General features: G+C 29.8%; 55 protein-coding genes, 1 tRNA gene and 4 pseudogenes (1 of these 60 running past the window's edge). 45 read left to right on the forward strand and 15 right to left on the reverse strand.

Features of this window, described 5'->3' with window-relative positions; all coding sequences use genetic code 11:
• Together GRQ01_RS03090 and GRQ01_RS03095 are read left to right on the forward strand one after the other, a co-directional pair.
• Positions 1-291 (forward strand): annotated as a pseudogene (locus GRQ01_RS03090) (autotransporter outer membrane beta-barrel domain-containing protein); the annotation flags it as partial.
• Positions 292-685: 394 nt separating this feature from the next.
• Positions 686-829: a hypothetical protein gene (locus tag GRQ01_RS03095; RefSeq protein ID WP_193699214.1), complete on the forward strand. Its 144-nt coding sequence runs from the start codon at positions 686-688 to the stop codon at positions 827-829.
• Positions 830-952: 123 nt separating this feature from the next.
• Here GRQ01_RS03095 and GRQ01_RS03100 read toward each other — a convergent pair whose 3' ends face one another.
• The 4 genes from GRQ01_RS03100 to GRQ01_RS03115 form a co-directional block, all read right to left on the reverse strand.
• A complete protein-coding gene (locus GRQ01_RS03100) occupies positions 953-1,783 on the reverse strand; it encodes a hypothetical protein (protein WP_158334379.1) in 831 nt (276 codons plus the stop codon).
• Positions 1,784-2,213: 430 nt separating this feature from the next.
• The gene (locus GRQ01_RS03105; RefSeq protein ID WP_158334380.1) at positions 2,214-2,756 is read right to left on the reverse strand and encodes an SCO family protein; all 543 of its coding nucleotides are present in this window, start codon (positions 2,754-2,756) and stop codon (positions 2,214-2,216) included.
• Positions 2,753-3,205 (reverse strand): hypothetical protein, encoded by a 453-nt coding sequence (locus GRQ01_RS03110; RefSeq protein ID WP_158334381.1) that lies wholly within the window; start codon positions 3,203-3,205, stop codon positions 2,753-2,755. The genes GRQ01_RS03105 and GRQ01_RS03110 overlap by 4 nt, the downstream gene beginning before the upstream one ends.
• Before the next feature lie 2 nt (positions 3,206-3,207).
• A complete protein-coding gene (locus GRQ01_RS03115) occupies positions 3,208-3,624 on the reverse strand; it encodes a copper chaperone PCu(A)C (RefSeq protein ID WP_158334382.1) in 417 nt (138 codons plus the stop codon).
• Between the two features lie 237 nt (positions 3,625-3,861).
• Here GRQ01_RS03115 and pgp2 point away from each other — a divergent pair, with 237 nt between their 5' ends.
• The 4 genes from pgp2 (at position 3,862) to GRQ01_RS03135 (ending at position 7,865) form a co-directional block, all read left to right on the forward strand.
• Entirely contained in the window at positions 3,862-4,839 is a 978-nt protein-coding gene (gene pgp2, locus GRQ01_RS03120; RefSeq protein WP_158334383.1) for a cell shape-determining L,D-carboxypeptidase Pgp2, read from the forward strand.
• The gene (locus GRQ01_RS03125; RefSeq protein ID WP_158334384.1) at positions 4,840-5,826 is read left to right on the forward strand and encodes an alanine racemase; all 987 of its coding nucleotides are present in this window, start codon (positions 4,840-4,842) and stop codon (positions 5,824-5,826) included.
• Positions 5,827-6,294, forward strand: a complete 468-nt coding sequence (locus GRQ01_RS03130; RefSeq protein ID WP_158334385.1) for a tRNA (cytidine(34)-2'-O)-methyltransferase — start codon at positions 5,827-5,829, stop codon at positions 6,292-6,294.
• Positions 6,295-6,398: 104 nt separating this feature from the next.
• On the forward strand, positions 6,399-7,865 hold the full coding sequence (locus GRQ01_RS03135) for an alanine/glycine:cation symporter family protein (RefSeq protein ID WP_158334386.1): 1,467 nt from the start codon (positions 6,399-6,401) through the stop codon (positions 7,863-7,865).
• 30 nt (positions 7,866-7,895) lie between these two features.
• On the opposite strand, the gene GRQ01_RS03140 is transcribed toward GRQ01_RS03135, so the two are convergent.
• A complete protein-coding gene (locus tag GRQ01_RS03140) occupies positions 7,896-8,624 on the reverse strand; it encodes an amino acid ABC transporter ATP-binding protein (RefSeq protein ID WP_158334387.1) in 729 nt (242 codons plus the stop codon).
• A complete protein-coding gene (locus GRQ01_RS03145; protein ID WP_158334388.1) occupies positions 8,617-9,360 on the reverse strand; it encodes an amino acid ABC transporter permease in 744 nt (247 codons plus the stop codon). Before GRQ01_RS03145 ends, GRQ01_RS03140 begins: the two co-directional genes overlap by 8 nt.
• A 120-nt stretch (positions 9,361-9,480) precedes the next feature.
• Between GRQ01_RS03145 and GRQ01_RS03150 the strand changes: the two genes are divergently transcribed.
• Both GRQ01_RS03150 and GRQ01_RS03155 read left to right on the forward strand, forming a co-directional pair.
• Positions 9,481-9,624 (forward strand): hypothetical protein, encoded by a 144-nt coding sequence (locus GRQ01_RS03150; protein ID WP_193699216.1) that lies wholly within the window; start codon positions 9,481-9,483, stop codon positions 9,622-9,624.
• Complete coding sequence (locus GRQ01_RS03155) at positions 9,617-10,189, forward strand: DJ-1 family glyoxalase III (protein ID WP_158334389.1); 573 nt, start codon at positions 9,617-9,619, stop codon at positions 10,187-10,189. The genes GRQ01_RS03150 and GRQ01_RS03155 overlap by 8 nt, the downstream gene beginning before the upstream one ends.
• Positions 10,190-10,211: 22 nt before the next feature.
• On the opposite strand, the gene GRQ01_RS03160 is transcribed toward GRQ01_RS03155, so the two are convergent.
• Positions 10,212-10,577 (reverse strand): histidine triad nucleotide-binding protein, encoded by a 366-nt coding sequence (locus tag GRQ01_RS03160; protein WP_158334390.1) that lies wholly within the window; start codon positions 10,575-10,577, stop codon positions 10,212-10,214.
• Between the two features lie 121 nt (positions 10,578-10,698).
• Between GRQ01_RS03160 and pheS the strand changes: the two genes are divergently transcribed.
• The 10 genes and pseudogenes from pheS (at position 10,699) to abc-f (ending at position 23,831) form a co-directional block, all read left to right on the forward strand.
• Positions 10,699-11,691, forward strand: a complete 993-nt coding sequence (gene pheS / locus GRQ01_RS03165; RefSeq protein WP_158334391.1) for a phenylalanine--tRNA ligase subunit alpha — start codon at positions 10,699-10,701, stop codon at positions 11,689-11,691.
• Entirely contained in the window at positions 11,688-14,009 is a 2,322-nt protein-coding gene (gene pheT / locus GRQ01_RS03170) for a phenylalanine--tRNA ligase subunit beta (RefSeq protein WP_158334392.1), read from the forward strand. Before pheS ends, pheT begins: the two co-directional genes overlap by 4 nt.
• Complete coding sequence (gene aroA, locus GRQ01_RS03175) at positions 14,006-15,289, forward strand: 3-phosphoshikimate 1-carboxyvinyltransferase (protein WP_158334393.1); 1,284 nt, start codon at positions 14,006-14,008, stop codon at positions 15,287-15,289. Before pheT ends, aroA begins: the two co-directional genes overlap by 4 nt.
• Positions 15,279-16,115, forward strand: coding sequence for a 4-hydroxy-3-methylbut-2-enyl diphosphate reductase (locus tag GRQ01_RS03180; protein ID WP_158334394.1), 837 nt, complete (start codon positions 15,279-15,281; stop codon positions 16,113-16,115). Before aroA ends, GRQ01_RS03180 begins: the two co-directional genes overlap by 11 nt.
• A 107-nt stretch (positions 16,116-16,222) precedes the next feature.
• Positions 16,223-17,893 (forward strand): 30S ribosomal protein S1, encoded by a 1,671-nt coding sequence (locus tag GRQ01_RS03185; protein ID WP_158334395.1) that lies wholly within the window; start codon positions 16,223-16,225, stop codon positions 17,891-17,893.
• Entirely contained in the window at positions 17,893-18,387 is a 495-nt protein-coding gene (locus GRQ01_RS03190; protein ID WP_158334396.1) for a hypothetical protein, read from the forward strand. Before GRQ01_RS03185 ends, GRQ01_RS03190 begins: the two co-directional genes overlap by 1 nt.
• Positions 18,384-19,967, forward strand: a complete 1,584-nt coding sequence (gene serA, locus GRQ01_RS03195) for a phosphoglycerate dehydrogenase (RefSeq protein ID WP_158334397.1) — start codon at positions 18,384-18,386, stop codon at positions 19,965-19,967. Before GRQ01_RS03190 ends, serA begins: the two co-directional genes overlap by 4 nt.
• Positions 19,954-20,615, forward strand: a pseudogene (locus GRQ01_RS03200) (response regulator transcription factor). Before serA ends, GRQ01_RS03200 begins: the two are co-directional and overlap by 14 nt.
• Positions 20,609-21,888, forward strand: a pseudogene (locus GRQ01_RS03205) (sensor histidine kinase). The pseudogenes GRQ01_RS03200 and GRQ01_RS03205 overlap by 7 nt, the downstream one beginning before the upstream one ends.
• 8 nt (positions 21,889-21,896) lie before the next feature.
• A complete protein-coding gene (gene abc-f, locus GRQ01_RS03210; RefSeq protein ID WP_158334398.1) occupies positions 21,897-23,831 on the forward strand; it encodes a ribosomal protection-like ABC-F family protein in 1,935 nt (644 codons plus the stop codon).
• Between the two features lie 19 nt (positions 23,832-23,850).
• Here the strand turns inward: abc-f and GRQ01_RS03215 are convergent.
• Positions 23,851-23,937 (reverse strand) — tRNA-Leu (locus tag GRQ01_RS03215).
• Positions 23,938-24,113: 176 nt separating this feature from the next.
• Between GRQ01_RS03215 and flgL the strand changes: the two genes are divergently transcribed.
• Both flgL and GRQ01_RS03225 read left to right on the forward strand, forming a co-directional pair.
• Positions 24,114-26,363, forward strand: a complete 2,250-nt coding sequence (gene flgL / locus GRQ01_RS03220; RefSeq protein ID WP_158334399.1) for a flagellar hook-associated protein FlgL — start codon at positions 24,114-24,116, stop codon at positions 26,361-26,363.
• Positions 26,364-26,470: 107 nt separating this feature from the next.
• The gene (locus GRQ01_RS03225) at positions 26,471-29,287 is read left to right on the forward strand and encodes a DNA translocase FtsK (RefSeq protein WP_158334400.1); all 2,817 of its coding nucleotides are present in this window, start codon (positions 26,471-26,473) and stop codon (positions 29,285-29,287) included.
• A 38-nt stretch (positions 29,288-29,325) separates the two neighbouring features.
• On the opposite strand, the gene rpsO is transcribed toward GRQ01_RS03225, so the two are convergent.
• On the reverse strand, positions 29,326-29,598 hold the full coding sequence (gene rpsO / locus GRQ01_RS03230) for a 30S ribosomal protein S15 (protein WP_158334401.1): 273 nt from the start codon (positions 29,596-29,598) through the stop codon (positions 29,326-29,328).
• A 168-nt stretch (positions 29,599-29,766) separates the two neighbouring features.
• Here rpsO and GRQ01_RS03235 point away from each other — a divergent pair, with 168 nt between their 5' ends.
• The 5 genes and pseudogenes from GRQ01_RS03235 to GRQ01_RS03255 all read left to right on the forward strand — a co-directional run bounded on the left by GRQ01_RS03235 (position 29,767) and on the right by GRQ01_RS03255 (position 34,246).
• Positions 29,767-30,177 carry an Rrf2 family transcriptional regulator gene (locus GRQ01_RS03235; RefSeq protein WP_203121164.1) on the forward strand — a complete coding sequence of 137 codons (411 nt, stop codon included), beginning with the start codon at positions 29,767-29,769 and terminating at the stop codon, positions 30,175-30,177.
• Positions 30,164-32,336: pseudogene (flhA, locus tag GRQ01_RS03240) on the forward strand (flagellar biosynthesis protein FlhA). The gene GRQ01_RS03235 and the pseudogene flhA overlap by 14 nt, the downstream one beginning before the upstream one ends.
• An 8-nt stretch (positions 32,337-32,344) precedes the next feature.
• A complete protein-coding gene (locus tag GRQ01_RS03245) occupies positions 32,345-33,388 on the forward strand; it encodes a DHH family phosphoesterase (protein WP_158334403.1) in 1,044 nt (347 codons plus the stop codon).
• Positions 33,375-33,620 (forward strand): hypothetical protein, encoded by a 246-nt coding sequence (locus GRQ01_RS03250; protein ID WP_158334404.1) that lies wholly within the window; start codon positions 33,375-33,377, stop codon positions 33,618-33,620. The genes GRQ01_RS03245 and GRQ01_RS03250 overlap by 14 nt, the downstream gene beginning before the upstream one ends.
• Positions 33,617-34,246, forward strand: a complete 630-nt coding sequence (locus tag GRQ01_RS03255; RefSeq protein WP_158334405.1) for a hypothetical protein — start codon at positions 33,617-33,619, stop codon at positions 34,244-34,246. Before GRQ01_RS03250 ends, GRQ01_RS03255 begins: the two co-directional genes overlap by 4 nt.
• On the opposite strand, the gene GRQ01_RS07670 is transcribed toward GRQ01_RS03255, so the two are convergent.
• Positions 34,234-34,374 carry a hypothetical protein gene (locus GRQ01_RS07670; protein ID WP_227656232.1) on the reverse strand — a complete coding sequence of 47 codons (141 nt, stop codon included), beginning with the start codon at positions 34,372-34,374 and terminating at the stop codon, positions 34,234-34,236. The genes GRQ01_RS03255 and GRQ01_RS07670 overlap by 13 nt on opposite strands.
• A 170-nt stretch (positions 34,375-34,544) precedes the next feature.
• Between GRQ01_RS07670 and GRQ01_RS03260 the strand changes: the two genes are divergently transcribed.
• The 6 genes from GRQ01_RS03260 to GRQ01_RS03285 all read left to right on the forward strand — a co-directional run bounded on the left by GRQ01_RS03260 (position 34,545) and on the right by GRQ01_RS03285 (position 41,912).
• The gene (locus GRQ01_RS03260) at positions 34,545-35,528 is read left to right on the forward strand and encodes a c-type cytochrome (protein WP_158334406.1); all 984 of its coding nucleotides are present in this window, start codon (positions 34,545-34,547) and stop codon (positions 35,526-35,528) included.
• A gap of 485 nt (positions 35,529-36,013) precedes the next feature.
• Complete coding sequence (locus GRQ01_RS03265; protein ID WP_158334407.1) at positions 36,014-37,078, forward strand: tyrosine-type recombinase/integrase; 1,065 nt, start codon at positions 36,014-36,016, stop codon at positions 37,076-37,078.
• A complete protein-coding gene (locus GRQ01_RS03270) occupies positions 37,068-38,852 on the forward strand; it encodes a bifunctional chorismate-binding protein/class IV aminotransferase (protein ID WP_158334409.1) in 1,785 nt (594 codons plus the stop codon). Before GRQ01_RS03265 ends, GRQ01_RS03270 begins: the two co-directional genes overlap by 11 nt.
• The gene (locus GRQ01_RS03275) at positions 38,849-39,415 is read left to right on the forward strand and encodes an anthranilate synthase component II (RefSeq protein ID WP_158334410.1); all 567 of its coding nucleotides are present in this window, start codon (positions 38,849-38,851) and stop codon (positions 39,413-39,415) included. Before GRQ01_RS03270 ends, GRQ01_RS03275 begins: the two co-directional genes overlap by 4 nt.
• Positions 39,416-39,498: 83 nt before the next feature.
• Positions 39,499-40,755 carry a UDP-N-acetylglucosamine 1-carboxyvinyltransferase gene (gene murA, locus GRQ01_RS03280; protein ID WP_158334411.1) on the forward strand — a complete coding sequence of 419 codons (1,257 nt, stop codon included), beginning with the start codon at positions 39,499-39,501 and terminating at the stop codon, positions 40,753-40,755.
• A complete protein-coding gene (locus tag GRQ01_RS03285; protein ID WP_158334412.1) occupies positions 40,752-41,912 on the forward strand; it encodes a molybdopterin molybdotransferase MoeA in 1,161 nt (386 codons plus the stop codon). Before murA ends, GRQ01_RS03285 begins: the two co-directional genes overlap by 4 nt.
• Before the next feature lie 14 nt (positions 41,913-41,926).
• On the opposite strand, the gene lepB is transcribed toward GRQ01_RS03285, so the two are convergent.
• Together lepB and folD are read right to left on the reverse strand one after the other, a co-directional pair.
• Positions 41,927-42,775 (reverse strand): signal peptidase I, encoded by an 849-nt coding sequence (gene lepB / locus GRQ01_RS03290; protein WP_158334413.1) that lies wholly within the window; start codon positions 42,773-42,775, stop codon positions 41,927-41,929.
• Between the two features lie 9 nt (positions 42,776-42,784).
• Complete coding sequence (gene folD, locus GRQ01_RS03295; protein ID WP_158334414.1) at positions 42,785-43,633, reverse strand: bifunctional methylenetetrahydrofolate dehydrogenase/methenyltetrahydrofolate cyclohydrolase FolD; 849 nt, start codon at positions 43,631-43,633, stop codon at positions 42,785-42,787.
• A 79-nt stretch (positions 43,634-43,712) separates the two neighbouring features.
• Here folD and GRQ01_RS03300 point away from each other — a divergent pair, with 79 nt between their 5' ends.
• The 7 genes from GRQ01_RS03300 to GRQ01_RS03325 are packed head-to-tail and all read left to right on the forward strand — an operon-like array spanning position 43,713 to position 49,658.
• Positions 43,713-44,060: a c-type cytochrome gene (locus tag GRQ01_RS03300; RefSeq protein ID WP_158334415.1), complete on the forward strand. Its 348-nt coding sequence runs from the start codon at positions 43,713-43,715 to the stop codon at positions 44,058-44,060.
• A complete protein-coding gene (hemL, locus tag GRQ01_RS03305; protein ID WP_158334416.1) occupies positions 44,057-45,331 on the forward strand; it encodes a glutamate-1-semialdehyde 2,1-aminomutase in 1,275 nt (424 codons plus the stop codon). Before GRQ01_RS03300 ends, hemL begins: the two co-directional genes overlap by 4 nt.
• The gene (locus GRQ01_RS03310; protein WP_158334417.1) at positions 45,328-45,642 is read left to right on the forward strand and encodes an AtpZ/AtpI family protein; all 315 of its coding nucleotides are present in this window, start codon (positions 45,328-45,330) and stop codon (positions 45,640-45,642) included. Before hemL ends, GRQ01_RS03310 begins: the two co-directional genes overlap by 4 nt.
• A 3-nt stretch (positions 45,643-45,645) precedes the next feature.
• Complete coding sequence (locus GRQ01_RS07675) at positions 45,646-46,149, forward strand: hypothetical protein (RefSeq protein ID WP_158334418.1); 504 nt, start codon at positions 45,646-45,648, stop codon at positions 46,147-46,149.
• Entirely contained in the window at positions 46,127-47,311 is a 1,185-nt protein-coding gene (locus GRQ01_RS03315; RefSeq protein ID WP_158334419.1) for an MFS transporter, read from the forward strand. The genes GRQ01_RS07675 and GRQ01_RS03315 overlap by 23 nt, the downstream gene beginning before the upstream one ends.
• The gene (locus GRQ01_RS03320; RefSeq protein WP_158334420.1) at positions 47,308-49,380 is read left to right on the forward strand and encodes a flagellar hook-length control protein FliK; all 2,073 of its coding nucleotides are present in this window, start codon (positions 47,308-47,310) and stop codon (positions 49,378-49,380) included. Before GRQ01_RS03315 ends, GRQ01_RS03320 begins: the two co-directional genes overlap by 4 nt.
• Positions 49,377-49,658 (forward strand): FlhB-like flagellar biosynthesis protein, encoded by a 282-nt coding sequence (locus GRQ01_RS03325; RefSeq protein ID WP_158334421.1) that lies wholly within the window; start codon positions 49,377-49,379, stop codon positions 49,656-49,658. Before GRQ01_RS03320 ends, GRQ01_RS03325 begins: the two co-directional genes overlap by 4 nt.
• On the opposite strand, the gene GRQ01_RS03330 is transcribed toward GRQ01_RS03325, so the two are convergent.
• Both GRQ01_RS03330 and GRQ01_RS03335 read right to left on the reverse strand, forming a co-directional pair.
• Positions 49,655-50,455 (reverse strand): phosphatidylserine decarboxylase, encoded by an 801-nt coding sequence (locus GRQ01_RS03330; RefSeq protein ID WP_158334422.1) that lies wholly within the window; start codon positions 50,453-50,455, stop codon positions 49,655-49,657. The genes GRQ01_RS03325 and GRQ01_RS03330 overlap by 4 nt on opposite strands.
• Positions 50,452-51,573, reverse strand: coding sequence for a metallophosphoesterase (locus GRQ01_RS03335; RefSeq protein ID WP_158334494.1), 1,122 nt, complete (start codon positions 51,571-51,573; stop codon positions 50,452-50,454). The genes GRQ01_RS03330 and GRQ01_RS03335 overlap by 4 nt, the downstream gene beginning before the upstream one ends.
• An 87-nt stretch (positions 51,574-51,660) precedes the next feature.
• Between GRQ01_RS03335 and gltX the strand changes: the two genes are divergently transcribed.
• Genes gltX through GRQ01_RS03350 form a run of 3 tightly spaced genes read left to right on the forward strand, consistent with a single transcriptional unit; the run spans position 51,661 to position 54,862 of the window.
• Positions 51,661-52,956 carry a glutamate--tRNA ligase gene (gene gltX / locus GRQ01_RS03340; RefSeq protein WP_158334423.1) on the forward strand — a complete coding sequence of 432 codons (1,296 nt, stop codon included), beginning with the start codon at positions 51,661-51,663 and terminating at the stop codon, positions 52,954-52,956.
• Between the two features lie 2 nt (positions 52,957-52,958).
• Positions 52,959-53,240 (forward strand): YggT family protein, encoded by a 282-nt coding sequence (locus GRQ01_RS03345; RefSeq protein WP_158334424.1) that lies wholly within the window; start codon positions 52,959-52,961, stop codon positions 53,238-53,240.
• 47 nt (positions 53,241-53,287) lie between these two features.
• A complete protein-coding gene (locus GRQ01_RS03350; RefSeq protein WP_158334495.1) occupies positions 53,288-54,862 on the forward strand; it encodes a lytic transglycosylase domain-containing protein in 1,575 nt (524 codons plus the stop codon).
• Here the strand turns inward: GRQ01_RS03350 and GRQ01_RS03355 are convergent.
• Positions 54,759-55,244, reverse strand: coding sequence for a hypothetical protein (locus tag GRQ01_RS03355; RefSeq protein ID WP_158334425.1), 486 nt, complete (start codon positions 55,242-55,244; stop codon positions 54,759-54,761). The genes GRQ01_RS03350 and GRQ01_RS03355 overlap by 104 nt on opposite strands.
• Before the next feature lie 93 nt (positions 55,245-55,337).
• Between GRQ01_RS03355 and mobB the strand changes: the two genes are divergently transcribed.
• The 4 genes in view from mobB to metG are tightly spaced (at most 9 nt apart) and all read left to right on the forward strand, a layout consistent with a single transcriptional unit that may run on beyond the window.
• Positions 55,338-55,826 carry a molybdopterin-guanine dinucleotide biosynthesis protein B gene (mobB, locus tag GRQ01_RS03360; protein WP_158334426.1) on the forward strand — a complete coding sequence of 163 codons (489 nt, stop codon included), beginning with the start codon at positions 55,338-55,340 and terminating at the stop codon, positions 55,824-55,826.
• A gap of 1 nt (position 55,827) precedes the next feature.
• Positions 55,828-56,670 carry a class 1 fructose-bisphosphatase gene (locus GRQ01_RS03365; protein ID WP_158334427.1) on the forward strand — a complete coding sequence of 281 codons (843 nt, stop codon included), beginning with the start codon at positions 55,828-55,830 and terminating at the stop codon, positions 56,668-56,670.
• On the forward strand, positions 56,663-56,866 hold the full coding sequence (locus GRQ01_RS03370; protein WP_158334428.1) for a hypothetical protein: 204 nt from the start codon (positions 56,663-56,665) through the stop codon (positions 56,864-56,866). Before GRQ01_RS03365 ends, GRQ01_RS03370 begins: the two co-directional genes overlap by 8 nt.
• Positions 56,867-56,875: 9 nt before the next feature.
• Positions 56,876-57,671, forward strand: the 5' end (the start) of a protein-coding gene (metG, locus tag GRQ01_RS03375; RefSeq protein ID WP_158334429.1) for a methionine--tRNA ligase. 1,085 nt of this gene lie beyond the right edge of the window; only the first 796 of its 1,881 coding nucleotides appear in the window; its start codon is at positions 56,876-56,878; its stop codon lies beyond the right edge, outside the window.

Raw genomic sequence — 57,671 nt, forward strand, 5'->3', positions numbered from 1 at the left:
AATTCTAAAGAACATGCCTTATTAATACTGCCTTATTTTTCTTCTTTAAATGTAGAACTTTCTTTAAATGAACAAAGTAAGGGTCATACTAAAGGAACCTTACTGGCTTATTCTACCTTAAAAGAAAGTGGGGTATATGGTGTTTATGCAGGTTATGAAGATGCTAATATGGAATCAACTTATTTTGATGTGAAAAACCGTAGCTATTATGCAGGCTTAAGATATTTTAATACCTTATTTACTACAGCTAAGCATCAAGAAGTCTATCTTAAAGCACAAAGTAAAGCAGCCTATACTAATAAAGCTAATACCATGACCAGCTGCTTGTATGGTGCCATAATTGTTTAAATTAGATATAGTAGAATTTACTTGCATTAAGATACCATGAGAATGAGAACTAATGGTTCCAGCATTATAAAAATTCTCAATCTTTGTATTATTAATAGCATAATTGTATAAAGAAAGAGCACCTAAGCGATAATCCTCTCCTATTGCATTGAGTTTGCCTGTATTAATAAAGGTTTGAATATTGCCTGTAAGGCTTAAGGCATTTTTGCCCTCAAGTTCACCTGTGTTTACAAAATTACTAATGGTGCCATTAGTAAGATTAAGGGCTGCAGAAGCATAAAAAGGATTACTTTCTGTTTTATTAGACTTTATAGTACCTGTGTTGATAAAGTTTTCAATGCTGCTTCCTTGTACAAAGATAGCATTGTATTTATCTGAAGTGATTTGGCCTGAGTTAAAAAAAGTTCCAATAGTAGCTTGGCTATTTAAGGATTTAACTCCTAAGCGTAAGGCAGCATCACTACCTTGTATGGTGCCTTGATTGATAAAATTATCTATGGTAGAATTAAATTGTACATTAAGGCCTATGTCATGAGTGCTTTTAATGCTTCCTTTATTATAAAATACAGGAACACTAGTATTGTGTAAGTATATGGCATTAAAATTAGTTGATTCTATAGTGCCTTATAGTAGGACCTTTACTACTATCACCATAAAAGGCTAAGGCAAAGTTTTCTCCTTTGATTTTACCACTAGTATCGTTTTTAAAATCAGTTATGGTACCGCTTTGGAAATTTATAGCTGCGGTTTGTTGTATAAGACCTGTATTAGTAAAATTAGTTATGCTAGGATGATTAGAAGCATTTCCTGCATAAACTGTGATACCGTATAAGGCTGTATTGTCTCCTATTAAACCACTATTGCTAAGCTCAGATATAGAGATTTGAGTGTCTTTGGAATTGGTAGTGTTTCCTATGCTGATTGCAGTTTGGCTACCACTTGCTCCTGTTGAGATATAACCTGAGTTGTTAATAGTGCCAATAGTGACATTATCCCCATCAAAGGCAACAGTATTGCCTGAATCATAATAGATAATACCACTATTATCAAACTTATCTACTTGTAGGGTTCCTCCATCTCTCCAAGTTGCTATGTAAGTGTTTCTGATATAGCCTTCATTGCTTACATCATGAACTATGATAGAACCTCCAGTAAAATTCCCTTGATTTTCTATATTAAAACGTCCATCAACCACACCTTGATTGAGTATTTTTTGTATGGTTAGGGTTTCAGATTGGGTAACTCTAGCGTGGATGGTTTTATTAGAAGTGTTACCTAAATAAGCGTATTTGCCTATTATGAGAGTGTTAATAGAATTATTAGTTGTAATATTAATTTTACTATTAGTATTAGAATAAGTGCCTAGTATTTGGTAATAATGGTAATTTCCAAAAGGTATGTCAATGGCATAAGGCAAACCATCTATATCAGCCATAGCACAAGAACTTAGTAAGGATAACGTGATTAGAGAAAGACCTAGTTTTTTTGATTTAGGTGAGGAAGATGAATTTTTAGTTTTTAAATACCCCCCCCCTGAGTAGCAAAGTAAAAAAGCCTTGCTGTGAGATTGTATGAGTTATGGAATAATCCTTTTTGTTGAAATCATTTATTAAAGTAATATGAAATACAAAAATAAATTGCTTAATAATAAAATATATTTTTTTAAAAAAAGGTTAAAAACTAATTGTTTTAGGACTTTTTACTTAAAAGGAAGCAAAGGGAGAGTTGGGAGAGTTGGCGTGCGGATTAGCTTTGATTTTGCAAGATATTTAATATAAAATGGATGAATTCTTTAGCATCATTAGAAAGATGAGTAGAAAGAATTATTTATGTTATGTTAATAAAAGTAGATAAGATTAAAAAAATTAGTTTAGAAAATTTTGTAATTCTTTGGTGAGTTCTTGGGGATTTAGATCATTGATGCTTTTATAGAAATGACCTTTTTCATCTATGAGGAAAAGTTCATTGCTGTGTGCTATGGTATAAGGCATTTGGGAATTTTTAAGAGGGATTTTTTGGTATAGGACTTGGTAGTTTTTGGCTAAGTGTTTTAGGGTGGATTCATCTTTTGGGATTAGGGCGTAGGATTTGGGATAAAAATATTTTAACCATTGATTGGTATTTTTGAGATTATTATCTGCGATAGGATCTAAAGAGATGAAAAGAATATAGGCTTTGGGATTGTTTATTTGCTTTAAGATTTTGGCTATGAGGGCTAGGGTTGTAGGACATACATCAGGACAAGAAGTGTATCCAAAATAAATGATGAGTTTTTTGCCTTTGAAATCTTTAAGGGTGGTTTGGGTTTTAAATTCAGATTTCAGATTAAAATCATAAGGATTTTGTTTAAAATTGATAAAAAATACAAGGCTTGAAAGAGTAATGATGATTGGGATAAATTTTTTCATCTTTTTAAATCGAAGTCAAAATAAAATCCTATGGGTTTGTCATCCTGAGTGAATTCGGCTCTAAAACGCATGGTATCTAAAACACAGCTAGCTAGGACTATTTTGCTTTCATAGTCTGTTTGGTTGAGTTTGTGTAATTTTGGTGATATTTGTCCCATATACATGTTTAGTCCATAGATTTTGAGTGCTAGATTTTTATAATCTCCTAGATTTTTGATTTTTAAATCTAGGGGGCTTAAGGCTTGTAAAGGTTTAGGACCTAAAGAGACTAAGATTTCTTTACCATTAAAAATATATTTACAATCTTTGAGATTAAGATCGCATTTTAAAGGAATTGAGAGGTCATTTTGAGTGGGATCAGATGGGGTTTTAAAGGTATAAAAATCAAAAATAAGATAAGAGATTATCATAATAAAAGCTAATATCAAGATAAAAATATTTTTTTTCATTTTTAAAATTCTTTTGAAGGGATGTTTTTTAATTCTATGGTTTGGTGATTGCTAAATTGCAAAGTCATGTTGATTTTGGTATCTGGCGTGATGGACTTTTTGAGTTTTAAGAGCATGATGTGATAAGAACCTGGCTTTAGATCTAAGCTTGAGTGGGCTTTGATGAGAAGATCGGGGATTTTTTGCATGAAGGTTTGATGATTTTTGTGTATGTGAGTGTGGAGTTCGCTTGCTTGGCTTATGTTGCTTTGGGCGTTTATTAGGGTGATGTTTTGGTCGCTATGATTGTAGATAGTGAAAAAAACGGCACTGTTTTGAGCGTGGGGTGGGGTTTGTCTGACAAAGGCGTTTTTTATCTCTATATTATGAGCCCAAAGATTTAAGATAAAAAGGGCATTGAGGATTAATAATTTTTTCATATTGTGTCCTTTTTGAATATTTTAGATTATATCAGAAAATGTTTTCTTTAGGGTATAAAAATGTAAATTTTTTGCGGCTTTGTCATGAAAGATTATGGGTATGGGGTAGGAAAGATATAGTTTTATTTTAATTTATAATTAATTTTGTAAATTAAAGATAATTAATATTTTTTAAGAAAAAACATATTATAATTTTTGCCTAAAAACTTTAAAACTTTGCAATATCAAGGAAAAACATTGTTAAAACGATTTGCTTTTTTATTTAGCTTTTTTTCAGCGTTTGTGTATGCTTCAGATCTTGTTAAAATTTATCTTAATGAAGGTTTGGATGCTGTAGGCGCAGCGATAGAAAAAGAATTGGTTCAAAAAGATTTTTGGCTTAGTGAGTTAGGAGATAAGAATGTTTCTTTGGGGTATTATGATCGTGATGTGGTTGTTGTGCTTACTAATAAAACAGATAAGATACTTCAAGTTTATTCCTATAATGATGGTAAAATAACTAAGGATTTTGAACAAAAAGAAATCATAACAGGAATCATGGGCGATAAAAAAATAGAAGGGGATTTGAAAACTCCTGTGGGGTTTTATGAACTAGGACGTAAATTTAATCCTGGGGATCCTTACTATGGGCCTTTTGCCTTTGCTACTACTTATCCTAATTTGCTTGATAAAGTACAGGGAAAAACAGGGGGTGGTATATGGATACATGGGTATCCTTTAGATGGATCTAGGCTTGATGAGCTGAAAACTAAAGGATGCATTGCCTTGCTTAATGATAATTTGCAAAAATTCGCACAAATTGTCCATAATAGGAAAGTTTTTGCAATGACAGAGGAAAGGGATAAAATTAGAGCTACTAAAGAAGAAATAGCAGGGTTGTTAGCTGATCTTTTTGGCTGGAGGCTGGCTTGGATTCAAAGTGATATTGATGCTTATTTGAGCTTTTATGATGAAAAAGAATTTAAACGTTTTGACAAAATGAAGTTTGAGCAATTTGCCTCTATGAAAAGATCGATTTTTTCTCGTAAAGAAGAAAAGCAGATCAAATTTTCGGATATAAGTATTAGTCCTTATCCTAATTTAGAAAATGAGATTTTATATAGGATTTCATTTTATGAGGATTATTATACTAGAAATTATCAATTTAAAGGCAATAAAATTTTATATGTTAAAATTGATAGCAAAGGCAAAATGAAAATTTTAGCAGAGCAGTAGATGTCTTTAATCAGAATCAATCAAAAAGCTTATGAGTATAATCTCAAAGAAATTGCTAAAAAAACAGAGGGTTTTGAAAGAATCATTTGTGTTTTTAAGGATAATGCTTATGGGCATGGGGCTAAGCTTTTAGCACCTGTGGCTAGAGAATTGGGCATTAATTTTATCGCGCTTAAGAATGAAAAAGAGGCTTGGGAGCTTGAAGGGATATTTGAAAATATATTGATACTTTCGCATCTTCCTCATGGGAATGAAAATGAAAGATTTATTTATGCTTTAAATGATATTTCCCAGATAAAAAATTATAAAAAAAATACCAAAATACACCTTAAAATAGACACAGGCATGCACCGCAATGGCGTGAGTGTACAAGAGCTAGAGTATGCTATGGCTTTGATTAAGAAAAATGCTTTAAAACTTGAAGGGATATTTACTCATTTTGCTAATGCAGATGAAATGGATAGGAGCTTTTTTGTCCAAAAAGAAGGCTTTGAAAAAGCTAAAAAAATAGCTAAAAAATATTATCCTGATTTATTGACTCATTCTTATAATTCAGCTGCGTTATTTAGGGGAAAGATTCCTGAGGATGAGTACTGTAGGATAGGACTTGTTCAATTTGGTTATGGGCATAAAGATTTGAAAAAAGTATTGAGTTTGTATGCGCATAGATTGAGTCAAAGAAGGCTTGAAAAAGGACAAAGCATAGGCTATGGAGGTGTTTTTAAAGCTAAGGAAGCTTTAGAAGTGGCAAACTATGATTTAGGCTATGCAGATGGTCTTTTTCGCTATGATGGAAAAGGAAAGCTAAGGCTTGCCAATGGCAAAGAAATGCTTGGAAGGATGTCAATGGATAGCTTTTCTTGCGAAGATTGTGGTGAAGAGCTTTGTGTTTTTGAGGATGCTGATGTTTGGGCGGATTTTTTTCATACTATTAATTATGAAATTTTAGTCAAGCTTCATCCTGACATACCAAGGGTGCTTGTGTAGATGTTTCATATTGTTTTGGTGCATCCTAGAATACCCCAAAATACGGGTAGTATAGGGAGGATGTGTTTTAATGCAGGGTTTAAACTCCATATTATCAAGCCTATAGTTTTTGATATCTCGCAAAAAGCTGTTAGAAGGGCGGGGCTTGATTATTGGGATAAATTAGAGCCTATTGTCTGGGAAAATCTTGAAGCTTTTTTAGAAAAAAATATTGGGTATAAGGATCGTTTTTTCTTTGCTACGACTAAGAGTAAAAGGTCTTATTTTCAAGCAAGGTTTAAAGAAAATGATTTTTTGTTTTTTGGGAGTGAAAGCTATGGTTTGCCTATGGAATTGATGCAGTTAAATTGGCAAAATGCCATAAATATACCCATGAAAGCTTGTGGAAGAAGTCTTAATCTAGCTACTAGTGTAGGTATTATTTCTTATGAAGCTTTAAGGCAAAATTTCTCTGATTTTAGGACCTAAAGTTTCGAATTTACACAAGAAAAGAAAACAAATAAAATCATAAAGTGCTTTTTATAAATTTTTATGTTAAAGTAGAATTAATATTATTTTTTTAAGGAGTTAGGATGAAATTAGATGCTTTGCTTAGCTTTGCTAATGAAATCTCTGATATCATAGCTAATGAAATTGTCCCTCGTACAGATATTATAATGGTTGTTTTGCTTATTATTTGCGGGCTTTATTATAGTTTTTTAACTCGTTTTGTGCAATTTCGCATGCTTAGTTCTGTATTTAGAATACTTACAGAGAAAAACAAACAGCATTCTAAAGAATATATTTCGCCTTTTGAGGCTTTGATGATTTCTACTGCTTCTAGGGTAGGTATAGGAAATATCGCAGGGATTTCTTTGGCTTTGACTACAGGCGGGGCTGGGGCTTTGTTTTGGATGTGGGTGATGGCATTTTTTGGTGGGGCTTCGGCTTTTGCTGAGAGTACTTTAGCTCAAATTTATAAGTCAAAGGACGATACGGGAGGATTTAAAGGCGGCCCGGCGTATTATATTAAAAAAGCTTTAGGTTCGCATTTTTTTGGATCTTTTTTTGCTTTTATTCTTATCATCACTTATGCTTATGGTTTTAACGGCCTTCAAAGTCAAACTATGACTTCGTCTTTTAAAGTTTATTATGATATGTTAAATCCTGATGCTAGCGTGAGTTTTTCATCTAGTTTTTGGCCTGTGGTTATAGGCGTGATTTTAACTGCTTTTGGTTCTTGGATGTTTTTTTCTCATCATACTAAAATAGGCAAGGTGAGTTCTTTGATAGTGCCTTTTATGGCTTTGGCTTATGTTTTGCTTGCTGTGATTGCGGTTTTGATGAATTTGGATAAAATTCCTTTGGTAGTTAAGGTGATTTTAGAAAGTGCTTTTGATTTTAAGGCTATGTTTGGTGGATTTGCTGGATCGGCTTTGGTTATAGGGATTAAAAGAGGGCTTTTTTCTAATGAAGCAGGAATGGGTTCAGCGCCTAATGCTGCGGCTGCAGCTTTGACAAGTCATCCGGCCAAACAAGGTGTGATACAGGCTTTTTCGGTTTTTATAGATGTGATTATTTGTACAAGTTCGGGATTTTTAGTGCTTTTTTCTATGGCATATTTAGGGCTTAATGAAACTAAGATAGAAGGAGGCATGCCTTTAATCCAAGAAACCATGCGTGAGTATTATGGAAGTTTTGGGATCCATTTTATCACTATTGCTATTGTTCTTTTTGCTATAACTTCTTTGATAGGGAATTATTATTATGCACAAGCTAATGTGAAATATTTGACTAATTCTAAATTGGTAATGAATTTGTTTAGAATCACTGCGGTGGCTATGATTTTCATAGGTTCGCAAATGAATTTAAAGCTTGCTTGGAATTTGGCTGATTTGACTATGGCTTTCATGGCTATAACTAATATTGTGTCTTTATTGCTTTTAGGCGGTATTGTTAATAAGGTTTTAAAAGATTTTAATATACAGCAAAAAGCGGGCTTAGATCCTAAGTTTAATGCTAGTAAATTAGGGATTAAAAATGCTGAATGTTGGGATTAAAAGATTATAAAGTTTCATGGATTTATGAAATTAATGATTTAAAACTTTATTTAAAAATTCTTTTAATCTTTCATTGCTAGGATTTTCAAACACTTCTTTGGGTTTGGCATCGACAGCTATATTGGCCTTATCCATGAAAAATATGCGATTAGCAACATTTCTTGCAAAGCCCATTTCATGAGTAACTACAAGCATAGTAAGGCCTTCTTTTGCAAGATCTTTCATGATGCTTAAAACTTCGCCTATCATTTCAGGATCAAGGGCTGAAGTGGGCTCATCAAACAAAATCACATCAGGATTCATCATCAAGCTTCTTGCGATGGCAATGCGCTGTTTTTGTCCGCCTGAAAGCTTGTGTGGCATTATGTTTTCTTTATCGGCTAAGCCTATTTTATTAAGAAGTATTTTTGCTTTTTTTACGGCTTGATTTTGAGTTAAAATGCCTGTTTTAACAGGTGCTAGGCATAAATTTTCCATGACATTTTTGTTGGCAAAGAGATTAAAGTGTTGAAATACCATGCTGAGTTTTTGTCTGATGATATTGATATTGGTTTGTTTATCAAGTATGTTTTGTTTGTTGATTAAAATCTCGCCACTATCGGCTAATTCTAAGCGATTTATGCAACGTAAAAAAGTGCTTTTTCCACCCCCGCTTGGGCCTATGATGGCTATGACATCACCTTTTGAAATTGTAGTATTGATATTGTTTAATACTGTTAAAGAACCGTATTTTTTGTTTAAATTTCTAATTTCAATCATTTTTATTCATCCTGATTTCAAGTTTTTTTGTAAAAAAGCTAAATATTTTCACGCTTACATAATAAACAAGTCCGGTAAAAATAATAGGCTTAGGATTGTAAAGCACTGCTTGTAAGCTTTGGCTTTGCATGGTAATATCAATGACACTGATAAATCCTACGACAGATGTTTCTTTAAATAAAGAGATGAATTCATTAGCTAAGGCTGGGAGGATGTTTTTTGTAGCTTGGGGTAGGATGATTTCTTTCATTGAGGTTTTATAATCAAGCCCCATAGCACGTGCAGCTTCCATTTGTCCTTTATCTACGCTATTAATCCCGCTTCTTACGATTTCTGCTATATAGGCTGAACTGTTAAGCCCTAGGGCAAGAATGGCTGCGTAAAGATTGTCTATGAAAGTAAAAATTACAAAGGCAAAAATCATTAATTGTAAAATCACAGGAGTACCGCGTATGATATCTATGTACTCATCGATGATAAAATTAAGTGCTTTGATTTTACAAAAATGTAAAATAGCTAGAGTAAAGCCAATAATCACCCCAATAATCACAGCACAAGCAGTTAATAAAAGTGTGATGAAATAGCTTTTTAGATAAGCTTGTGCGTTTTGTGTGTATGCATAGCTTATGTTTCCGCTAGGATCTTTGATTTGAAGTATTTCTATAGGAAAGGAAAAATACCCCCATAAAATAATAATCACAAAAAAAACAAAAATTCTTATATTGTTTTGACTCAATTTTAAACCTTTATTGCGTAGAATTCATTTAAAAAATTTGAATTTTATTAAAATATCTTTGATTTTTCTTTAAAGATTTATAAAAATATGTTAGAATTTCATGAAAATAAGGTTGTATTTATGGAAATTTTAGATTTTATTATAACTACTATTTTTATACTTTTAATGATTTTTTTAGTAATAGGTTTTAATCGTCAAATGATACAAAGAAACAAAGAAAAAGAAAAAAGATTTAAAAATAAAACCAGGAGGCAAAATGAGTAAAAAAGTATTAATTCCTTTAGCACAAGGCTTTGAAGAAGCTGAATTTATAGGTATTGCTGATGTTTTAAAGAGGGCTGAGAAATCGGGCGGGGATTTAGAAGTAATCATAGCTTCATTAAATGATGATTTATTAGTTGTGGGTGCTAATGGCATTAGTATTAAAGCGGATTGTTTTTTAAAAAATGTAGATGTAAAAACACTTGATGCTATTGCTTTAGCGGGTGGTTTTAATGGTATGATGAATCTTAAAAATTCTAATGAGATTTTAAATATCATTAAAGAGCTTCATAATGAAAATAAAATCATTGCTGCAATTTGTGCTTCTGCTATAGTTTTAGATGCAGCAGGTGTTTTAGAAGGTGAGTTTGCATGCTATCCAGGGTGTGAAATAGGACTTAATGCAAAGCGTGTTAATGAAGCTGTGGTGGTTAATAAAAATATCATCACTTCTGCAGGGCCTGCTACAGCAATACTTTTTGGTTTGGAATTGGCTAAAAAATTATGCGGTGAGATGATTTATAAAGACTTATATAATAAAATGCTAGTTTCTTTGGCAAAATCCTAATAGTAGCAAAGCTACATTAGGATTAAAATAAGGCTTGTGGGTTTTCTTTATGCGTTTGATCTTTAGGCAGTTCAAAGCCTCCTAGCATATGAAAATGCAAATGGAAGACTTCTTGACCACTGTTTTTACCGCAATTTGTTATCAAACGATATCCGCTTTTGTCTACTCCTAAAAGAATGGCTAGTTCTTGTATGAAGCTTGTCATTTTTGCCATAAGTTCGGGATCGAATTCTTGAAAATCTTTAAAATGTTTTTTAGGGATGATGAGTATGTGTATAGGGGCCTTAGGTGCGATATCATGAAATGCTAAAAAATCATTATTTTCAAGCACTTTGTTGCATGCGATTTTGCCTTCGACTATGAGTTCAAAAACGGTTTTTTCTTGCATTATTTATCCTTCTTTGGTGTTATTTTTGATATAATTATATCTTTAAACTTTGGTTTTTATGCTGAATTTAAAATAGTTTTTAATAGAATTAAAATTTAAAATATTTTATTAAGGTAGAAAATTGCAAAATTTTATTGAACAAATCCAAAAATGTAATAATTTAAATGATTTAGAAGCTTTAAGAATTTCTTTTCTTGGAAAAAAGGGTGTTTTAACTGAAAGCTTTGCAAAGCTTAAAGACTTAGAAGGTGAAGCTAAAAAAGCCTTTGCTGCTGATTTAAATGCACAAAAAGAAGCCTTTAATCAGGCTTATTTATTAAAATTTAAAAGTTTAGAAAATCTTGCTTTAGAAGAGAAAATGAAGCAAAATGCGCAAAATTTTAATTATTTTGATGAGAGCATTACAAGCGGGTCCTTACATCCTGTAATGAGTACTACGGATAAGATTATAGAATATTTTGTGGGTTTGAATTTCAGCGTAGAAAAAGGTCCTTTAATAGAAGATGATTTTCATAATTTTGAAGCCTTAAATTTGCCTAAAACTCATCCTGCAAGGGATATGCAAGATACTTTTTATTTTGATGATAAAAGACTTTTAAGAACTCAAACTTCTCCTGTGCAAATTCGCACCATGCTAGCACAAAAACCTCCTATTAGAATGATAGCACCTGGTGCTGTATTTAGAAGAGATTTTGATATCACTCATACTCCTATGTTTCATCAAGTAGAAGCCCTTGTGGTAGAAGAAGGGCAAAAAATCAGTTTTGCTAATTTAAAAAGCGTTTTAGAGGATTTTTTACATTATATGTTTAATGATGTAAAAATTCGCTTTCGTCCTAGTTTTTTCCCTTTTACGGAGCCTTCTGCTGAAGTTGATATTTCTTGTATTTTTTGTAAAGGCAAAGGATGTAGGGTTTGTAAACATACGGGCTGGCTTGAAGTTTTAGGATGTGGTATAGTTGATCCTAATGTATATCATTTTGTAGGATATGAAAATGTGAGTGGCTATGCCTTTGGACTTGGGGTGGAGCGCTTTACTATGCTGTTGCATCAAATTCCTGATTTGAGGTCTTTGTTTGAAGGAGATTTAAGATTATTGGAGCAATTTAGATGATAATTACTAAAAGTTGGTTAAATGATTGGCTAGAGCTTGAAGATATAAGCTTAGATAAAATAGCAAAAACTCTTAATTGTATAGGCATAGAAGTTAATAAAATTAATGTTTTAAAAGTACCTGATAAGATTGTAGTAGGCTATGTAAAAGAAAAAATCAAACATGCTAATTCTGATAAATTAAATATTTGTCAAGTGAGTATAGGCGATGAGACTTTGCAAATAGTTTGTGGGGCTGATAATGTTGATGCAGGGCAATTTGTAGCTGTTGCAACTAAAGGTGCCATTATGCCAAATAATATGCAAATTCAAGAAGTACAATTGCGAGGGGTTGATTCTTGTGGTATGTTGTGTTCTAGTACAGAGCTTGGTTTTAATAAAATCAATAATGGCATTATGCTTTTAGATGAAAGCATAGGGGAATTAGAACTTGGCAGGGCTTTAAATACCTATGAAATTTTCAATGATGGACTCATAGAAGTAGAGCTTACTCCTAATAGAGGAGATTGCTTAAGCATTTATGGAGTTGCACGCGATTTAGCTACGGCTTTAAATTTAAATTTAAAAGAACCTAAAGTTTTTAAAGAAAACGAAAATGTTTTGGGCATAGGCAGGATTTTGCGTTTAGCAGCTGAGAAAGAACTCAACGGGCTTTATAATTACCGTGCTATAGAACTGAAAAATTCTATAAAAACTAATTTATTGCTTAGTTTAAGACTCTCTCAAATTGAAAATTTAAGCAATAATCCTATAGAAAATTTATTAAATTATGCAACGCATTCAACTGGGGTACTTTTTAATGCTTATGATTTGAGTTCTTTTTCAAATGAAGGTGAAGAATTTACCATAGTTTTAAACAAACAAGAGCATGGCGAAACAAAAGTTTCTTGCAAGGATAGACTTTTAAGTTTTAGCGGGATTTTTCAAAATGATGAAAGCAAGTGTAAGAAAGATTCTAAAATAATTATCATCGAGGCTAATTATACTGATCCTTTAGTCATAGCAAATGCTAAAAATTATCATCAAAACCAGGATGAAAAAACACTTTATAGAAGCTTTAGAGGAAGCGAACCTAAACTAAGTTTGGGGATGGATTTTTTACTTGGTATTCTTGAAAATATTTCTAGTATTATTATTTATAGTTCTTCTCAACAAATTGTGATAAATAAACAATCGCCAATCATACCTGTAAGCATTGAAGGCATTGGTAAAATGATAGGGCAAAGCGTTGATAAAGATGAGATTTTAAAAATATTGAAAAAATTAGGCTTTGAGTTGATACTTTCAGGAGAAGGGCTTGTCAATGTTAAAGCGCCTTTACATCGTCCTGATATAAAGAATTTATCCGATATATGCGAAGAGGTTGTAAGAATCATAGGTATTGATAATATAGCCTCTAGAGGCCTTAAATTCATGGAGAAAAATCGTTTTAATACTACTTATAAAAATTATGCTGAATTTTTGAATTTAAGAAAAAAAGCAGTAGCAAATGGATATTTTGAAAGTTTGCATTATATTTTAGATAATGAAGAAGAACTTAGTAATTTAGGATTTGATTTAATTGATCTAAAGCTTATTAATCCTATCACGACAGAACTTAATACTTTAAGAACCACTCTTTTAAATCATTTGTTAAATGCAGCAAGTTTAAATGCAAAAAATTCCAAAAAAATTATCAAGCTTTTTGAACTTGGCATTGTTTTTAATAAAAATAATCAAGAGGCTAATCATATTGCATTTATTCACTCAGGATTTAAAGAAGAAGCTAAAATTTCTAATAAAGCAAAACCTCAATTAGTGCAATTTTATGATTTTCTTTTAGATGTTAAAAATATTATAGGTGATTTTACCTTACAAGCATCAGAGCATGATATTTTAAGTCCTTATGAGCAAGCAGATGTTTATTTATCAGGGGTTAGGGTAGGTTTTATAGGGCGTTTACATTTAAGAATAGAAAATGAAAGAGATTTATTAAAAACTTATGTTTGTGAGCTTGATTTAGATTTGATACGACAAGATTGCAAAATAGCTAAGCCTTATTCTAAATTCCCAGCTATAACTAGGGATCTTAGCGTTTTAATACCAAAAAGTTTTGATTATAATGAGATTAAAAATTGTATTAAAAACTTGAATTTAGAAATACTTGAAAAATTTCGTTTAGTTGATATTTATGATCATGAAGATTTTAAAGATTCTTATAGTATTACTATAAATTTTACTTTTAGAGATCTTGATAAAACTCTTCAAGATAGTGAAGTTATAGCATGTATGGATAAAATTTTGCAAAGTATTAAAGATTTAGGTCTTGATTTAAGATGAAAATTCATAAATTAAATAAACCTATAAATACTGAACTTCAAAATATAGCAGCCGATAAGAGTATATCGCATCGTTTTGCTATTTTTTCACTTTTAACTCAAGAAAAAAATAGGGCACAAAATTATCTTTTAGCACAAGATACTTTAAATACTCTTGAAATCGTTAAAAATCTTGGTGCTAAGGTAGAATGCAAAGGAACTTGTGTGGATATCACGCCTGCACATGAAATTTTATCGCCTAATGGCATCTTAGATTGTGGCAATTCAGGAACTGCGATGCGTTTGATGATGGGATTTTTAGCTGGGATTTCGGGTTTTTTTGTCTTAAGTGGAGATAAATATCTTAATCAACGTCCTATGGGAAGGATAAGCAAGCCACTTAATAATATAGGAGCTAAAATTTATGGACGCAATGAGGCTAATTTAGCTCCAATTTGCATAGAGGGTCAAAAACTAAAATCTTTTCATTATCAAAGCAAGATTGCTTCAGCACAGATTAAAACTGCTATGATTTTATCTGCTTTTAAAGCAGATGATGTATGTACTTTTAGCGAACCTTCTCTTAGTAGAAATCATAGTGAAAATATGCTAAAGGCTATGAAAGCACCTATAAAAATTAGCAATGAAGGATTAAATCTTGAAATAAGTCCTTTAAAAGAACCCCTAAAAGCTCAAAATATCATCATACCTAATGATCCTTCATCAGCTTTTTATCTCATTTTAGCGGCTATTATTTTACCTAATTCAAAGATTGTTATAAAAAATATCTTACTCAATCCTACGCGTATAGAGGCTTACAAAATTTTGCAAAAAATGGGTGCTAATTTAAGCATGAAAATCACTCAAAATGACTTTGAAACCATAGGAGAAATTCAAGCACAATCTAGCATTCTTCATTCTATAGAAGTAGAACAAAATATAGCTTGGCTTGTGGATGAAGCACCTGCTTTGGCTATAGCTTTTGCTTTAGCTAAAGGCAAATCTAGACTTAAAAATGCTAAAGAACTTCGCGTTAAAGAAAGTGATAGAATTGCTGTAATGGTTGAAAATTTAAGACTTTGTGGGATTAAGGCACAAGAGTTTGAAGATGGTTTTGAAATCATAGGTGGAAAAGTTGCGTCAGCAAAAATTAAAAGCTATGGTGATCACCGTATTGCTATGAGTTTTGCGATTTTGGGTTTATTTTGTGGAATGGAGATTGATGATAGTGAGTGTATTAAGACTTCTTTTCCTAATTTTATGGAAATTCTTATAAATTTAGGAGTTAAAATTGATTATTGAATTGGCTAAAAATTATGGTTTTTGTTTTGGGGTAAAAAGAGCTATTAAAAAAGCTGAGCAGATTAAAGATGCTGCAACCATAGGTCCACTCATTCATAATAATGAAGAAATTTCTCGTTTACAAAAACATTTTAATGTTAAAACTTTAGAAAATATTCAAGATTTAAGTAACGAAAAAAAGGCTATTATAAGAACTCATGGTATTACTAAACAAGATTTAGAAGAATTGAAAAAAAAAGATATAGAAATTTTTGATGCTACTTGCCCTTTTGTCACAAAACCACAGCAAATTTGCGAGCAAATGAGTAAAGAAGGCTATGATCTTGTGATTTTTGGCGATGAAAATCATCCTGAAGTTAAGGGTGTTAAAAGCTATGTAAATACTAAAGCTTATGTAGTTTTAGATAAAAAAGATCTTCAAAATATTAAACTTCCTTCTAAAATAGCCATAGTAAGCCAAACCACTAAAAAACCTGAACATTTTATGGAAATAGTTAATTTTTTGATACTTAAAGTTAAAGAAGTGAGAGTTTTTAATACTATTTGCGATGCGACTTTTAAAAATCAAGATGCTATAAAAGAGCTTTCTTCTAAAAGCGATATTATGGTTGTTGTAGGGGGTAAGAACTCAGCTAATACAAAGCAACTTTTTTTAATTGCAAAAAATAATTGTAAGGACAGTTACTTAATAGAAACAGAAAAAGAATTGCAAAAAGAATGGTTTTTAAATAAAAAGCATTGTGGTATAAGTGCGGGTGCTAGCACTCCTGATTGGATCATTGAAAGGGTTATAAATACAATTAAGGGTTTTAAAATAGTATCATAAATACTCTTCATATAAAATAAAAAACTAAAAATTTTCAAAAATTAACACTAATTAAAGAAAAATAAGGTAAAATCAATCAATTTCTAAAATTATTTTAAAGGACCATGATGAGAGAGGTGAACAAAAAAGTTCAAGGCAATGTAGATGATTATCTTGAAGAGGAAGATTTTGGGCAGCTTTTAGAGGCTTTTGATAAATCAAGAGAGAAATCTACAACAGAAGGCGTGATCGTAGAGATCAAAAATGATGAAGTTTATGTAGATATAGGTAAAAAATCTGAAGGTATTTTAGCACTTAATGAAATACAAGATGATAATTCTAAATTATTATTTAAAATAGGCGATAATATAAAAGTTGCCATTATAGGTTCTCGTGGTGGCAGATCTTTGCTTTCTCATAAAAAAGCTTTAAGAAAAGAAAAAGTGATTGAGTTTATTAAAAATTATGAAGAAAATCAAGAAGATATTTTCAGTGTAAAAGTAGTGGGTAAAAATAATGGCGGACTCATTGTCGTTGATGATAATGATGTTGAATTTTTTCTACCAAAATCCCAATACGGTTTTAAAGAATCTAATAATATCATAGGAAAAACATTTAAAGTAAAAATCATTAAAATCGATGAAGAAGAGCAAAGCATTATAGTCTCTCGTAAAAAAATTTTAGATGATGAAAGAAAAAAACGTAAAGAACTCATTAATAATATAGCACAACAAGAAGATTTGATCGAAGGTATTGTCAAAAAAATCACCACTTATGGTATGTTTGTGGATGTTGGTGGTATTGATGGGTTGGTGCATTATAGTGAAATTTCATATAAAGGCCCTGTAAATCCTGGAACGCTTTATAAAGAAGGAGATAAAGTCTCTGTTAAAGTAATAAATTATGATAAAGAACGCAAACATTTATCTTTATCTATCAAAGCGGCTTTGCCTGATCCTTGGAGTGAGATTAAAGATACTCTTGATGTGGGTGATACCATTAAGGTAATAGTATCTAATATAGAGCCTTATGGTGCTTTTGTTGATTTGGGTAATGATATAGAAGGCTTTTTACATATTAGCGAAATTTCTTGGGATAAAAATATCAAAAATCCTAAAGATTACATTAGTAAAAGCCAAGAAATTGATGTAGAAGTTATAGAAATTGATCCTAATAAAAGACGTTTAAGAGTATCTTTAAGAAATCTTCTTTCTAAGCCTTTTGATGAATTTATAAAATCTTATAAAATAGGAGATGTTGTTAAAGGTAAAATTACTTCAGTGACTTCTTTTGGTGCTTTTGTAAAATTAGACAATATAGAAGGATTGCTGCATAATGAAGATGCTTCTTGGGATAGAAATGATAAGTGTAAGGATAAATTTACTCAAGGTGATGAAGTACAAGTAAAAATCATCAAAATAGATAAAGAAAATCAAAAAGTATCCTTAAGCACTAAAGAATTAAGTGATTCTCCAGTACAAGAATATGCTAAAACACATAAGATCGGCGATATTGTAAAAGGTGTTATTCGTGATATTAAAGATTTTGGTATTTTTGTAGAATTGAGTAAAAATGTCGATGCACTGATTCACAAAGAAGACATTAGTGCTTCTACTCTTGAAAATTTAAAAATTAATGATGATATTGAAGCGGCTATTATTTTTATCGATGAGAAGAAAAACAGAATTCGTCTAAGCGTTAAAAATCTTGTCAAAATAAAAGAAAGAGAAGCTTTAAATGAAATCAATAATGATGATAAAGTGACTTTAGGTGATATTATTAAAGATCAATTAGCTTAATGAAAAAATATATCACCTTAAGTATTTTAAGTATTTTATTGTTTATCTTGCTTGTTATTGTGTTTATTTTGCTTTGGCAATTTAAGGTAAATGCGGATTTTACTCCTCAATTTGTCAAAGAAATGAATACTCAGCAAAATACTCCCATAAAAAATCAAATTCAAGAGCCTTCTTGGCAAGAGGAATTAGCCCAATGGCCAAAAAAAGATTTTACTCCGGCTGCGGAAAAATTTACTTTGTATTTTGATGCTGATATAAGTGAACTTAAAGAAAAAAATAAATATTATCAGCTTATTATCGGAAAATATGATATTTATTCTATGTTTTGCTTAAGGCAAACTTTGAATTCTTTTAATGTAAAATATTTTTTATTACAATCAGGAAATAGTCCAGAGATCTTTTTAGATACGAGTAATGAAAAACTTATACAAGATATTATGAAAGAATTAAAAAAATATAAAATAAACACGGAAATAAAGGAAATTTGGTTATGAAAAAAAGAATTATAGTTTGTGATGCTATTTTAGATAAGGGTATTGATATTTTAAGAAAGGCTGAAGATATTGAACTTATAGAAGCTGCTAAAATTCCTAAAGATCAATTAATATCAATGTTAGCTGATGTAGATGTTGCCATTACAAGAAGTTCTACAGATGTGGATCTTACTTTTTTAAATCATGCAAAAAAATTGAAAGCACTTGTGCGTGCTGGTGTAGGTGTAGATAATGTAGATATTTCAGAATGCTCTAAACGCGGAGTAATTGTGATGAATGTCCCTACTGCAAATACTATAGCGGCTGTAGAACTTACTATGGCACACCTTTTAACTTCGGCAAGAAGCTTTGTAAATGCGCATAATTTTTTAAAAATCCAAAGAAAATGGGAAAGAGAAAAATGGTATGGCATAGAATTAATGGATAAAACATTAGGGATTATAGGTTTTGGTAATATAGGATCAAGGGTTGCTATTAGAGCTAAGGCCTTTGGTATGAAAATACTTGCCTATGATCCTTATATTTCTTCTTCGAAAATTACTGATTTGGATATGGAACAAGCAAAAAGTTTGGATGAAATTTTAATAAAAAGTGATTTTATAACTATCCATACTCCAAAAACCAAAGAAACCAATGGCATGATAGGTGCTAAAGAAATTGCTAAAATGAAAGACAAGATACGATTGATCAATTGTGCTCGCGGGGGTTTATATGTAGAACAAGCCTTATGCGAAGGCTTAAAAAATGGTAAAATAGCTTGGCTTGGCATAGATGTTTTTGATAAAGAACCTGCTATTGATCATCCTTTTTTAGATTTTGAAAATGTTTCAGTAACTTCTCATCTTGGGGCAAATACCTTAGAAAGTCAAGACAATATAGCAAAGCAAGCTTGTGAGCAAGCCTTAAGTGCTGCACGTGGAGTGGCCTATCCTAATGCTTTGAATTTGCCTATTAAAACAGAGGATTTACCCCCTTTTGTTGCGCCTTATATAGAGCTTGTATCTAAGATGGCTTTTTTTGCTGTGCAAATTGATAAACATCCTATTAAAAGCATTAAATTAGAAGCTGAGGGCAATATCGGTCAATATGCACAGTCTATGCTAACTTTTGCTACTGTGGGTGCTTTAGGAAGGATTTTAGGAGAAAGAATTAATTATGTTAATGCAGAATTTGTAGCTAAAGAACAAGGAGTGGAATTGTCTTATCAAACCCTTCCAAATAGTGGTTATAATAATAAACTTAAGGTCAAAATCATTACAGAAAATTCAAACATTAGCGTTTCAGGAACGGTGTTTAATGAAAATGAACAACGCATAGTTAGTTTAAATGGATTTAAAACAGATTTCAAACCTAAAGGGAAAATGATCATTTTTAAAAACAAAGACATACCTGGAGTCATTGCTAAGATCAGTTCTGTTTTGGCTGCTAAAAATATTAATATAGCTGATTTTAGGCTTGGTAGGGATGGTTTTGGATACGCTTTAGCTGTAGTATTAGTCGATGAAAAAGTGCAAAAAGAAATTTTAGATGAGTTAAGAAAAATAGAGGCATGTGTATTTGTAGAATATGTCGAAATTTAAGATTTTAATCATAGAAGATGATAAAGATTTAAATGATTTATTAGTTTATAGGCTTAATCTTAGTGGATATGAGCTTATTTCTTTATCAGATTTTCAAGGTGTTGAAGATTTGCTTGATAATGAGCAAATTGATCTTTTAATAGTGGATAGGAATTTGCCAAGTGGGGATTCTTTGGAAAAAATTCAAAATTTAAGAGAGCAAGGCTATCAAGAAGAAATCATCTTTCTTACTGCTAAAGCTTTGCATCAGGATTTGCTTGAAGGTTTTAAAAGTGGCTGCGATGATTATATTTGCAAACCCTTTGATTTTAACGAGCTTTTATTTCGCATTAAAGCTATTTTAAAACGTCGTAATAAAGAAGAAGATAATTGATTTTTGGTCATTTTATTTTGGATTTGATTAATTATAATCTTTTTTATAAAAATGAAAAATTAGAAATTTCAAATCTTGAGTATGAGTTATTAAAATGCTTTTTTCAAAACCCCAATACCTTGCTAACAAGGCAATTTTTAAGTGAAAGTGTATGGAAAGATGATACTACAAGGGATAAAACAATCAATATTGCTTTAACAAGATTAAGAAATAAATTTCCAAAATTAAAAGATCATATTATTAGTGTTAGAGGTATTGGCTATAAATTATGCTAAAAACTAAAAATGTTTTTATAGTTTTTTTTAATTTTATTTATCTTTAATTTTTGCTTTTTATGTTTTTACCAATTCTTATCTTAATTTTTTACTTTTAAAGCAATATGAGCAAAAGATCAAAAGCCTTGATGATGTTTTAAGATTTTCTTTTTTAGAGCATTTAAATACAAATAATATTAAAGAATTTGCTAAAAAGACTAGGGCTGATTTTATTCTTTTTAAAAAAGATATAAAAATAAGTTCTGTAAAAAACCCTGATTTTTTCATCAAGCTTAAAGAAGGAGAAATCATAAAATTGCATTCTCAAAAAATCCTTTTTAAAAGCTTTACTTATAAAGAATATAAATATATTATTATTGTTTGTCCTAATTTTTCAAATTTGGAGTTTTTTTGGCTAAATATGGCTGTGAATTTTGGAATATGTTTTTTGTTTGTGTGTTTTTTGATGATTTTTTTAGGTAAAAAAATAACAAGAAATTTTAATAAAATTTTAGATTTTTTAGATTCTATAGGTACTCATAAAATGGTTAGATTAGAAAAGGGTATGTTTAAAGAATTCACTCTTTTAAATGAAAAACTTTTAAAAACTAAAGAGAAAATTTTGAAAAATACTCAAAAAAATCAAAAACAAAATGATAAAATTACTCTTAAAAATATCCAACTTGCAAGCATTATCTCAGCCATTTCACATGAGCTTAAAAATCCTTTAAGTGTGATTGATCTGAGTTTAGAAATGCTTAAGGATAAAAATTTAAAAGATGAGCAGCTAAAATCAGAATTATTAGAGAAAATTTCACGCCAAAGTGTTAAGTTAAATGCTTTAACCTATAAGCTTAATTTTGTTTTTAATCTCAATAGTGAAGCTTTACAAATGCAAGAATTTGATCTTTTTATTTTGTGTGAGAAAATCATCAAAAATCCTGGTTTTGAAAGGGTGGTTTTGCAAGGAGAAAATACCAAGGTTAAAGCAGATGAATTTTTAATTGAACAAGTAATTATAAATTTGCTTTCTAATGCTTTAAAATACAGTCAAAAAGAGGTGATTTTAACGGTAAAAAATCAAAGAATAAAAGTGCAAGATTTTGGTAGAGGTATAGAAAAAGATAAATTAAAATTCATTACAAAAAAATTTTATAAAATTGATGTAAAAAGCGATAGTTCTTTTGGTTTGGGGCTTTTTTTAGTAAAGAAAATTTTAACTATACATAAAAGTTATCTTGAAATTTCTAGTACTTTAGGTTATGGTTCTTGCTTTAGTTTTAAATTCACTTAAGGATAAAAATGGCACTTATAGATTTCATTGAGGTTTCAAAAAAATTTGGAGATAAGATTGTTTTAAATGAAGTTAATTTTAGTGTAAATGAAGGAGAAAAAATTGCTATCATAGGCAAAAATGGAGAAGGAAAATCTACTTTTTTGCAAGCACTTTTAGGAAAGCTTACTCTAGATAGTGGTAGAATAGTAAGGCAAAGTGGAAAAAGCATTGCTATGCTTTCACAAAATGTTGATTTTAATGTCAGTTTAAGTGTAAAAGAAGCCATCAAGCAAGAGCTTGTAGAAATCTATCAAATTTTAAAAGAATATGAAATCTTGCATGAACAATTAGCAAAGGAACCTCACAATAAAACTTATCTAAAACAAATAGATGCATTAAGTGCTTTAATAGAGGCTAAAGATGCTTGGGATATAGAAGCTAAAATAATGCGTATTTTGCAAGAATTTAATCTTTTAGAATATCAAAACCGCGTTTTATCAAGCTTAAGTGGGGGAGAGATACGTCGTATTGGGCTTTGTATATTATTGCTTAAAAATCCAGATATTTTATTGCTTGATGAGCCAACCAATCATTTAGATGTTTATATGACAAGTTTTTTAGAAGACTTATTAAAGTATTCAAAAATGTGCGTCATTTTTATTTCTCATGATAGGTATTTTATCGATGCTGTGGCAGAAAAGTGTGTAGAATTGCATCAAGGAAAGATCCGTATTTTTAAAGGTGGATATACAAAATATTTAGAACAAAAGGCTGAGATTTTAGAAAATTTAAGTAAAAATCATGAAATTCTTTTAAAAAAGCTAAAAAACGAAGAAGAATGGTTAAGAAGGGGCGTTAAAGCAAGACTTAAAAGAAATGAAGGACGTAAAGAACGTATTTTAAAAATGCGAGAAGAAGCTAAAAAAAACCCTTCTGTTATCAAACGTTTAAAACTTGAGCTTAATAGATCAAAATTACATTTTAATGGGGAAAAAGTAGGTAATCGTAAAAAAATGCTTTTTGAGTTAAAAAATATAAGTAAAAATAGTGGAGAAAAAACCCTTTTTAAAGATTTTTCAGCACGAATTATACAAGGAGAACGCATTGGTATTGTAGGAAGAAATGGCTGTGGGAAATCAACATTTTTAAAAATTCTATTAGGAGAAATAAAACAAGATAGCGGGGAAATAAAACGTGCAGAGCTTAAAATAGGGTATTTTGATCAGGCTAGAACTTGGGTTAATTGTGATAAGAGTTTGCTTGAGATTTTTTGCCCTAATGGTGGGGATAGGGTAGAAGTTCGTGGTAAGAATATGCATGTTTATGGGTATTTGAAAAATTTTTTATTTCCTAAAGAATTTTTGGATAAAAGTGTTGGGCTTTTAAGTGGAGGTGAGAAAAACCGCGTTGCTTTAGCCTTGCTTTTTAGTAAAGAATATGATATTTTGGTTTTAGATGAACCGACAAATGATCTTGATATAGATACTATTAATGTACTAGAAGAATATTTGCTTAATTTTCAAGGTGCGATTTTATTTGTGTCTCATGATAGGTATTTTGTCGATAAACTTGCAACAAAACTGTATGCTTTTGAAGAAAATGCTTCTATAAATATTTTGCATATACTTTATAGCGAGTATCTTGAAAACGAAAAAGAAATCAAAGAATGGGATGAATTTATCATGAGTTTTCAAACACAAGAAAAACAAAATCACAATCAAAAAGAAAAAATATCTAAAAAATTAAGCTACAAAGAAAGTCAAATACTAAAAAGTCATCCTGAAAAAATAACCTATCTAGAACAAAAAATATCCCAATTAAACCACCAACTTTCCCATGCTCATATTTATCAAGAATTAGGCGTTAATACACTTTATGAAGAACTTCAAAGCACGCAAAAAGAACTTGAAAATTTAGAAAATGAGTATTTTTTAGTTTTAGAAAAAAGTGAAAATTTATGATTGGAATTTTATGAGTTCATGGTGCCCGAGGTCGGACTCGAACCGACATGAGGTTGCCCTCGCCAGATTTTGAGTCTGGTGCGTCTACCAGTTTCACCACTCGGGCTGCTAAAGAGACGATTATACTTTATTTTAAATTAAAAAATACTTTAAGTATAAAAACTCTTTTCTAAGAGACGATATATAGTGCATAAACTTGAAAAATTGGAATAGTTTTTGCTTTAATATTATTAAAGTGATATTTAAAAGATTTTAACTTTAATATTTTTTTAGAGGGTGGACATGAGAATTACAAATAAACTTAATTTTACAAATAGTGTAAATACTTCTATGGGTGGACAAAGTGCATTATATGATATAACTCAACAACTTGCTTCAGGATTAAAAATACAAAATTCATATGAAGATGCGAGTGTTTATATAGATAATACAAGACTTGAGTATGAAATTAAAACCTTAGAACAAATCAAAGAAGCCACAAGTAGAGCACAAGAAATGACTCAAAATAGCATGAAGGCTTTACAAGATATGGTGAAGTTATTAGAGGATTTTAAAGTTAAAGTAACTCAAGCCGCAAGCGATAGTAATTCTCAAACTTCTAGAGAAGCTATAGCAAAAGAGCTAGAACGCATTAAAGAAAGTATTATTAATCTTGCTAATACTAGCGTTAATGGACAATACCTTTTTGCAGGATCTCAACTTAGCAATAAGCCTTTTGATTCTCAAGGCAATTATTATGGTGATAAAAATAATATTAATGTAGTCACGGGTGCGGGGACTGAAAGTCCTTATAATATACCTGGATGGGATTTGTTTTTTAAAGCAGATGGGGATTATAAAAAGCAAATTACAAGCAATGTAAGCCTTATTGATAATCGCTATAGTGATAAAGTAGAGTATCTAAATGAAAATTCTCAATGGAAGCAATTAATAGGGCAAAATTATACCCAAGATGGAAAACTAGATGTAGAAAAAGATTTTGAAGATAAGGATCAAAAGCTTAATTTTCCTCCTTCAACCCTATATATTCAAGGGGTTAGACCTGATGGAACGAGTTTTAAAAGTGCTGTTTTAATCAAGCCTGATGATAAAATAGAAGATGTATTAAAACAAATCGGTACGCTTTATGGCAATACGCCTAATAATAAAGTAGTAGAAGTAAGTATCAATAATAGTGGTCAAATTCAAATCACAGATCTCAAGCAAGGCAATAATAAACTTGATTTTCATGCTGTAGCCTTCACGCCTCAAACCTCTAGCTTTACAGAAATGAGAGAACTGGATAAATTTGTTAAAGAAAATAATTTAAATATGGATGATATTACTAATTCTGTAATGAGAGAGGCTTTAAACACAAGCAATGGAGATATTACCAATTTAAGAGGCCCTATAACAATAACTTTAAATGGACAAAATGGAGTTAACAAGCAATTTACCTTTGAACTCCATCAAACTGATTTTATTCACAGTAAAATGACAGATACCCAAGGCAATGCAAGTAATGGGGCAGATTATGATAATGTGTATTTTGAAAAAGATGGCAATATAGTTTATGGCAATGTTTCTCAAATTATCAAAGGAAGCAATGCTTATGCTACAGATTCTACAAAGCTTAGTGATGTAATGTCTCAAGATAGCCTTAATGGCACGACTTTAAATTTAAAAATAAAATCTAAAGGCAGGAATTCTTACGATGTCAGTATTAATTTACAAACTTCAACTGTAAGTTTTGCAGATCCTAATAATCCTAATAATACAATCACTTTTCCTATTATGCATACTGATCCTGCAACAGGTAATAGCGGAGTATTAACAGGAGCTAATGAAATTACTTATGGACAAATTAATACTATAATAGGAATGTTTGCAGCTGATAAGATCCCAACTCAAAGCATCACAGCTAATAATGGAAAAATTGATGCTAATAGTTATAATACCTTAAGACAGCTTATGAAAGATTCTAATGCTAGTGTGGATGTAAGTATGGATTATAAAGGTCGCATTAGCGTTACAGATAAGCTTTCATCAAGTACTAATATAGAACTTTCTTTAAGCGATTCTCAAAGCGGACTTTTTCCTAATCCTCCTTACTCAACAACGGCTTCTATGAGTAATGGTTCTAATTTTATCTTTAGTGCTAATAATTCTTTAGTCATTGATGAACCTAATGTAGATATCATAAAAGACTTAGATGCTATGATAGAAGCAGTATTGCATGGAAATATGAGAGCAGATTCTCAAAGCGAAAATCCACGAAATACAGGTATGCAAGGAGCCTTAGAAAGACTTGATCATTTAATGGATCATATTAATAAGCTTAATACAACCATGGGTACTTATCATAATACTATAGAAGATGTAAATACACGATCAAACTTTTTAAGTGTTAATGTCCAAAGCATTAAATCAAGCGTTATAGATATTGATTATGGTGAAGCTATGATAGCTTTAATGCAAACACAACTTGCCTATCAAGCTTCTCTTAAAGCTAGCACAACTTTATCCCAGCTTAGTTTATTAAATTATATGTAAAATTTTATGGTATAATTGCTTCTTGATTTTATTTTTAAGGAAAAAATATTAAAAAAGAAGCCATTTTTACCCTTTCTACATTTATTATTTTTTATCTTTGCCTTTGTATGTTAGCACCTAGTATGGGAGAGTGGGTTTATAAGATTAATTTATTTTTATTTGGAGAATTGGGTTATTATTATCCTTTTTCTTTATTAGTGTTAAATTATTTTTATTATAAAAAAAATTATAAAATAGAAAATTTTAAACGCAGAGAACTTTTTGGTATTTTTTTGGCTTTTTTTTCTATTTTGCTTTTATTTGCTGTTTTTTACAGGGATTTTGGATATATTTTAGAAATAGTTTATAAAATTTTTTATATTATTTTAGGACATACGGGAAGCGGGATTTTTGCTCTTTTACTTTTATTGTTTTCTTTGATTTTATTGTTTCCACAGTTTGCAAAAGAAACTTTAAAAATAGAATTAGATTTCACGCCATTGTTGAAAATAGAACAGGCTTTAAAGGCTTTATTAATGCGTGTTTTTGGTGGTGAAAATGAAAAAGAAGATATAAATAAAATAAATTCCCAAGTCCTTGAAAACAACATTGAAGATTTAAACATACAAACTCATATCCATGATAAAAAAATCAATCCTATAGAACAATTGATTAAAAATAGCAACATTCATGCAAGTAAAAATTCAATCACTACTGCTAAAGAAAATTTTGAAAAACTTAAAAATCAAATTTTAGATGATTTTATAGAAGTAGACAAACAGAGTTTAAAAGAATCAAGAAGTTTTGTTCATGAGTATTCTCAACAAGTGCGTGATTTTGCACAAAAAGCTAGCAGAACAAGAATCAATCTTGATGAAGATTTTAATTTTATTTTAGAAGAAGAGGTAGATATGATTCCTGAACGTTTTTTAAAACCTAAAAAGCCTGAAGATATAGAACAAATAGATAGAAACAATAATTTAGATCTTCCAAGTTATAAGCGTAAAAATATTGAAATTGCAGTGCCTAAACAAGAAAGTAAATCAAAAATTTTTACTAAAGAACTTCAACTTAGAGAAAATTTATTACAAAAAAGCAGATTAGAACAAGAATTTCAAGACTATCAAAATGAAATTTTAGAAAAGAAAGTAAAAGAAGAAATCAAGCAATTAGAAGAATACGATACAAAGCAAACTCTCATACAAGGTAATAAATATAGCCTTAATCCTATAGTAGAAGAACAAAAAAATACATTAGAACAAATTGTAGCTTTAAAATATAAAGTTCAAGAAGAAAATTCTGATAAAAATAACAATGATTTTGTACCTGTTGTTGAAGAATTAAAGCATCCTTATATAGATCCTGATTTTATCAAGGTAAAAAATATAGATGAAATTATCATGCAAGAAAAATCTATACAAAATTCAAATACAACAATCAAAAATGAACCAACTTCATATCCAAAAGATAAAACAATCTTAAGCAAAGAAATTGCAATAAATCAGGCTTTATTACGCGAAATAGAACAAGGCGAAGTAGAAAAGCCTAAAGACTTCATCTTGCCGCCGCTTGATTTTCTTGCTAATCCTAAAGAACACAGACAAGAAATCAATGAAGGTGAAATTGATAAAAAAATTTATCATCTTCTTGAAAAATTACGTCGTTTTAAAATAGGTGGTGATGTTATAAGCACTTATGTTGGACCTGTTGTAACTACTTTTGAATTCCGTCCAAGTGCGGATGTAAAAGTGAGCCGTATTTTGAATTTGCAAGATGATTTGACCATGGCTTTAATGGCAAAATCTATACGCATCCAAGCCCCAATACCTGGAAAAGATGTCATAGGCATAGAAGTGCCTAATGATGAAATTCAAACCATTTATTTAAGAGAAATCTTACAAAGTCCTATTTTTCAAAACGCTAAAAGTCCTTTAACCATAGCTTTAGGCAAAGATATAGTAGGCAATGCTTTTATCACTGATCTTAAAAAACTCCCGCATTTGCTTATAGCAGGAACCACAGGAAGTGGTAAAAGCGTGGGGATTAATTCTATGCTTTTAAGCCTTTTGTATCGTAATTCTCCTAAGACCCTGCGTTTGATGATGATAGATCCTAAAATGCTTGAATTTAGCATTTATAATGACATCCCTCATCTTTTAACTCCAGTAATCACAGATCCTAAAAAGGCTATCAACGCACTTTCAAATATGGTAGCTGAAATGGAAAGGCGTTATTGTTTAATGGCGGAGGCTAAAACCAAAAATATAGAAAATTATAATGAGAAAATGAAACAAAATAAAGGCGAAGAATTGCCTTTTATTGTCGTTATTATTGATGAACTTGCTGATTTGATGATGAGTGCTGGAAAAGATGTGGAATTTTATATAGCAAGGCTTGCGCAAATGGCAAGGGCAAGCGGGATTCATTTAATCGTTGCTACGCAACGTCCTTCTGTTGATGTTGTCACAGGACTTATTAAGGCTAATTTACCAAGTCGTATTTCTTATAAAGTAGGGCAAAAAATCGACTCTAAGGTTATATTAGACACTATGGGTGCTGAAAATTTACTTGGAAGAGGGGATTGCTTATTCACCCCTCCAGGGACAAGTTCTATAGTGCGTTTACATGCTCCTTTTGCAAGTGAATCAGAGATAGAAAAAATTGTAGATTTTTTAAAAGATCAGCAAAAAGTAGAATATGATGAAAGCTTTTTAAACGATCAACAAAATACCAATATACTCACAGATAAAAATTATGAAAGCGAACTTGATGAGCTTTATGAAGAAGCTAAAAGAGTTATCTTAGAAGATGGAAAAACAAGTATTTCCTATTTGCAACGCCGTTTAAAAATAGGCTATAACCGATCAGCAAATATTATAGAACAACTCACGCAAAATGGGGTTTTAAGCCAAGCAGATTCAAAAGGACAAAGAGAAATTTTATAAGTTTTATCAAAAAAAGCCCGAAATAATGGGCTTTAAAATCATTTATCTCTGAGGTTTAACTCAGTGATTAATTTGCTATAAGAATTATAATCTTTTCTTTTAAGATAAGATAAAAACCTTTTTCTTTGGCCTACGAGTTTTAAAAGCCCTAATCTTGAAGAAAAATCTTTTTTATAGATTTTTAAATGTTGGGTAAGATCTACAATTCTTGCAGTTAAAAGCGCTACTTGGACTTCTGTTGATCCTGTATCGCCTGGTTTTTTAGCGAATTTCGCAACTATTTGTGCTTTTTGAGCCGAATCCAAAGCCATAAAGACCTCCTGATTGGTAATTTATTTAAAAATTATAATTGTATCTTAAAAAACCAAAAATAAACTGAATTCATCTTTTTTAAGAACTTTTGCTAAACTTTAAGTCTTTTTCTAAGAATTTTTCATTATAATCATAGATAAATTTTTGTGTTAAAACAAGGAGAATCAGTGCTATTTACCAAAGCTAGCGAATATGCTTTATTATCTTTAATCTCTATTTCGCAAAAGAAAACCCCTCAAGATGTAGATTCTTTAGCTTTAGAATTAGATATTCCTAAGAGTTTTTTGGCCAAAATTTTACAAACTTTAGCTAAGGATCAATTATTAAAATCTTTTAAAGGTGCAAAAGGCGGCTTTATTTTAATTAAAGAACCTAAAGAATACACCATAAAAGAAATTGTTAATAGTGCTGAAAAAAAAGATATTAGCGTATTTGAATGCAGTAGTGGCACATGTCCTAATCATAAAGAAGAAAATTGTGCTTTAATGCCTATGTTGATTAATTTACAAAATAAAGTTGATGAATTTTTAGCTTCTATCACCCTAGAAGATATTATGAAAAATAATGGCAAAAAATAAAATACTCAATTTAGTTTTTCCTTTTTTAGGGCCTTTAATTACACCCATTTTAAAAGCTAAAAGTTTAACTATAGTTGCTTTTTTAGTCTGTATTTTAGCTATTATTATAGTTCCTTTACCTAGTGCTATTTTAGACTTTTTTTTAGCATTAAGCATAGCTTTATCGGTATTGATTATTTTAATTTCTATTTATATACCCAAACCTACAGATTTGACTACTTTTCCTACTCTTATTTTAATCATTACACTTTTTAGACTTTCTTTAAATATAGCCACAACAAGAATGATTTTAAGTCAAGGACAAAACGGTCCTGAAGCTGTGAGTGAAATCATTGCAGCTTTTGGAGAATTTGTTGTTGGCGGGAATATGGTCATAGGAATTATTGTTTTTTGTATTTTAGTGCTGATTAATTTCATGGTTGTGACTAAAGGCAGCACGAGGGTTTCTGAGGTACAAGCAAGATTTACACTCGATGCTATGCCTGGAAAACAAATGGCTATAGATGCGGATTTAAACGCGGGTCTTATTGATGAGCAAAGTGCAAGAGCGAGACGCCAAGAAGTCATAGCTGAAGCTAATTTTTATGGAGCAATGGATGGATCTAGTAAATTCATTAAAGGCGATGCGATTGCTGGGATTATTATCACTATCATTAATATGATAGGAGGGTTTTTAATAGGATCTTTTCAGCATGATATGGCCTTAAGCGATGCGGCTTCTACTTATACTATTTTAACTATAGGTGATGGCTTAGTATCACAAATTCCTGGACTCATTACTTCAACTGCTACAGCCATTATCATCACTCGTGCAAGCAAAGATGAAGAAAATTTTGCCGAAGGAAGCTTAAGCCAACTTCTAAGTGAGTACCGCACTCTTTTGATAGTGGGTTTTGTGCTTTTTATTTTTGCTTTGGTTCCAGGCTTGCCTACTTTATCTTTAGGTTTTATGGCTTTGGTATTTTTAAGCTTAGGTTATCTTACTAAGCAGGTTAAAGAAGGTAAAATTGATGTAAGTACAAGTAAAAAAAAGCAAATCAAATGCCGCACTTGCAACCCAAAATGCAGCAGAAACTACAACACATTCTACCAAAAAAAGTGAAGAAGAAATACTCAAAGAAGAAGAACATAAGATCAATGATATACTCAAGGTAGAAATCCTTGAACTTGAACTTGGATATGGTTTAATAAAACTTGCTGAAAATGAACTCACAGAAAGAATCCGTTCTATGAGAAGGAGTATTGCTGAAAGCTTAGGATTTTTAATGCCAAAAATTCGTATTAGAGACAATCTTAGGCTTAAGCCCAATGAATATAATTTTAAATTAAAAGGTGTATCTATAGCAAGTGCTGAAATTTATCCTGATAAATATCTAGCTATGGATAGTGGCTTTATCACTGAAGAAATAGAAGGCATTGCTACAAAAGAACCTGCTTTTAACTCAGATGCGCTTTGGATAGATACAAATTTAAAAGATGAAGCAACCTTAAATGGCTACATTGTCATAGATCCTGCAAGTGTGATTTCAACTCATATGAGTGAGCTTATTAAAGCGCATGCAAGTGAGCTTCTTACACGTCAAGAAGTGCAAAATCTTCTTGATAAGGTTAAAAATGATTATCCTATTATCGTAGAGGGAGCTTTAAGTGTGGCACCTGTGAGTCTTATCCAAAAAATTCTTAAAGACTTGCTTAAGTATCACATTCCTATTAAAGACATGCTTACTATTTTAGAATCCATAAGTGATATAGCAGAAGTGAGTAAAAGCTTTGATATGATAATTGAACATGTAAGAGCATCTTTGGCTAGAATGATTACTAATATGTATTTAGATGAGAAAGGAAATTTAGATATTTTTATTCTTGATTCTGCTAGTTCTAGTGTCTTAATGGAAAAAGTACAATTTAAAGATGGTGCCTATCATCTTCCTTTAAGCGTAGCACAAACAGGAACTTTAGTAGATACTTTAAGGGCTGAAGTAGCCACAGTGGCCAATGGACGCATAAAGCCTTTTATACTTTGTGTCGAACCACAACTTAGAAAGTTTATTGCTGATATTTGTTATAATTTTAGTATTAATATAGTTGTGCTAAGCTTTGCAGAAATTGCAGAAAATACAAATTTTAATACCGAAGGTATTATTAAAATAGATCTTTAAGGACAATAATGAAAATTTATCATTTATCACACACAGATCTTGATGGCTATGCTTGTCAGTTTGTCGTTGATTTTTATTTTAAAAATGTACAATTTTACAATTCTAATTATGGTAAAGAAATCAATGAAAATTTTAATACCATTTTAAATGATATAGAAAAAGATAATAATTTTCAAAAAGCTATTATTTTGATTACTGATTTGAATTTAAATCCAAGTCAATGTGAAGAATTTGATAGGATATGCAAGGAAAAAAATATTAAAATTTTTCTTCTTGATCACCATCAAAGCGGAGAGGAATGTGCTCAAAAATATTCTTGGTATTTGCTTGATTCTAAACGATGTGCTACTAAAATTGTTTATGATTTCTTTTCTAAAATTTGCAGGCCTGATTTAGAACTTTCAAAATTAGTTGATGTGGTAAATGCCGTGGATATTTGGCTATGTAAAGATGAAAATTTTGAATTAGGTAAGGTTTTTTTAGGATTAATTGTTAATGCAAAAGAAATCAATCGCGTTATGTTTAAGGAAATGCAAATTGCTTATATGTTTTTTTTAATCAATAAAGCACGTGAATTTATAGGCAAAAATAATGCTAATGTTTTGCTTGATAATGCTATTCATTTCATAAAAAAAGACTTTTTTATGAAAGATAATGACAATACTCTTTCTAATTTAATTTCTTATTTTGTTGTTGAAAAACTAGGAGAACACAAAGAAAAATTTACCATAGAATATGAAGGACATAAAGGGATTTTAACCTCTAATATAGGCAACACTTCCATTATAGGCAATGACTTTTTAGTTAAAAATCCTGATTATGATTTTTTCATTGATGTAAGCTCTAAAAAAACCTTAAGTTTTCGTGCCAATGGAAAGATTGATGTGAGTTTAATGGCTAAAAATTTAGTTGGCGGAGGAGGGCATAAAAACGCTAGTGGAGGGCTTTTTGCTGCTTTTAAAGATGGGTCAAATTACAATCATATCAAAACTCAAATTATGGATTTGATAAAAAGTAAAGAACTCAAAAAGGAAAACAATGTCTCAAAATGATAGCCTTAAAGATTTAAAAAAACAATTACAAGATTTAAGGTATGAGCTTAGTATAGTTTTAGAAGCTATGCTTTTATACTCAGGTGTTAAAAGAGAGAAATTAGAAAATGCTATAGAAGCTTATATAGACAATATAGATAAGGTATTAGAAAATTCTACTAAAGAAGGGGTTGATGAAATTTTAGAAGTAGTGGAATTTTTAAAAAACACACGCAAAGATCTTTTTAAATGAAAACAATTTTATTATTCTTTTTCAGTTTTTCTCTAAGTTTTGCTAATATTTATGAAAAATTTAACGATTTTGCCTATGAAAAAAAATCCGATCAAAATTTTAAAATCCAAGAGATTAAATTAGTGCGATTTTCACAAAATAATAAAGCTTGCCTTGATTTTATAATACAAAAAGATAAAATAGAAATTTTAAAAAGCTATGATTCTTGTGAAAAATGGAGTAAAGATGAAATTTTTTTAAATTATTTAAATCATGATTTTTTAAATCTTTATAAAAACAATAATGACAAGATAAATGAAAATCTACAAGCTTTAAAAAACACCTTGCAAGATATCATGATATATTACAAACTTCGCTATGTTTTTAGTAAAGATGTTAAAGATATGAGTAAAAATACTAATTTAAGTGTTTTAAATATGGATGAAAAAGAGGGCGGAATCTTACTTTATAAAATCAACAATCAAGCTTGTGTGGGTATAAAACTTAACAAGCATAATTCTAAAATGGCTATGAAAGTTTATGGTATAGAAAATGCAGATAAAGAATGCAAATTATTTATCCAATCTCCGTTTTTTAAGGATCTTTCATATACGAAAAAAGATTTTAAATGGTATTATTTAGAGTAAACAAATGTTTTGATTTTTAAAAAAAGTTTTTTGAAAAGAAAGCTAAAAACACAAGAATCTTGCCTTTGAAGGTTCTGAAAAACGCAATGATCGAGATCTTTTTTTTCTTGGATGCTTAAATTTTTCATTAATTTAACCTTTTAACAACATTATATACTTTAATTATATCAAAAAAACTTTATTTTTAGATTAAATTTTAAATGAAATTTTTTGTTAAATTTTGGTTAATTTAATTGACTTTTATTTTATAAAATTTTATACTTATATTGTATTGATAAAATAAAAGAAGGAAGAAGTAATGAATAAATTTTCTATGACTTTAGCTTTATTATTGCTAGGAAAATGTGCTTTTGCTATAGATCAAAATTTAGAAAGAATTAAAGGTGCAACAGGCATTGATTTACCCACTGCTCAATGGAGTTTACCTAAAGCTTTAAATCAAGATGGCACTATTGATGAAAGTAAAATGCCAAAAAATTCAGAATATTCTAAAATGGTTATTTTAGGCAATAAAATCATCAATGAGACAAGTAAATATGTAGGCCCTCAAGCTAAAGATCCAAAAAAAAGATTTACAGGAAATAATTTTTCTTGTTCAAGCTGTCATGCTAATGGCGGAAGCGTGCCTAATCAATTAGCATTTGTAGGGATTTGGGGAAGATTTCCTCAATATGATGCCAAAGAAAACAAAATAATAGCCTTAGTAGATAGAATCAATAGCTGTTTTCAACGCTCTATGAATGGTAAAAAAATGCCTACTGATGCACCTGAAATGATGGCAATGCTAACTTACATGCAATGGCTTTCTCAAGGAATTCCTGTAGGTGCCAAGGTAGAAGGACAAGGACTTCCAAAAATAGATTTCATTTCAAGAGCGGCTGATCCTAAAAAAGGAAAAACCATCTATATAAATAAATGCACTCCTTGTCATCAAGAAAACGGCTTAGGAGTTAAAAACGAAAGCAATACAGGAGGATATTATATCTACCCACCACTTTGGGGGAATGATAGCTATAATACAGGAGCAGGGGTGTATCGTCTCATAAAAGCTGCTACTTTTATCAAGGCAAATATGCCTAAAGGTTCTCCTGATTTAAGCCTTGAAGATGCTTATGATGTGGCTGCTTATATTAATTTACAACCCCGTCCTGTAAAAACTGGTAGGGAAAAAGATTTTCCTGATAGAAGGGTAAAACCCTTAGATATGGATGTAGGTCCTTATGATGATCATTTTTCTCCTATGCAGCATCGCTTTGGACCTTATAAAGATATGATTAAATAAAAAACTAGGGTAAGTTTTCTTACCTTAGTTTTGCATTTTTAAAAACCCTTTTTTTAATAATTTAACTTCATTAAGCTTTTAAATCTTATTTTAATTATCTTAAAGAATAAAATACTGTATTTTTTGATAATAATCATATATTTTAATCTTTAATAAGAATTTTTATTTTTACAAAATAAAATGATTAAATTTTTACATTATATTTTATGGATAAGTTGAAAATATCCAAAAGGTAAAACTTGCAAAATATGAAATATACATACTTTTATAGGCTAGAGTATTTGGATTTTGATAATATATAAAAAAGTTTGAAAATTACAGTTTTCAATACAAAATTATAAAATAAAGCCATTTTTTACTTTTTATCATATTTTTTTATGATTGCTATAAAAATAAATTTGATATTTTTATAAAAACTTAAAAAAGCTTTTACTAAGTTCATATTAAAATATCTTCCATAAAAAATAAAACTTTGAGGATGATTGATGAAATACCCTTTAGATTGCGAAGAGAATTTCGCAAAATCTTTTTTATTTTGGCTTACAAAATATATTAAATTCAAATTAAATTCTCTATCTAATAAAGAGTTAAAAAATCCTAAGACCTTAACAGAAATCAATTTCTGTCTTTCTAAAGGGGTAAATAATATAGAAGAACTTGATGCTTTAGCAAAAAAAGCAAGAAATGCGGGTTTAAATGGAGTTAATACGTATTTTAATCCCTTAAAAAAGGTATTTGAGTATTTAAATTTTTATAAATTGCATTCTTTAAAACAAATCGATGAAGAATTGATTGTGGAGGTTTTAGCAAGTATAACAGGATCTTTGTCTGATGCTAGTAAGAAAAATTATCGTATTGCAGTGATTAATTTTTTTAATTTTTTAGATAAACAAAATGAAGAAGATCAAAAAGCCCATATTTTTGATATCAACCTTAAAAATTGGGCCGGAATATCAGGATCAAAAGGCGTTAAATTACCCGAATTTATGAGTGAAGAAGAAGTGAAAAAATTTCTTAATGCTGTAGAAAATGCTGATTTTAAACAAAATACCATACGCAATAAACTCATTATTAAAATCATTGTTTTTACAGGTATACGCGTAAGTGAAGCCATCCATATTAAAATGGGAGACATTAGTGAAGAAAATGATCTTTACATCATAAGAATACGTGCTAAAGGCAATAAATACCGTGTAGTAATGATAAAAAAAGATCTTATTAAAGATTTATTAAATCATGTTAATATTAATTATATGAGCAAGGATGCTTTGCTTTTTGTAAATAAAAAAGGCACTGCTTTAACTCAATCTTATATAAGCCGTATTGTTGAACAGCTTTTGTTTCGTGCAGGCATACGCAAGCAAAAAAACGGTGCGCACATGCTACGCCATACTTTTGCAACCCTACTTTATAAAAAACAAAAAGACTTGATTTTAGTCCAAGAAGCCTTAGGCCATGCTAGTTTAAATACTTCAAGAATTTATACGCATTTTAATAATGAAAAACTCAAACTCGCCGCACAAGTAGCAAAGGAATTAAATGATTCTTGAAAATTTTAGTGTATTTGGAAAATATTTTTATTACGATCTTAAACACATTTTAAGAGCTTTTAATCATAAAGAAAATAAAAAATGCTTTCAATTTATACAAAAACATAAAAATGATTTTTATTTTTTAGTATTGGCTGATTATGAAATGTATAAATATTTTCAAGATAAAAATCTTACGAGTAAAAAACCCTATTTATCTGTATTTGCCTTCGCTAAAAAGAAAAAATTTCAACACGAAATTTCAGATCAAGAACGCTTTGTACCAGAATTTATAAGTTTTTTAGATCAAAAAAATTATGAAAAAAAATTCTTGCAAGTTAAAAAAGCTATTGCTAAAGGCAGGGTTTATCAGCTAAATCTTACTCAAAGTTTTGCCTTTAAAAGCAAAATGGATTCTTTTAAACTTTTTGAACTTTTACTCTCTAGGCAAAACACTTCTTTTAAAGCTTTTATTAAAGATGGAAAAAGAGAAATTTTATCATTTTCTCCAGAACTTTTTTTCAAAGTTAAAAACAGAAAAATTATCACAAAACCTATGAAAGGCACTATAAAGCGTGATAAAGATCCCATAAAAGATAAAAACAATAAAATCTTTTTAAAAAATGATGTAAAAAACATCAGTGAAAATGTGATGATTTGCGATCTTTTACGCAATGATCTTTCAAAGATTATTACAAAAAATAGCCTTAAAACTAAGCTTTTTGAAATTCAAACTCACCCTACTTTACATCAAATGACTTCAAGTATTAAAGGCAAGCTTAAAAAAAATATTTCTTTATATCAAATTTTTAAAGCCCTTTTTCCTTGTGGTTCTATAACTGGAGCACCAAAACTTGAAAGCATAAAATTTATTGAAGAATTAGAGCAAAGAGAACGTGGAATTTATTGTGGTTGCATAGGTATTGTTCATAAAAATAAAGCCACTTTTAATGTAGCCATACGCACTTTAGAAAAACAAGATCAAACTTATCAATACAGCACAGGAAGCGGATTGGTTTGGGATTCTTCAATGCAAGAAGAATTTGAAGAACTTAAGCTTAAAAGTGTGATTTTAAATCCTAATGATTTTTATCTTTTTGAAACTATGTATTTTAAAAACTCTCAAATTTTGTTTTTAAAAGCACATTTACAAAGGCTGATAAACTCAGCATTTAAATTCAATTTTAATACAAAAAAACTTATTGAAGATTTTAACAAACCTTTAAATACAAAAAATTCTTATAAAGAATACGAAAATCTAGCCCTTTTAAAGCTTGATGAATTTATTTTTCATACAAAACATGCTTTATTATGTGATTTTAATTTGCCTTTTAAAAACCCTTATAAAGAAGGGATTTTAAAACTTATTTTATATAAAGATGGAAAATATGAATTAAAACAAGACATTTTAAAACCTAATTCTAGCGATATTTTGCTTTTAAGTTCTAAAAGACTTTATTCTCAAAGTGATAATTTATTTCATAAAAGCTCTTTACGCACTTTTTATGAAAAGCATAGCTATAAATGGAAGCAAAATTTATGTTATGATATAGCTTTTTTCAATGAAAAAGAGGAACTTTGTGAAGGCTGTAGAAGCAATATAATCTTAGAAAAAGACTCTTGTTTTTACACCCCAAAACTTCAAAGCGGTATGTTAAATGGAGTTTATAGAAATTTTTTATTAAAACTTGGGCTTATAGAAGAAAAAATTCTTTTTAAGCAAGACTTGATTGAAGCTAATAATATTTATTGTATTAATTCTGTACGCGGCTTAAAGAAGGTGAAATTATCATGAAAAAAATTCTATTTATTGATAATTATGATTCTTTTAGCTACATTATTGTTTATTATCTTAAAGAGCTTGGTTATGATTGTAAAGTTATAAAAAATGATAGCTTTAAAAAGGCTAAAGAATTAAAAAAATTCAATTTTACCCATCTTATCATTTCTCCAGGTCCTAATTCTCCTAAAGAATCTAAAATGAGTTTAAAAGCCATTAAATATTTTAAAAAAAAGAAAAAAATCTTAGGTATTTGCTTAGGACACCAATGTATAGCCGAGGTTTTTGGCGGGGAAGTTTCTCCTATGGAAAAACCCATGCATGGTAAAATTTCAAAACTTTATTTTAAAAAAGATCCCCTCTTTAAAGGTATAAAAAAAGAAAATCCAATTTGCTTGTATCATTCTTTACACATTAGCACTATGCCTAAATCATGCAAAATTCTAGCGCATAATTCTCAAAACATCATCATGGCAATCAAGCATAAAAAATATGATATTTATGGCTTACAATTCCATCCTGAAGCCATATTAACCCAAAAAGGTAAAATTTTGCTTAAAAATTTCATGGAACTTTAATATATAAATCTATTTTGATTATATTTTTTCAAAAGTTTGAGAGTGTTATAATACTACACTTTTAAAATTTTTTGAGGAAAAATATGACTTATTTAGAAATAGAAGGGATAAATCATTTAAGCGGAAATATCACCATAAGTGGGGCTAAAAATGCCGCATTGCCTTTAATTGTTTCAAGTATACTTGCTAAAAATGAAGTAGAACTTGATAATGTTCCTAATGTAGCTGATATTAAAACTCTTTTATCTTTATTAGAGAATTTAGGAGCTAAGATAAATTTTCAAAACAATAATGCTTTATTAAACACAAATACCCTAAACCAAACCATAGCTAAATACGACATAGTACGCAAAATGCGCGCTTCTATACTTACTTTGGGTCCTTTGCTTTCTCGTTTTGGGCATTGTGAAGTGTCCCTACCTGGGGGTTGTGCTATAGGACAAAGGCCTATTGATTTACACCTTTTAGCTTTAGAAAAAATGGGTGCTAACATACAAATAAAACAAGGCTATGTCGTAGCTAATGGAAAATTAAAAGGCAGTGAAATACTTTTTGATAAAATCACAGTTACAGGCAGTGAGAATATCATCATGGCCGCAGCTTTAGCTAAAGGCAAAACTAGACTTTTAAATATTGCTAAAGAACCAGAGGTGGTCCAACTTTGCGAAGTTTTAGCTGATGCAGGGCTTCAAATAAAAGGCATTGGCACAGATGAGCTTGAAATTTATGGCACTGATGGAGAACTTTTAGAATTTAAAAAAATTAGTGTTATACCTGATAGGATTGAAGCAGGCACTTATCTTTGTGCAGGAGCCATTACTAATTCTGAAATCACTCTTAATAAGGTCAATACTTCTCATTTAAGTGCAGTCTTAGCAAAGCTTCATCAAATGGGCTTTCAAACCCTAGCTAAAAACGACAATATCACCCTATTTCCTGCTAAGGAAATCAAACCTGTAGAGATTATGACTAGCGAATATCCTGGTTTTCCAACCGATATGCAAGCACAATTTATGGCTTTAGCCTTAAAAGCTAAAGGGACAAGCATTATTGATGAAAAACTTTTTGAAAACCGTTTTATGCATGTAAGTGAACTTTTAAGAATGGGTGCAGATATTAAACTTAATGGACATATTGCCACTATAGTAGGAGATAAAGAACTCAATGCCGCTGATGTCATGGCTACAGATTTAAGGGCCTCTTCCGCACTTATTTTAGCAGCACTTGCAGCTAAGGGTACAAGTAAGGTTCATAGAATTTATCATCTAGATCGCGGCTATGAAAATTTAGAAAAAAAATTCAAAGCCCTAGGTGCTAAAATCACAAGGCTTGAAGAATGAAAAATATTTTTCAAACTTTAAAAGATTTAGAAAATCAAATTTCAAGTTTAAATGAGTCCGAATTTATCACCCTTGAAGAGGCTAAAGATAGGGTTTTAATCAAAGATCTTTATGCAAAAAAAAATCTCCCTAGTTTTGATAATGCTGCATTAGATGGCTACGCTTTTAATTATGCAGATTTAAATGCACCTTTAACTATCAAAGGGGTAATTTTTGCAGGGGATAAGAAATTTTATGAAATTAAAAAAAACGAGTGTTATAAAATCATGACTGGGGCAATCATGCCTAAAAATGCCGATACTATTTTAATGCTTGAAGATGAGTGCATACAAAATAATAAACTTATCATCAAAAAAATTCCTAAACAATACAATGCCTACCGCTACAAAGGAGAAGAGGTTAAACAAAATGAACTTTTATTAAAAAAAGGCACCAAGCTTAATGAAAAACACATAGCCCTTCTAGCCGCACAAGGAATTTATAAAATAGAAGTTCTAAGAAAAATTCGCATAGGTATTTTTTCAAGTGGCAATGAACTTAAAGAACCTTGGCAAGAATGCGATGAAAAAAGCATTTATAATGCTAATGCCCTACCCTTGATAAATATGTTTAAAAACGCAGCTTATTTAGGCATTATTAAAGATGATTTTTTAAGTACTAAAAAGGCTTTAGAACAAGCTGATTTTGATCTTGTGCTCACCTCAGGCGGTGCAAGTATAGGAGAAGCTGACTTCATGGAAAAAGCTTTAAAAGAACTTGGTTTTACTGCACTTTTTAAGGGCTTAAAAGCACGCCCTACAAGGCCTACTAAACTTTATCAAAAAGATAAAAAAATAGTGCTTATTTTGCCTGGTAATCCTATGGCAGCTTATCTTGCTTGTTTTATTTTTGCTAAAAAAATCATTGCTTTATTGAGTGGAAATCTAGAAAATCCTTTGAATTTTTATGCTAAAATGGGCAAAGATTTAAAATTAAAAAAAGGAAGAAATAATCTTATCTTAGGAAATTTAAAAAAAGATGTTTTTATTCCTTTTAATGATAATAATTTTGGCTCAGGAATGATAATTCCTTTAATTAGAAGCGAATTTTTGCTTATTAGTGATGAAGATACAGGTGAATTAAAACAAGGAGATGAAATTAGACTTTTAAAGATCTAATTTCAAATAATATTTTAGCTTAATTTATCTTCATCATCATGATCATGAATGTATTTTTCATCATTTTCTAAAGTGTCAATAAAACGCCCTATTCTCTCCCAGCGTACATTTTTATTCTGATCCCATGAAAAGTACACAAACCAAGGCTTTCCTACTATCAAGCTATAAGGAACAGAACCCCAAAAACGACTATCATAAGAATAATCCCTATTATCTCCTACCATAAAATACTCATTTTCAGGAACATCAAAAACATAAGCATTACCACCACTAAAACCTATATAATTGCCAAGTTCTTTAAAATAAGTTGGAGACATAGCAAAATCACCTATGCTAAGAAAACGCATAATATCACTTTCTATATCTTTATTAGGATCATAATGAATTCCTTTTTGTTTATAAGGTTCTTTCACATAAATTTGACCAGCAAAACTTACAAGATCATTAGGATAATGCTCTTTCATAAAATCATCACCTTCATGCATTCTTACATAAAGGGTTTTATTAGAATAAACTATTCTATCTCCACCCAACCCTACGCAGCGTTTTACGAAATGTTCTTTTTTATTGCGAGGATTTCTAAAAACAACTATATCTCCTCTTTGAGGACCTTTTGCTTTAATTAAATGGCCATCTTTATTAAAATCAGGCAAAACAGGAAGTTCAAGCCAAGGAATATGAGGGGTTGGAATACCATAGCTGAATTTTTTAACAAATAAAAAATCCCCCACCAATAAAGTATTTTTCATAGAACCTGAAGGTATAACAAAAGCTTGTATAAAGAAAAAAATCACCAAAAGAACGATCACCACAGTCCCTGTCCAAGACTGAGAAAATCTGTATAATTTTTTTAAAATTTCCATTTATTTTTCCTAATTAAGTCTGTTTTTAGCTGATTTAAGAGTATTTTCTAAAAGCATGGCTATAGTCATAGGACCCACCCCACCTGGAACAGGAGTGATATAGCTGCATTTTTTAGCCACTTCTTGAAAATCTACATCTCCTATTATTTTCCCATTTTCAAGACGGTTAATCCCAACATCAACGACAATAGCTCCTTTTTTAATCATATCTGCACGCAATAAATTTACACAGCCTGCTGCCACTATAATTAAATCAGCATTTTTTGTATAAAAACTTAAATTTTTAGTTTTAATATGACAAATACTTACTGTAGCACCTGCATTTAAAAGCATAGTAGCCATAGGACGACCGACTATATTTGAAGCCCCTATAATCACAGCATCTTTACCCTCTAAATTAATTTCATAAGCTTTTAATAACTTCATCACTCCTAAAGGAGTGCAAGGTAAAAAACCACTTTGTAAACCCAAATTTAAATAGCCCACATTAATAGGATGAAAACCATCAACATCTTTATTACTCGCTATGCTTTCAAGCACCAAGTCTTTACAAATATGGCTAGGTAAAGGAAGCTGGACTAAAATTCCATGAATGCTATCATCATGGTTTAAGGTATGAATCAATGCTAAGAGTTCATTTTGGGTTGTGCTTTGGCTAAGATGATAAAATAAAGATTTTATCCCGCATTCTTCGCAGGCTTTAGTTTTAGAATTGACATAAGTTTGACTTGCAGGATCATCTCCTAGTAAAATAACAGCCAAGCAAGCTTGAATGCCTTTATTTTTCAAAGCTTGATTTTTTTCTTTTACTTCTTCTTTGATTTTGGTACTTAAAACTTTACCATCAAGTAAAATCATCATTTTCCTTATTATAAATTTATCGCTTTTTTAAAGTAAAAATTGTATCATATTAAAACTTCATTAACAAGGTAAAACTTTGAAAATCGTTTTAATATCTTTTTTATTAAGTATTAAACTTTTAAGTGCTGATTTTATTACACTTAAAGAGTATTCTAAGATGCTTTATGAAAACCCAAGAGGTATTAGCTGTAAAGAATGCCACGGTATAGATGGAAGTGAGCAAATTTTAGGATATTATATAAAAAATGGCGTCAAAACAGCCTATAAAGTCCCTAATATACAAAATCTTAGCTTTGAAGCTTTTAAAAATTCCCTCAATCAAAATAAAAATACAAAATCTATCATGCCAAATTATTCTTTAACCCCTGATGAAGTTATGACTTTATATAATTATATCAAGCAATTTAGCAAGGAAGAAAAATGACTAATGAAAAAGCCTTTAAAAAAGCATGTAAATTTATAGCAGGTGGAGTGAATTCTCCAGTGCGTGCTTTTGCAAATGTTCAAAGCAAGCCCAAATTCATTTCTAAAGGAAAGGATGCTTATATTTTCGATATAGAAGGAAATTCTTATATAGATTATGTGCAAAGCTGGGGACCTTTGCTTTTTGGACATTGTGATAAAGATATACAAAAAGCTTGTCAAAAAGCCCTTAAAAATGGATCAAGTTTTGGTGCTCCTACTTTATTAGAAACAGAACTTGCCCAACTCATTTTATCTGATTTTCCTCATTTAGATAAAATTCGCTTTGTCAATAGCGGCACAGAAGCCACCATGAGTGCTATCCGTCTTGCACGTGGTTTTACTAAAAAAAATAAAATTTTAAAATTTGAAGGGTGTTATCATGGACACTCTGATTCTTTATTAGTAAGTGCAGGAAGCGGTGCTACTACTTTTAATTCTCCTAGTTCTTTAGGCGTTTTAGAAGATGTGGCTAAACATACTTTAATAGCCCAATACAATAATATAGAAAATGTCAAAGAGCTTTTTGAAAAAAACAAAGACATTGCTTGTGTTATTATAGAACCTATTGCTGGAAATATGGGTTTAATCCCTGCTGAACAAGAATTTTTAGAAGAACTTTTTAAACTGTGTAAAGCAAATGAAACCTTACTCATTTTTGATGAAGTTATGAGTGGGTATAGAGCTTCATATCTTGGTTCTTATGGAATCAATCATATTCAAGCTGATATAGTCACTTTTGGCAAGGTTATAGGTGGAGGTTTGCCAGCGGCTGCATTTGCATCTAAAGCAGAAATTATGGATATTCTAAGCCCCTTAGGCGGAGTGTATCAAGCAGGAACTTTAAGCGGCAATCCTTTAGCAATGGCAGCAGGTATTGCAAGTATTACAAAGGCTAAAAAGAAAAGTGATCTTTATGAAAAACTTGGTAAATTAGCCCAAAGACTCACTCAAGGAATGAAAAAATTAGCCGATGAAAAAGGATTTGCCTTGCAAGTTTGTCATGTTGGATCTATGTTTGGATATTTTTTTAATAAAGATCGCGTATTAAACTATCAAGATGCTTTAAAATCTGATCTTAAATTATTTGCAAAATTTCACAAAAACATGCTTGAAAATGGGATTTATCTAGCTCCTTCGCAATTTGAAACAGGCTTTATTTGTTCAAAAATGGACAAAAAAATCATAGATACAACCTTACAAGCTGTTCAAGAAAGTTTTAAAAAAATATGATAGATGAACCTAAAAAAGAAAAGCTTTATAGTATAAAAAATAAAAAACAAAAAATTTTTAACACAACTCTTCAAGCAGCCCATGGTCTAAGTCTTGGAATTTCTATGGTTGTTGCTGTGTTAATTGGTATAGGCATAGGCTATTTGCTTAAAAAATTCACTCCTTATCCTTGGCTTTTTTGGCTAGGGGTATTTTGGGGTATTAGTGCTACAATACTTAATGTTTATAAAGCTTATAAAAGTCAAGTAAAAAGCTATATGCAATTTCAACAAAGGGATGATTTTATTAAAAAAATTAAAAAGAAAAGCTAAGCCATGCAACACAAAAAAGTTTTATTAAATATTATTGTTATTGTTCATTTATTTTTTTGGATTATCTTTTTACTTACAAATCATTTGGAATGGGATATAGTTTTAAGTTATGAAATAGCTTTTTTTAGCGTTTTTTTGGTTGTTTATACCTCTTATTTAAACTATAAAAAAGTTATAATAAAAAAATCGAAAATTTATGGAGAAAAGTTCAAAACAATTCCATCAATTTTTATAAAAAAACAAACAATTTTTCCAAAAATTGTTTGTTTTAAAGTTGTTCAAGAAGACATAAGCTTAAGTATTAAAGATAAATTTCATTTTTTTACTGTGTTTTTTACTCTTTTTAAACTTATAGCTTATATGGTATTAGTTACTGGATTTTTATTCTTACACCGCCAAGATAGCCTTAATATCTTAGCTTATATTTGTGGAATTTCATCCTTGCTAATTTGTGTGTTTATTTTCATTTTATATATAAAAAAATATGAGTCCAAAAAAAATTATTAAATCAATGACAGCACTTTTTGTCGGTATGGTGTTTTTGTTCGCAGGCAATGCTTTAATCGTAAGCTCAATAGGCGTTATATTAAAAGAAAATGGTGCAAGCTCTTTAGCCGTAGGGATAATAAGCTCTTGTTTTTTCATAGGCGCACTTGTTGGGACTATAAGCGCACATAAAGTCATCTCTCGCATAGGTCATATACGATCTTTTGGTTTATTTGGTGCTGTTTTTGGAATCTCAGCCATGTTGCATACAGTGAGTGAGAATTTGATTTTTTGGGCTGTTTTAAGATTTCTTATAGGAATTTGCTATTATGGGCTTTTACTAGTCATAGAATCATGGCTTAATGAAAAAAGCAAAAATGCCGTTCGTTCAAGGATTTTAGGATTTTATGAAATTGTTTTTTATCTTGCTTTTGGATTAGGTATTTTAATTATAGCTTTGAATTTAAGCAAACACAGTGTTTTTATACTAAGTGCAACCTTGATCTTACTTTCTTCTTTACCTTTAAATCTTATAAAAATAAAAGAACCCATCTTACCAGCTCCAAGCCCTATTTCTATACCAAAAATTTTTGATATCGCGCCTTTAGCTATTATGACAAGTTTTATAGCTGGAATGCTAATTAATGGTTTTTTTTCCATGGCATCTTTATTCATACTTTTGCAAGGTTTTGATGCTAAGTCTGTGTCTTATTTCATGTTTTGCGGAATTTTAGGTGGCTTTTTTGCACAAACTATCATGGGAATCATTTCAGATAAAATGGGAAGAAAATTTGCTATTATTATTTGTTCTAGCATAGCTTTTATTACTATGCTTGCTTTTGCTTTTTTTAAACTTAATTTATATTTACAATACCTTTTAGCGGTTTTATTAGGTATAGGGATTTTTTGCTTATACGCTTTAGCCCTTGCTAGAGCAAATGATATGTTAATTAATAAAAATAAAAGCGTAGAATTAGGACGTGGAGTGCTTTTTTGCTATTCTTTAGGATCCTTATTAGGCCCTTTTATTTTAGGAATTTTAATGCAATATTTTGAAATTAAAGGTTTTGTTTGGTTTTATATAATTTGCTTAGGATTTTTAATCCTTTTTGCTATCAATAAACCTAACATCTTAAACAAAAATTTAGAAAAAAAAGATCAAAATTATGGTATGACTAGATGATTAATACCCAGCTTAACAACCCAATTTCTAATACACAAAAAAAGGATTTAAAACCTGATAATTTAAAAGACAAAACAAAGCCCAAGGAAAATTCCAAAGACATTCTTGCACAAACTTTAAAGCATAATTTAGGCCTAAAAAATGAAGAAACACTAACCCAAATCCTCCAAAACGAAACAAGCACTAAATTAAAAGAACTTATCCATAAACTCTTAAATCAAATTAATGCGCAAAAAAACCCCCATTCTCCTATACTTAAACAAGGACAAAATTTAAATTTAGCTCCTAATTTTGCTAATGAATTAAAAGCTTTAAGCACAGAACTTGCAAAAAATGATACTTTCACTCAAGTTTTAGACAAACTAGCCCCGATCTTAAAACCTGCTAGTGAAATAAAAAATAATAATCTTGCACCTTTATTTCAAAACTCAGGAATATTTTTAGAAGCAAAATTAAAAGATGCTTTAAATGAAGAATTATTACCTAAAAGTTTTCATGCTCTTTTAAGCACCATTAAAAGACTTAGCAATCAATCCTTAAGTGCTCAAATAGCACAGCTTGCAAATACAAATTTAAATCCCAAAGATGCTTTAAAAGAATTAAAAAATATTCTTTATTCTAATAAAAACGAAAACAAACAAATTCTAAATCAAAGTTCTTTTAAACCCCTTTTAAAACTCATTTCTAAACTAGAAAATTATAAAAATTATATCAGTAAAAATCCAATCCATGCCCAAGAAAAGATCGCCACTTTAAGCAATAAAATTTTAAAAGAATTAACTTCTATAAAACACGAGTTTTTTAAAGCCTTAAACAAACCAGAAAATCTCATGATAAAAAATACAAATATCCTTAAACAAAGCGCTAAAGCCTTTGAAAAATTAGAACACAGTCTTAAAGATATTTTAAATAAAATCAATTTAAAACCTCAAAATCACACGCCTAAAAAGCAGATTGAAAATAATTTTTCAAACGATAATTATCAAAATATAAAAAAAGAAAACAAAGAAAATCAACCCAAGTTTCCAAGCACTCAAGATAGTCAAACAAGCCAAGAACAAGAAAAAATACAAGAAAACAATAATACCAAACAAACAAATAAAGATTATGAACATAAAAAAAATAATGATGAAATAAAAAATACAAAGCAAGATCAAAATCTAAAAAATACTTTAAATGATTTTCCAAATCCTAAAAATATTCTCAAAGAAAATCATCAAAACAACAAAAATTTATCTGAAGAATTTAAAGAATATCCTAAAACAAATTTTACTCAAAATACCCAGCAAACTAATCAAAATTTTTTAAAAAATCAAGAGAGTATCGAACAAAATATTATAAAAAATCTAGCATTTAGTGCAGAAAATATGGATTTAACTCAAGTGCAAGATTTAAGTAAAAATTTAAATAATCTTTCTAGAAAAATTAATGAAAGTTTATTAGAACTTGAAGCTCCTATTCATAATGCAAGATTAAATCAAATAGAATTAAAAGCTCTCGAACATAAGCTTGATCTTTGTATGAAAGATTTAGCACAAATTAAACCCAAAACTGATCAAGATATAGCACAATCTTTGCATCATGATGTAAAATCTACGCTTTTGCAAATCTCTAATTTAGCCAAAAACGAAGGTAATGAAGCCATTTATAATCAAGCTAATCGTCTTTTAGCACAATTAGAAATCAACCAACTCATGTCTTTAGCAAACGATTCTATTAATACTTATTTACCTTTTGCTTGGGATGATTTAAATGATTCTAGGATTATATTTAGACGCGGAAAAAAGGATAAATTTTTTGCTCAAATCAAATTAGAATTTGTTAAACTTGGAAATTTAGAAGTCCTGGTCTCACTTAATAATGAAAAATACATAGACATTAACATCATGGCAGAAAATAAAGACTTTAGAAAAACCATTTATGAAAATGCCCATGAACTTAAAAAAAATATTAATAAAACAGGACTTTTAAGTGCTAATTTCTTTATAGGTGATATTATAAGAAATAAATTAGACACAAGAAATATGAAAAACTTAGATCTTGAAATAGGCATGGATAAAAAAGTATGAATAAGATTAAAAGATCTATTAAAAAAGCAGTAGCCTTAGGCTATCAAAAAGAAAAAAATTCCGCTCCCAAAGTCCTTGCAAGTGGCAAAGGTGAAAGCGCAGCTAAAATCATTTCTTTGGCTAAAGAACATGGTGTTCCCATTAAAGAAGATGAAGATTTAATAGAAATTTTAAGCAAACTCGACTTAGGCGATGAAATCCCGCCTAATATGTACAAAGCTGTAGCTGAAATTTTTGCTTTTATTTATCAAATGGCAAATAAAACGCCTAAAAACTAATCAGAAATTTTCTCTCCAAATTTAATATCTTGCCCTGCTTTAACTTGAAAATTAAAAAGTCCTTTTTGAGAAATTAAAACTATAGTAGAACCTAGTTCAAAATTCCCTAATTCTTCACCTTTTGTTAGGGTTAAATTCTCATATTTTCTAGTAAAATTATGGGAATTTTTTGCATTTGTTTGTATGCTAGGATCAAAATTAAAACGTATTTTTCCTACATTTTGTGCCCCAATAAAAACAAGCCAAAAAATACCTTTTTCATTTTTACATTTTAAACTTACTCTTTCATTTTTTATATATAAATTACTAATATATTGTAAATAATTTTCTTTAACACTATAAAGCATTCCACTAGTATAACTTACACTTAAAATCTGCATATTACAAGGACTATGATAACGGTGATAATCTTTTGGAGAAAGATAGATATTGATATAATCAAGCCCATTGCTTAATTCTTCTTTTTCAAAATTATCTTTTAAAAGTTCTTCAACACTATAAGTACAGCCTTTAATAGAAAAAGCAAAATGTTCTTCATTAGCCAAAAAAGTCGTACTACAAGCTAAAATTTTACCATCGCTTGGACTGATAAAACCTTCATCAAGTTTTCTTGGAATTTGTAAAGTTCTTGTAAAAAGCGCGTTTAAACTCTCATATTCACTAGGAACTTTAAATTCACTCATATTAATTTTAAAATAATTTACATAATTTTGATTGATTATTTTTTGTATGAATTTAGGGAATTTATAGCCTGCTATAAGGCCAAAAAGTCTTGAACTTTGCTTTGAAAAATTCATTTTTCTCCTTTTAAATCTAAGATCGCAATTTCACTTGAAGCCAATACTCTAAGGCTTGGTCCCCAAAACCCTGCTCCACTACTAACATAAAGCTTGGTTTTTTCTCCTAATTTATAAAGCCCATGGATAAAACCTTGCTCAAGTTTAACTATGAACATAAAAGGAAAAATTTGTCCTGCGTGCGTGTGTCCGCTTAAAATAAGATCAAAATTGCTTAAATCATAAAGCAAGGCTGCTTTAGGTTGATGGGTGAGTAAGATGCTTGGTTTACTTGTATTTAAATATAGCTTTATCCTTGCTAAATCAGGTGCTAATACGCCTTTTTTAAGACCTTCTAAATCTGCAATAGCTGCGATATTTATATCTCCTAAATCTAAATTTTCATTTACTAAAATCTTCATATTAGTATGCTTTTTAAGCAAAGCTAAAACTTGATTGACTCCATGATAATACTCATGATTACCCAAAGCATAAAAAGTCCCATAAGTAGAATTAAAATCATTAATTTTTGAAATATATCCTAATTTTTTAGGATCAGTATCGACTAAATCCCCTACTATAACCACCATATCAGGTTTTTCTAGATTGACCTTGGCAATGAGTTTCTTTAAAAAATCTTCATGCAAATTCTTGCCTAAATGTATGTCTGTGAGTAAAGCTATTTTTAAATCTTGTTTAAGATTTGCAATCTTTATATCAACATTACGAATTTCAGGTATTTTTAAAGCATTATTAATACTGCTATAGATTAAAAATCCTGCTAAAATAAGAAGTCCAAACTCTAAAAACAAACGCCAAAATATATTGCCTTTTTCATAAATTTTACCCTTGAAAGCCAAAATAAGCTTTATAAAATCTAGCCCTAAAGTTACAAAAAACAAAACATAAGTTGGAGCATAAAGCATAGCTAAGCTTTCATACCACATATCGCTTAAATATTCATCTTTGCGAAATATTAAAAATAATGCTTGAGCTAAAAAAAGTAAAATAAATACAAAAGCAAAAAACTTATATAAATATTTAAAAAAAACTATTTTTTTAATCAGTCTTTTATAAATATAAACATTTGCTAAGCCAAAAATCAATAATACAGTAAAAGAAAAAATTAAAAACATCATAAAACAATTATAACAAAGCAAAAATTAAATATCCATATAAATTTTTTTGTTATAATAAAACTTTTTAATAAAACTAAAGGTTATAAAATGTATCGTTTTGCACCTTCTCCAACAGGTGATATGCATATAGGAAATTTACGTGTGGCATTGTTTAATTATATTTGTGCAAGACAAAAAAATACAGATTTTATTTTACGCATTGAAGACACAGATAAAGCCAGGAATATAGAGGGAAAAGAAGAAGAAATCAAAGAAATTTTAAAAATTTTTGGTATTTGCTGGCAACATTATTATATACAAAGTCAAAATTTGAAATTCCATCGCCAAATGGCTTTAAAACTTGTAAGCGAAAAAAAGGCATTTGCCTGTTTTTGCACCGAAGAAGAACTTGAGATTAAAAAAGAATTTGCTAAAAAACAAGGCAAGGCTTACCGTTATGATGGTACTTGTGAAAATTTATCACATATAGAACTTTTAGAATGTGAAAAACCCTTTGTCATTCGCATTAAAAAACCCAATCATACTCTAAAATTTACAGATCTTATAAAAGGTCAACTTGGTTTTACTCCTGAAAATATAGACTCTTTTGTTATTATGCGTAAGGATAAAACCCCTACTTATAATTTTGCTTGCGCAGTGGATGATATGCTTGAAAATGTAACTTGCATCATACGCGGAGAAGATCATGTTTCTAATACTCCAAAACAAGAACATATCCGTGCAAGTTTAAATTATAATTATGCTGTAACTTATGCGCATTTGCCTATCATTTTAAATGAAGAAAATACAAAAATGAGTAAAAGAGAGGCACATTCTTCTGTAAAGTGGCTGCTTGAACAAGGAATTTTACCAAGTGCTATTGCAAATTACCTTATCATACTAGGTAATAAAACTCCTCATGAAATTTTTACTCTAGAAGAAGCCATTGAGTGGTTTGATATCGCTAAAGTTTCTAAAGCTCCTGCAAGATTTGATTTTAAAAAACTTTTGCAAATTAACCGCGAGCATATAAAAAAAATGCCCGATGAAGAGCTTAATAAACTTTTAAATTGCGATAAAAATCTAGCCAAACTTGCTAAATTTTATACTCAAGAAGCAAGTACTCTTAAAGAACTTAAAGAAAAAATACAAGCTATTTTTAGTGCTAAAGATTATAAAGAATTCACCACAGAATGTGTGATTTTAAAAAATATTTTGCAAAAAATGCAAAGTTTTGAAAATTATGAAGATTTTAAAAACGAACTTTTAAATCAAAGTGCTTTAAAAGGTAAAAAATTTTTCATGCCTTTAAGGATAATTCTTACTGGAAATACTCATGGTCCAGAACTTAATGAACTTTATCCTTATATTAAACAATTTATTTATGAATTAGCAAGGATTTAATTATGATTATTGATTCTTTTATTATTTCGATTTTTCAAATATTTCATATAATTATTAATATTTATATTTGGATTATCATTATCAGTGCTCTTTTAAGTTGGGTCAATCCTGATCCTTATAATCCCATAGTGCAAATTTTATATAAACTTAGTTATCCTGCTTATGTTTTAGCTAGGAAAATTCCAGCCCGTATAGGAAATATAGATTTAGCGCCTTTGTTTATTGTTTTAGCCTTAAATTTTCTTGATATTTTCCTCCAAAATATTGTAAGGGGTATATTGTGAAAAAAAAATTATGGGCTTTATTGTTAATTTTTTCATATGCTAATACTATGCAATATGATATAGAACAACTCAAAAAAAAAGAAAATTCCCTAGCTAAAGATTATTACATTTACAGGCTTTTAGAAAAAAAAGCTATCGATAAAGAAGATGCACAAGATTTAAATTCTCATATTTTTCGCTATATAGGAAAAATAAAAACAGAACTTGAAAAAATCATTCCTTTAAAACCTTATATTAATCCTAAGTACGCTCAATGTTATACTTATACAACCAATACCATCTTAGATGCGAATTTAACTTGTCAAAGCGTGCGATTAAATTCTCTTGTTTTTATAGCAAGCTTAGATTCTAAAGACAGAAGCAATTTAGCTCAAGTTTTTCAAGGACAAAGGCCTGATTTGGTTAATTTATTATTAGCTTTTAATAGCTCTAATCCCATGGCTTATATAGTCCAAAAAGAAGATGTTAATGGCTTTTTTAAGCTTTATAATTATTCTAAAAAATATGATTTAGATTTAAATGCCACTTTAATCAATAAATTATCTTCTCACGTAGCTTTTAAAAATTTTATACAAAATATTATCATTAAAAAAGAAAATCCTAAATTCCGTTACTCCATGCTAGAAATCAATCCTGAACTTGTGAATGAAGATAGTGCTTTTTATTTAGGCGTTAATGCTTTAACTTATGATAGAAGTGAACTTGCTTATAATTTTTTCAAAAAAGCAGCCCAAACCTTTAAAAACCAAAGCAACAAAGACAATGCTATATTTTGGATGTGGTTTATCAAAAACAACAAGGAAGATTTAAAAACCTTAGCCCAAAGCCCTTCTTTAAACATTTATAGTCTTTATGCTAAAGAACTTACCAAAACACCTTTTCCAAAAATAGAAAGTTTAAATCCAAGCAAAAAAAACAGTAATTTTAATATGCAAGATCCTTTTGCCTGGCAAAAACTTAGCAAGCAAATACGCGATGCTAATGCTAGCGAACTTGATGTTTTAGCAAAAGAATTTAACACCCAAGAAACCCTACCCATTTACACCTATATACTAGAACGAAAAAATAATTTTAAAAAACATTATTTCATCATGCCTTATTATGAAAATATCAAAGATTATAATACGACAAGACAGGCTTTAATTTTAGCTATTGCTAGACAAGAAAGCCGCTTTATTCCTACTGCTATTTCAGTTTCTTATGCCCTAGGTATGATGCAATTTATGCCCTTTTTAGCTAATCATATAGGAGAAAAAGAATTAAAAATCCCTGGTTTTGATCAAGATTTTATGTTTAAACCTGAAGTTGCGTATTATTTTGCAAACCATCATTTAGATTATTTAGAAACAAGGTTAAAATCACCGCTTTTTACCGCTTATGCTTATAATGGTGGTATAGGTTTTACAAACCGTATGCTTGCAAGAGAAGATATGTTTAAACCGGGTAAATTTGAACCTTTTTTATCAATGGAATTAGTCCCTTATCACGAAAGCAGGGTTTATGGAAAAAAAGTTTTAGCTAATTATATTGTATATCGATATCTTCTGAACGATAGTATAAAGATTTCGGATATTTTTGAAAATTTAATTCAAAACAAGGCAGATGATTTAAACAAATCCTAGCTAAAAGCTTATTTTTTTCCTTAACTCCAGGAAGGCTTACTTTAAAATAATAAGTATAATTATTTTGTATGAGATATTTTAAATAGGCATTATCAAGCACTGCAATATGAGCTTTTTTATTGTTGATAAAAACCTCTAAATTGTGAATTTCTAAAGTATTAGGAGTAAAAGTCAAAGCAAAAATATCATCCTTACTTGCATTATCTAAAACAGGATTTAAATATGACATACTTACAATAGCATTAAGCTTATCTTGTGTGATTTTATATTTTTGAGTGAACATTAAAGTTTGGGATTTTAAATTCGTATCTATAAGTGCTTGTTCTTTTAAAGAACAAGATCCCATTAAAAAAATACTTAAAATTAAAATACAAATTTTCATCTTTTTTCCATATTTTTTGCAATATTGTAGCTTTTTTACCCTATTTTTTAGTTTAAAAAGATATAATTTATTTAAAAACTCAAGAGTATATTTATGAAAAAACTTATCATGGCTTTTAGCGGTCCTTCAAATTCAGGAAAAACCACACTCATTGAAAAAATAGCAAAAAGATCTATGAAAGATAATTTAAAAGTTCTCATCATCAAACACGATCCTAGTGATAAAGCACAATTTGATTATAGCGGCAAAGACAGTTTTAAATTCTTTCAAAGCGGGGCTGAAGTGATGGTATTAAGTCCTAGTAGAACGACTTTTTTTTCACATGAAGCTAAAGATATTTTACAGGCTTTAAAATTAATGCCTGATTTTAATATTTGTCTAGTAGAGGGCTTAAAAACCCTTGCTTTACCAAGAATTAGTGTGTTTTGCAAAGAAATTGATGAAAGTTATTTTAACTTTTCTGATGCTATTGCAAGTTATGAAAAAATTTCTTCTGAGTTAATTTGGCTTGATTTAAATGATACAGAAACAATCTATCAATATATACTTAAAAATGCTAAAAATTTACAAGGAGAATTATAAAATGCAAGATCTTATTTTTCACATACAAAAAGCAGTCTTAGAAATTTCTAATGCTTTAAAATTCCCTGATACTAATTATAGTCAAAACCATAATTTTACAGGAGATAAGCAACTTCAATTTGATGTTTTAAGTGATGAAATCATAACAAAAACCTTAAGTCAATGCCCTAGTATTAAAGCCATTATTAGCGAAGAAAAAGATGAGATTTTAACGCTTAATGAAAATGCTAAATTCATAGTTGCTTATGATCCTTTAGATGGATCAAGTTTGATGGATGTTAATTTTACCATAGGATCTATTTTTGCTATCTATGAAGAAAAAGCTCAGGCTAAAAATTTAAAAGCAGCTATTTATAGCACGTATGGATCACGCTTAGAACTTGTAATTTGCCAAGATTTTCCAAAACTTTATCGTCTTGATAATAATCATAATTTTATCTTCATTAAAGAACTCATCATGAGTGAAAAAGGCAAAATCAACGCCACAGGAGGGACGCAAAAATTTTGGGATCATAAGCATAAAGCTTTTATTAAAAGTCTTTTTAATGAGGGCTATCGTTTAAGATACTCAGGTGCTATGGTAAGCGATATTAATCAAATTTTATTAAAAGGGGGAGGAATTTTTAGCTATCCTGCTACCCAAGATGCACCACAAGGGAAACTTCGCATGCTTTTTGAAGTCTTTCCTTTGGCTTATATTATAGAAAAAGCTGGTGGAAAAACAAGCGATGGAAACAATCAATCTTTACTTGATCTTAAATGCGATTTCATCCATGCTACAACACCTTGTTTTTTTGGATCTGAATATGAAATTACAAAACTTTTAAAGGTTTATAATGAATGAGATATTAAATAAAGATAAATACGAACAAGACCTAGATAATAAAAAAGCAATTTTATTTTCTTGCCAAAACTCAAAAGGCTTGAAATCTTGTTATAATTGTAATGAAATTTTTACCTGTTTAACAAGAAAAAATTATGTAGATGCAGTTTATAATAGTATGTCCAAGGGTAAAACCGAGGGAGGATTTGATTTTTAAAGGAAAATAATGCGTTATATTACAACACCAATTTATTATGTAAATGATGTGCCTCATTTAGGGCATGCTTATACCACTATCATAGCTGATACTTTAGCAAGATTTTATCGTTTACAAGGGCATGAAACTATATTATTAACAGGGACTGATGAGCATGGACAAAAAATCGAACAAGCGGCTAAATTAAAAAATTTTACTCCTGAAGAATATGCTGATAAAATCAGTGCTGAGTTTAAAAAATTATGGGATGAACTTCAAATAAGCTATGATATTTACGCAAGGACAACTCAAACACAACACATAGAATTTGTTAAAGCCATGTTTTTAAAGATGTGGAAAAAAGGGGATATTTACAAAGATCAATATGAAGGGCATTATTGTGTTTCATGTGAGAGTTTTTTTACTAAAAGTCAGCTTATTGATGAATATTTATGTCCTGATTGTGGCAAAAAAACAACACTTTTAAAAGAAGAAAGCTATTTTTTTAAACTTTCAAAATATCAAGATAAAATCCTTCGATGGTACACACAAAAAGATCCCATCTTACCTAAAAACAAAAAAACAGAATTGATTAATTTTATAGAAAGCGGATTAAAAGATCTTTCTATTACTAGAACAAGCTTTGATTGGGGTATTAAACTACCAAAACAAATCAATGATGATAAGCATATTATTTATGTCTGGTTAGATGCGCTTTTTATCTATATAAGTTCACTTGGCTTTATCAATAATGACAAAAATACAAAATTTTGGCCCGCACACGTGCATCTAGTGGGTAAAGATATTTTGCGTTTTCATGCTATTT

Origin of the sequence: Campylobacter bilis (assembly GCF_016806695.1) — a bacterium.
In the GTDB taxonomy this organism is placed as follows: domain Bacteria; phylum Campylobacterota; class Campylobacteria; order Campylobacterales; family Campylobacteraceae; genus Campylobacter_D; species Campylobacter_D bilis.

What these genes read in the sequence shown, in the direction of transcription:
- GRQ01_RS03345 (WP_158334424.1), top strand. Translation starts at nt 52,959, where the DNA reads ATGATTATTGATTCTTTTATTATTTCGATTTTTCAAATATTTCATATA.
- GRQ01_RS03265 (WP_158334407.1), top strand. Translation starts at nt 36,014, where the DNA reads ATGAAATACCCTTTAGATTGCGAAGAGAATTTCGCAAAATCTTTTTTA.
- GRQ01_RS03365 (WP_158334427.1), top strand. Translation starts at nt 55,828, where the DNA reads ATGCAAGATCTTATTTTTCACATACAAAAAGCAGTCTTAGAAATTTCT.
- GRQ01_RS03315 (WP_158334419.1), top strand. Translation starts at nt 46,127, where the DNA reads ATGAGTCCAAAAAAAATTATTAAATCAATGACAGCACTTTTTGTCGGT.
- GRQ01_RS03260 (WP_158334406.1), top strand. Translation starts at nt 34,545, where the DNA reads ATGAATAAATTTTCTATGACTTTAGCTTTATTATTGCTAGGAAAATGT.
- GRQ01_RS03135 (WP_158334386.1), top strand. Translation starts at nt 6,399, where the DNA reads ATGAAATTAGATGCTTTGCTTAGCTTTGCTAATGAAATCTCTGATATC.
- lepB (WP_158334413.1), bottom strand. Translation starts at nt 42,775, where the DNA reads ATGGAAATTTTAAAAAAATTATACAGATTTTCTCAGTCTTGGACAGGG.
- GRQ01_RS03325 (WP_158334421.1), top strand. Translation starts at nt 49,377, where the DNA reads ATGAATAAGATTAAAAGATCTATTAAAAAAGCAGTAGCCTTAGGCTAT.
- GRQ01_RS03185 (WP_158334395.1), top strand. Translation starts at nt 16,223, where the DNA reads ATGAGAGAGGTGAACAAAAAAGTTCAAGGCAATGTAGATGATTATCTT.
- hemL (WP_158334416.1), top strand. Translation starts at nt 44,057, where the DNA reads ATGACTAATGAAAAAGCCTTTAAAAAAGCATGTAAATTTATAGCAGGT.
- GRQ01_RS03130 (WP_158334385.1), top strand. Translation starts at nt 5,827, where the DNA reads ATGTTTCATATTGTTTTGGTGCATCCTAGAATACCCCAAAATACGGGT.
- GRQ01_RS03320 (WP_158334420.1), top strand. Translation starts at nt 47,308, where the DNA reads ATGATTAATACCCAGCTTAACAACCCAATTTCTAATACACAAAAAAAG.
- GRQ01_RS03115 (WP_158334382.1), bottom strand. Translation starts at nt 3,624, where the DNA reads ATGAAAAAATTATTAATCCTCAATGCCCTTTTTATCTTAAATCTTTGG.
- GRQ01_RS03355 (WP_158334425.1), bottom strand. Translation starts at nt 55,244, where the DNA reads ATGAAAATTTGTATTTTAATTTTAAGTATTTTTTTAATGGGATCTTGT.
- flgL (WP_158334399.1), top strand. Translation starts at nt 24,114, where the DNA reads ATGAGAATTACAAATAAACTTAATTTTACAAATAGTGTAAATACTTCT.
- aroA (WP_158334393.1), top strand. Translation starts at nt 14,006, where the DNA reads ATGAAAATTCATAAATTAAATAAACCTATAAATACTGAACTTCAAAAT.
- GRQ01_RS03190 (WP_158334396.1), top strand. Translation starts at nt 17,893, where the DNA reads ATGAAAAAATATATCACCTTAAGTATTTTAAGTATTTTATTGTTTATC.
- gltX (WP_158334423.1), top strand. Translation starts at nt 51,661, where the DNA reads ATGTATCGTTTTGCACCTTCTCCAACAGGTGATATGCATATAGGAAAT.
- GRQ01_RS03095 (WP_193699214.1), top strand. Translation starts at nt 686, where the DNA reads ATGCTGCTTCCTTGTACAAAGATAGCATTGTATTTATCTGAAGTGATT.
- serA (WP_158334397.1), top strand. Translation starts at nt 18,384, where the DNA reads ATGAAAAAAAGAATTATAGTTTGTGATGCTATTTTAGATAAGGGTATT.
- GRQ01_RS03105 (WP_158334380.1), bottom strand. Translation starts at nt 2,756, where the DNA reads ATGAAAAAATTTATCCCAATCATCATTACTCTTTCAAGCCTTGTATTT.
- rpsO (WP_158334401.1), bottom strand. Translation starts at nt 29,598, where the DNA reads ATGGCTTTGGATTCGGCTCAAAAAGCACAAATAGTTGCGAAATTCGCT.
- GRQ01_RS03270 (WP_158334409.1), top strand. Translation starts at nt 37,068, where the DNA reads ATGATTCTTGAAAATTTTAGTGTATTTGGAAAATATTTTTATTACGAT.
- mobB (WP_158334426.1), top strand. Translation starts at nt 55,338, where the DNA reads ATGAAAAAACTTATCATGGCTTTTAGCGGTCCTTCAAATTCAGGAAAA.
- abc-f (WP_158334398.1), top strand. Translation starts at nt 21,897, where the DNA reads ATGGCACTTATAGATTTCATTGAGGTTTCAAAAAAATTTGGAGATAAG.
- GRQ01_RS03255 (WP_158334405.1), top strand. Translation starts at nt 33,617, where the DNA reads ATGAAAACAATTTTATTATTCTTTTTCAGTTTTTCTCTAAGTTTTGCT.
- GRQ01_RS03225 (WP_158334400.1), top strand. Translation starts at nt 26,471, where the DNA reads ATGTTAGCACCTAGTATGGGAGAGTGGGTTTATAAGATTAATTTATTT.
- folD (WP_158334414.1), bottom strand. Translation starts at nt 43,633, where the DNA reads ATGATTTTACTTGATGGTAAAGTTTTAAGTACCAAAATCAAAGAAGAA.
- GRQ01_RS03140 (WP_158334387.1), bottom strand. Translation starts at nt 8,624, where the DNA reads ATGATTGAAATTAGAAATTTAAACAAAAAATACGGTTCTTTAACAGTA.
- GRQ01_RS03370 (WP_158334428.1), top strand. Translation starts at nt 56,663, where the DNA reads ATGAATGAGATATTAAATAAAGATAAATACGAACAAGACCTAGATAAT.
- GRQ01_RS03125 (WP_158334384.1), top strand. Translation starts at nt 4,840, where the DNA reads ATGTCTTTAATCAGAATCAATCAAAAAGCTTATGAGTATAATCTCAAA.
- GRQ01_RS03160 (WP_158334390.1), bottom strand. Translation starts at nt 10,577, where the DNA reads ATGCAAGAAAAAACCGTTTTTGAACTCATAGTCGAAGGCAAAATCGCA.
- GRQ01_RS03275 (WP_158334410.1), top strand. Translation starts at nt 38,849, where the DNA reads ATGAAAAAAATTCTATTTATTGATAATTATGATTCTTTTAGCTACATT.
- GRQ01_RS03335 (WP_158334494.1), bottom strand. Translation starts at nt 51,573, where the DNA reads ATGATGTTTTTAATTTTTTCTTTTACTGTATTATTGATTTTTGGCTTA.
- GRQ01_RS03100 (WP_158334379.1), bottom strand. Translation starts at nt 1,783, where the DNA reads ATGGCTGATATAGATGGTTTGCCTTATGCCATTGACATACCTTTTGGA.
- GRQ01_RS03285 (WP_158334412.1), top strand. Translation starts at nt 40,752, where the DNA reads ATGAAAAATATTTTTCAAACTTTAAAAGATTTAGAAAATCAAATTTCA.
- GRQ01_RS07670 (WP_227656232.1), bottom strand. Translation starts at nt 34,374, where the DNA reads ATGAAAAATTTAAGCATCCAAGAAAAAAAAGATCTCGATCATTGCGTT.
- GRQ01_RS03245 (WP_158334403.1), top strand. Translation starts at nt 32,345, where the DNA reads ATGAAAATTTATCATTTATCACACACAGATCTTGATGGCTATGCTTGT.
- GRQ01_RS03155 (WP_158334389.1), top strand. Translation starts at nt 9,617, where the DNA reads ATGAGTAAAAAAGTATTAATTCCTTTAGCACAAGGCTTTGAAGAAGCT.
- GRQ01_RS03250 (WP_158334404.1), top strand. Translation starts at nt 33,375, where the DNA reads ATGTCTCAAAATGATAGCCTTAAAGATTTAAAAAAACAATTACAAGAT.
- GRQ01_RS03150 (WP_193699216.1), top strand. Translation starts at nt 9,481, where the DNA reads ATGGAAATTTTAGATTTTATTATAACTACTATTTTTATACTTTTAATG.
- GRQ01_RS03110 (WP_158334381.1), bottom strand. Translation starts at nt 3,205, where the DNA reads ATGAAAAAAAATATTTTTATCTTGATATTAGCTTTTATTATGATAATC.
- GRQ01_RS03310 (WP_158334417.1), top strand. Translation starts at nt 45,328, where the DNA reads ATGATAGATGAACCTAAAAAAGAAAAGCTTTATAGTATAAAAAATAAA.
- murA (WP_158334411.1), top strand. Translation starts at nt 39,499, where the DNA reads ATGACTTATTTAGAAATAGAAGGGATAAATCATTTAAGCGGAAATATC.
- GRQ01_RS03330 (WP_158334422.1), bottom strand. Translation starts at nt 50,455, where the DNA reads ATGAATTTTTCAAAGCAAAGTTCAAGACTTTTTGGCCTTATAGCAGGC.
- GRQ01_RS07675 (WP_158334418.1), top strand. Translation starts at nt 45,646, where the DNA reads ATGCAACACAAAAAAGTTTTATTAAATATTATTGTTATTGTTCATTTA.
- GRQ01_RS03350 (WP_158334495.1), top strand. Translation starts at nt 53,288, where the DNA reads ATGCAATATGATATAGAACAACTCAAAAAAAAAGAAAATTCCCTAGCT.
- pheT (WP_158334392.1), top strand. Translation starts at nt 11,688, where the DNA reads ATGATAATTACTAAAAGTTGGTTAAATGATTGGCTAGAGCTTGAAGAT.